Origin of the sequence: Amycolatopsis sp. NPDC004169 (assembly GCF_040610315.1) — a bacterium.
GTDB lineage: Bacteria > Actinomycetota > Actinomycetes > Mycobacteriales > Pseudonocardiaceae > Amycolatopsis.
Window position 1 is genome coordinate 275225 of record NZ_JBEXMD010000007.1, and the last position, 53770, is coordinate 328994.

Sequence of the window (53770 nt, forward strand, 5' to 3'; positions counted from 1 at the left end):
GCCAGATCGGTCAGCTGACCCTCGCGGTGGCGATGTACTCGCCGGCCACCAGGACCGCCGGAGTGGGCTGGGCCGCGGCCCTGGGCCGGGTCGGCTCGATCGTGGGCCCGGCCACGGCGGGTGTGCTGCTCGCGCTCTCGCTCCCCGGCGAAGACATCGTGTTGCTGACCGCGATTCCGGTGGTGGCGGCGGCCGTGAGCGCGGCGGTGCTGTGGCGACTGCCCCGCGCGGCCGTCGAGGCCGAGGTCGTGGCGGGGCGATGAGCGGCTGGTTCGATCTCGGTGACGTCGCGGTGGTGCCGATCGTGGAGACCCCGCGGCTGCTCATCGATCCGGCGGAGTTCTTCCCCGGGCACGCCCTCTCCGGCTGGGCGGCCGGGGAGCCGTGGTCCGAGCCGGGGCGGCTGGTCTTCACCATGCAGGCGTTCCTGGTCGTCACCCCGCACGAGCGGATCCTCGTCGACGCCTGCGTCGGCGACGGGAAACACCGGGCCAGGCCGGAGTTCGACCGCATGGACAGCGGCTGGTGGCACCGGTTCGCGGCGACCGGGCTGTCCGCCGGCGATGTGTCCACTGTGGTCTTCAGCCACCTGCACGTGGACCACGTCGGCTGGGCGACGCGGTGGTCGGACGGGCACTGGCGACCGGCCTTCCCGAAGGCCCGGCACGTCCTGACCGCACCGGAGTACGACTACTGGCGCTCCCCGGCGGGCGCCGCGGCGATGACCCGGACCGGCGACTACCTGGCCGACAGCATCGAACCGGTCGCCGAGGCGGGACTGCTGGACCTGACGCCTCCGGACGCCTCGCTCGGCACCCATGTACGGCTGTGGCCGGCACCAGGTCACACCCCGGGCAACACGGCGGTCCTGGTCACCGGCTCCCGGGCCCGGCTGCTGCTCACCGGCGACATCCTGCACCACCCGCTCCAGCTGATGGACCCGGACGCCAGCACCCGGTACTGCGTCGACCCGGAGCTTTCGGCGAGTACCCGCAGGCGGACCCTGGACTGGCTGGCGGATACCGGAACCGCGATGATCCCCGCGCACTTCGCCGCTCCTTCCGCCGGCCGCGTCGCCCGCGACGGCTCCGGGTTCACCTTCGCCCCGGCGGTTGATCTCCACCGCCGCGAAGCCTGGCCACCTCGATGACCTGGCGCCACGGAAGAACCAGCGATCAGGTTCCGAGCACCAGCGGCACGAGGAAGTAGATCTCGATCGCCTCGTACACCGCACCGATGACGAACAGCGCGGGCGCCGGAAGCCAAAGCCAGGCAAGCCGGCGCAAACCGTGCGCGTAGGCCTGCCGGCGCGTGGTGGCGTCGGCTGTCGCGGGCCGGAGCCAGGACCTGCCCAGCAGGTACGCGCCGAACATCACGAGCGTATAAGGCTGGAACTCGATGAGCAGCGTGACCGAGTGCGGGATGAGGGTCAGGCGCGAGATCGCGTCCACGGGGGCGAGGGTGATGCCCAGGTCGATGGTCTTGACCGCGAAGACCGCGAGTCCGGCGAAGGGCACCGCCAACGACGGCAGGGTGATGAGCAGCAACGCGGTCGGGAATACGTTGACGAGGAAGTACGCGCGGAGGTCGCCGCGGATGATCCGAAACGGCCTGCGGAGGCGGTCCATGGGTTCACGTCCAATGCCGGGCGAGGCTTCTAACACACTGTGTCAGTGAGGTCCGGCGCCACGACCGTTCGGCGCCCGCACGGGACCGGCTGATCGATTGCCTCCGGCAGGTGCTCGCTCTCGCCGGCGTGGGCGCGCAAGCGCGAGCGAGCTGGAGCGAGATCTTCAAGTCCTACATCGAGCCCGAGCCGACCGACGAGAGCCGGGCGGCCTATCTCGCGATCGAGCGGGAAGGGCAACGCCGGGTCGAGTACTGGCTGACCGTCCTGCGGGACGAAGGCGCCCTCGCCGACGGGGACAACGGCAGGCGCGCCAGGTTTCTCATGACCGTCCTCAACGGACTGTCGATCGCGAGAGCCCTGCCCTCCGACGAATCGATCCTGGCCACCGAAACCGAGACACTGCACGCCGCCGTCGACCACGTCTTCAATTCCCGGTTCTGACGCCGAGGCTCACCGCCGTCGCTCGAACACGCGCTTCGACGATCGGCGGATCGCCGAGCTCGAAGTGAAGTTCGTGGACCCACCCGAGGCGAAGCTCCCGGTCAGGCGCGAAAGTCGTAACCAAGCAAGTCGCCTAGCCTGCATCCGCGAGGTGGCGTCGGAACCACGTGGTCAAGCCGGCGTCCACCTCGCGAGCCTGCGGCAGCTGGGGTGCGGGCTCGATGCCGGGCTCGTCCGCGAGCGGGTGGGCCAGCTCGCGGATCGACAGCAGTTCGGCCCCCTCCCCTACAGCGTTGACGAGATCGAACGCATCGGCGCGCAGCGTCGGGTGATCCCGCTCGCCACTGATGACCAGCAGCGGCGCGCGACCGGCGACGGTACCAGCCCGGGCAACGAAGTCCAGGCTGTCGACGACCTTCTCGGACTCGGTGTCATAGGGATAGTCGCCCGGGAACAGGCCGACGGCGGACCGCATCCGGATGGCGGCGTTCACGACGGCGCCCGCGAAGACCGGGATGCCTGTGCCGGCGAGGATCCGCAGTGCGACGGCCCCACCCAGTGAGCCACCGAGCACGCCGATCGGGCCGTCATCGACCGGCAGCTGCGCACGGATCGACTCCAGCGCGGCCGGGAACTCCTCGGTCGCCTGCACGAGGATGGGGTACAGAGCGGCCATCAAGACGTCCTTGCGGAGCAGCTCCAAACCCGCGTCCATGCTGCCACCGACCATGCGCGCGCCGCACATCGGCAATCCGAGGTGCACCCGCCACGCGGGCAGGCCGTTCATCGGCACCGCGGCAGCGAACGCAGCGTCCGACCGCGGCGCGTCGAGCATGTGCCAAGTGACGATCAGCGGCGCAGGGCCGTCGGCGGCCGGCGGCAGAGCGGTGAACGGCACGCCGGCGGCCGTGCCCGTGATCGGTGAACGCATGTGGTCACCGTAACGTCTGCGACGGCGTACCGGGAATCGGTTGCGCTACCAGCGAAATCGGTCGCAACCGCACGGTCGTCGGCCACCCGGAGGTGACCGACGACCGTGCGGCACACCGGGGTAAGCCGCTATTCCCGCACTCCGGCGGGCGGCAGCTTCAGCTCCGGCGCAGGCACGGCGTCGCGTTGCACCGTCTCGCGCGCGAAATACACCGAGACAAGCGTGATACAGCCGAGAAGCACGAGGTACAGCGAGATGGGCCAGGAAGCACCGGTGGCCGCCAGCAGCGCGGTCGCGATGAGCGGTGACAGGCCGCCCGCGAACACCGAGGCGAACTCATGTCCCAGTGCGATGGCGCTGTAACGCGATGTCTTGCCGAACAGCTCGGTGAAGAAACTCGGCTGGGTGCCGATCATCGCTCCGTGGCCGATGCCGATGGCGATCGTGAAGGCGAGCCAGACGAGCGCGGGAGTTCCGGTGTCCAGCAGCCAGAAGAACGGGAACGCAAACACGATCAGGGTCGCCGCTCCGGCCATGTAGACCGGGCGGCGGCCGATGCGGTCGGACAGGGCACCGAAGCCCACCATCGAGGCGGCTTCCACGACGTTCGCGACGATGATCCCGGTCAGCAGCAGGCCGTTGCCGACCCCGATGTGCTTGCCGTAGGCGAGGGAGAAGACCAGGAAGACGTACGACGAGCCGTTCTCCGCCAGGCGGGCGCCCATCGTGATCAGGATGGTCCGCGGATGGGTGCGCAGGGCGTGCAGGATCGGCAGCCGTTGCTTGCCGCCCTTGTGCTGGACGCTCCGGAACTCCGGTGTCTCCTCGATCTTCAGGCGGATGACGAGACCGACCAGCGCGGGCACGGCGCCGAGGAGGAACGGCAACCGCCAGCCCCAGGACAGGAACGCCTCCTCGGGCAGGGTCTGGACCGCGGCGAAGACCGCGGCGGAGGTGACGAAGCCGAGGTTGATGCCGACCTGGCTCCAGGCCGAGTAGAAGCCGCGGCGTCCGGCGGGGGCGTGCTCGGTGATCATCAGGACGCTTCCGCCCCACTCGCCGCCGACCGCGATGCCCTGGAGCAATCGCAGCACGATGAGCAGGACCGGCGCCCACACCCCGATCTGCGCGTAGGTGGGCAGGGTGCCGATGAGGAAGGTGGTGAAGCCCATGACCATCAGGGTGATCACGAGCATGGGTTTGCGGCCCAGCCGGTCGCCGAAGTGACCGAAGATGATTCCGCCGAGCGGGCGGGCCGCGAAGCCGACGGCGAAGGTGCCGAAGGAGGCCAGCGTGCCGGCGAGGGGGCTGGCGTGTGGGAAGAAGAGGGTGCCGAGCACCAGGGCGGAAGCGGTGCCGTAGAGGAAGAAGTCGTACCACTCGAGTGCGGTTCCGGTCAGGCTGGCGATGGCGACCTTGCGGATGGACTGCGGTGCGGTGGGGCTCATCTCGTCACCTCTGGATGAGGACGGTGGTCGGGTTCGGTGGCGGGTATCAGGGGCCGGGAACGGGGCCCGCGGTGTGCTGGTCGCGCCGCAGGACGACGCCGGCCGCCTCGCGGTCCCAGTCGGCGCGGTCGGCTCCCCACTCCCTCAGCAAGGTCTTGCGCACCTTGCCGTTTTCGGTCAGCGGCAGTTCCGGGCACAGCGCCACGAAACGGGGAATCGCGTAGTAGGCCAGCCGGGGCTCGCAGAAGGACACCAGCTCGGCGAAGTCGATCTGCTGCCCCTCGACCGGGACCACGGCGGCCATCACCTCGTCCTCGCCGAGTTCGGAGTCCACCGCGTACACCGCGACGTCACGGACCCCGGGGTGCTGCGCGAGGACGCTTTCGACCTCGACGGAGGAGATGTTCTCGCCGCGACGGCGGATCACGTCCTTGATGCGGTCGACGAACCTGATCCACCCGTCCGCTTCGATCACCATCCGGTCGCCGGTGTGAAACCACAGGTCCTGCCACGCGGCGACGGTGGCGTCGGGCATGCGGTGGTAGCCGGAGGCGAAGGCGAAGGGCTGCTCGCTGCGCAGCAGCAGTTCGCCCGGGGTGCCGGGAGGAACGTCGAGGCCGTTCTCGTCGACGATCCGGGCGGAGAACCCCTCCTGGAGGCGTCCGACGTATCCCGGCCGCTGTTCGGTCCGGCTCGCGGAGATCACGGCGTTGGTCTCGGTCGAGCCGTAGCCGTCGATGAGGACGACGCCGAACCGCTCCTCGAACTCCCGCAGCAGCCCGGCGGGGGTGGCCGGCGCCAGTGCCGCGGTCACCCGGTGCGCCCGGTCGTGTTCCCCGGGCGGCCGGCCCGCCAGGATGCTGATCATGGCGCCCAGCAGGTAGGTGAAGGTCGCCCCGCTGGCCGCCACGTCCGACCAGAAGCCGGAGGCGGAGAAGCGCGGGCCGATGACGTACTGGGCCCCGCTGACCAGCGCCTGGCTGAACGCGTTGAGCGCGTTCGTGTGGAACAGCGGCAGGCAGGTGTGCAGCACGTCGGCCGAGGTGATGCCGAGCTGGGCCGTGACATTGCGGCCCCACCAGTAAAACTGGGCGTGCGGGCAGACGACGCCCTTGGAGACCCCGGTGGTGCCCGAGGTGTAGAGGATCACCGCGGGATCGCCCGGGCCGGCCGCCACCGGCTCCACGGCGCGGCCGCCGTCCGGGATCACGTCGACCGGAACCGGCAGCACCGAGCCGACGTCAGCCTCGTCCAGCAGCCAGATCTGGCGCAGCTCGGCGGTGCCCGGCAACGCCTCCACCTGGGTCAGGAACGGGTGTTCCAGCACCAGCAGTTCCGCTTGCGAGTTGCTCAGGATGTGGTGGAGCTGCTCGCCCCGCGCCGCGGTGTTGATCGGCACCGCGACGGCCCCGATCCACGCGCAGCCCAGGATGAGGTCCAGCAGCTCGACCCGGTTGGCCGCCATCAGCGCCACCCGGTCTCCCCGTTCCACCCCGTGCTCGCGCAGCAGGCCGCCCGTGACGGCGACCCGGTCCAGCATCTCGGCGGCGGTCCGCTGCGTGTCCCCGCAGCGCAGCAGCACACTGTCCGGAGTGGACTCCGCGCGCCATCGCAGCAGTCCGGGAACGCTCGCACGACTGAGGTTCATGACAACTCCTCTCGGGGCAGGCTGATCGGCGGGACGAAGGCGACGGGACGGCCGGACGCGCCGGGGTCGTCGGTGAGCTCCACGACGTCCCCCGGCTCGACCGGGCCGTGCAGCCTGGCCACGAGCAGCGGTTCGGGATCACAGGCCACCGACGCGATGACGACGTCGCCGAGGTGGGTCAGCTGCTCGACCACCCCGCGCTCGACGCCGACGGGCACCAGATCGTCGCCCCCGCAGCGGGGGCACAGCAGCCGGGCGGGGAACCATCGGCCACCGCACGTCCGGCAGTTCTGCACGAGCACACTCATCCGGCTGCCTCCAGGAGCCCGGCGGTGGCACACGCGCCGTAGCGGTAGAGCACCATCCCGTATCCGCTGAACAGGCCGAGCCGGGCATCGACCTGCCGTTCCCCCGCCTGGCCGCGCAGCTGGCGGACGACCTCCACGAGTCCGTGCATGCCTCCCGCGGAACCCGGCTGGCCCGCCGAGAGCTGTCCGCCCGAGGTGTTGACCGCGAGCTCGCGGGTGGCGAGCCGCTCGGCGACGAAGGCAGGCAGCTCGCCCCCGGCGGCCAGGCCGAGATCCTTGAGCTGGGCCAGCGCCATGGCCGGGTAGTCGTCGTACACGCTGACCACGTCGACGTCGGCGGGCCCGTGGCCGGCGGTCTCCCACAGCTCGGGCGCGCAGGCGGCCAGGCCGGTGACCAGTCCGTCGCCGGTCTGGTCATCGGTGTTGTAGCGGGCCGAGACGGCCAGCACCCGGGCCCGCCGCGTGCCCGCGGCCCGTTCGTCGGCCGCGACCACCACGGCATCGGCGCCCGTGACCGGCGGGACGCAGTCGTACCGGCCGAGGGGTTCGGCGACCATGGGCGCGTTCAGGTAGTCGTCGAGCGTCAGCGGCGTGCGGTAGACGGCCCCGGGGTTGAGCGATGCCCAGGCCCGTTGCGCCACCGCGAGCCGCCCGTAGTCGGTGCGCGTGAGCCCTTCGGCCGCCATCTGACGCTGGGTCAGCAGCGCGAAGAGGGCGTTCGGTCCGAGCATGTCGAGCGGCACCAGCTGCTCGGCGGTCGCCCGGTTGTATTCGGCCACCATCTTGAGGTGCACCTGCTGGTCCATGAGATCGCCGGCCACGAGCACCACGACCGAGGCGTCGCCGGACTCCACGGCCCGCACGGCGTGCTGCAGCATCGTGCCCGCGCTCGCCCCGCCGTTGGTGTCCTGCATCAGCCACCGCAGCCGCAGCCCGAGCCGCCAGGCCAGGTCGACGGCGTGGTCCGGGCCGAGGGTGAAACTGCACGCACCGAAACCGTCCACATCGGAGGTCGAGAGGTTCGCGTCGGCGAGAGCGCGGCGGACGGCGTCGGCGAGCACGCCGTCCGTGGTCGTGCCGGACGCCGGATGCCGGGTGTAGGGCGACTCCCCGGCGCCGATGACGGAGACGCCGCTGGGACGCCTCAGTGCCCGAACGCTTCCTGCAGCCACCAGGACCCCCCATCCGAGGTGATCTTGGCGTCCAGCACCAAGGGACGGACCGGGCCGGCCGACAGCCACTCCTTCACCGCGTGCACGTCCTCGGGCCGCCGGACGGTCAGCGCGTCGCACCCGTGTCCCCGGGCGAGCGCCGCGATGTCCACGTCGGGGAAGGTCACCGAGTCGACGCCGCTCGCGCCGGACCCGAAGTGGTGCACCTCGGCGCCGTACATGGCGTCGTTGTAGACGACGATCACCATGGGCAGGCCCAGTCGCACGACGGTTTCGAGCTCCGACAGGCCCATCAGGAAACCGCCGTCACCGCAGCCGGCCACGGGCAGCCGGTCGGGCCGCGCCAGCGCGGCCCCGATCGCGGTCGCCAGGCCCAGGCCGACGGACTGGAACGCCTGGGTGAAGCAGAACCCGTACTCGTCGGGCACGTCGAGGTACATGCTCGGGTAGCCGAGGAAGTTGCCCGAGTCCACCGAAACGATCCGCTCGGCGGGCAGGATGTCGTTGAGCGCGACGGTCAGGCTGCGCGGGTCGACCCGCCCGTCCCCCGACGCGTCCTCGAAGGCGACCTGGTTCCAGCGCAGGCCGGAGCGGATCCGCTCGGCCACGTCCGGAGTGCGGTAGCCCGTGCGCCCACCGGGCGAGTTCGCCCGCAGCCACGCGGCCGTGGCCCGGGCCGTTCCCGCGACACCGCCCCACAGCCCGAGGTCCACCTCGCGGTGCACGCCGATGGCGCCCGGTTCGATGTCGACCTGGACGACGGTCGCGTCCGGCGCGATGAGCCTGCCGTGCCGCATGGTCCACATGTTCAGCGCGCAGCCGAAGCCCACCAGCAGGTCGGCGCCGGAGATGAGCTCGGCCGTCAATGGCGAGGAGAAGCCACCGGAGACGTCGATGTTCCAGTCGTCGCCGTTGAACATCCCGCGCGAGACGGCGGAGGTGGCCAGGAGCGCGCCCGCCTCGGCGGCCAGTTCGCGGACGGCTTCCCCCGAGCCCGGGGAGCGGCCGCCGCGTCCGACGACGAAGACCGGCCGCTCGGCGCGTTCCAGCAGCTCGGCGAACGCAGCTATTTCGCTGTCGTCGGGCCGCGGTTCGACGACCCGGCGGTACTCCCGGGGCGGGGCCTCCGCGTCCAGGAGCGCGTCCTGCACGTCGAGCGGGACGTTGAGGACGACCGTGCGCCGCTGGTTGCGGCAGATCGCGAAGGCCTGCGCCACGTCGTCGAGGGCGGTCCGGGGAGACCGGACGCGGAGGGCGACCGCCCCGATTCCGACGGCGATCGCCGCCTGGTCGAGCGCGAAGTTCGACTTGGGATCGGTGGCTTCGGCGGTCAGCACCAGCAGTGGCGTCCGGCTCTTCGCGGCCTCGGTGATGCCGGTGAGGGCGTTCGTGTAGCCGCAGCCCTGGTGCAGGGAGAGCACGGCGACCTCGTCGGACATCCGGGCGTACGCGTCCGCCATGGTGGCCGCGCCGCCTTCGTGCCGGGCGGCGACGAAGCGGGCACCGCCGCGCACCATCGCGTCGGTGAAGTGGAAGTTGCCGCTGCCGACCACCCCGAAGACGGCGCGGACGCCGAGGTCGGTGAGCAGCCGGCCGATGGCCTCGTGGACGAGTGTGGTCACTGGGCTACTCCGTTTTCCACGAGGTTTTCCACCAGGGCCAGGATCCGTGCCGGACTGCCGGACCCACCGGCGATGCGCAGCGGAGCGACGATCAGGACGGCGCCGGTGACGGGCAGCCGGTCGAGGTTCTGCAGCTGGGTGACCCCGTACTTGCCCGCGCCCAGCAGGTGGTGGTGCACCGGGAACTGCGGGGTGAAGGTGAACGCCTGCCCGGCGTCGGTCCCGACCGTCTCCACCCCGAGCCCGGCGATCGGTGCCTCCTCGGCCAGCCAGCGGGCGCATTCGGGCGTGATGCCGGGCGTGTGCGGCCCGCTCTCGTCGGCGTTGAGGAACAGCTGCTGGTCGTGCGAGCGCGCGGCCCAGCCGGTCCGGTAGAGCAGCCAGCCGCCCGCCGGGAGCGGGCCGTGGTGGTGCTGCCACTCCTCGAGGTGCTCGACCGTCAGCAGGAAGTCCGGGTCGGCGGCGCACTCGGCGGACTTGTCGACCACGACCGCGGGCGCGGCCAGGCGCCGGACCGGTACGTCGGCGACGTCGCCCTTGTCGGCGCCGGTGACCCAGTGGCACGGCGCGTCGAAGTGGGTGCCCACGTGCTCACCGGTGTGGATGCCGTTCTGGTAGGACGTGCGCCCGCGCTCGTCGTACCGGGCCAGCTCCTCCAGCTCGAAGCGCGGAATCGGGGCCATCTCCGGGGGGAGGTCGAGCACGGGCGTCGACGGCGACAGGACGGCGGTCAGGTCGACCACCTCGACGCCGCCGGACGCCAGCGCGGACGTCAGGCCGCCCAGCGGGCTCTCTGCGGTGGGTGTCCAAGACATGGCCACATCATTTGGCAGAGATCCGGCCTTGACCAATGCTTCTCCGGTCGCCGCTATGCATGATTGGGTATACCGGGGCCCAACGCTATGTTACAGAGAGATGTCGAGACATGAACGTGGACCACATCCTGGACGGCCGGCTGAAACTGCGTCACCTGGTTCTCGTGACCGTCGTGGCCGACGAAGGCACCCTGGTCGGCGCGGCCAAGGCGATGCACGTCACCCAGCCGGCGGTGACCCGGAGCCTGCAGGAGGTCGAGGCGATCATCGGCGTCGAACTCTTCGCCAGGGGGCCGCGCGGCGTCCGGCCGACCCAGTACGGCGACGTCTTCATCGAGCACGCCCGCGCGGTGGTGGGCAATCTGCAGGCCGCGGCCGAACGCATCCAGGGGCTCCAGCGCCTCGGCATGGAGCCGGTCCGGGTCGGCACCATTCTCGCCGGCGCGTACTCCCTGCTGCCGCAGACCCTGATCCGGCTCAAGAAGGCCCACCCGCACCTCACCGTCTCGGTCGTCGAGGCGATGCCCGAGGAGCTCGGCCTGCAGCTCTCCCGAGGCGAAGTGGACGTACTGGTCGGCAGGCTCCAGCCATCGAGCCCGCGCACCACGCTGCGGCACGTGCGGCTTTACGAGGAACCGGTCCGCCTCGTCGTCCGGCACGAGCACCCCTGCCTCGACGCACCCACCAGCGACATCGAGGACCTGATGGACCTGCCGTGGATCCTGCCGGGCCGGAGCAGCCAGCTGCGTCACGAGATCGACGAACTCTTCGGCCGCCGGGGCCTGCCGCTCCCCGCGAACATCATCGAGTGCTCGACGATCCTCACGCTGAGGACGGTCCTGCTGGAGACGGACGCCGTCGCCCCGCTCCCGATGCTGATCGGCGCACGGGACCCGCTGCTGGCGGTGTTGCCCCTGCCGCTCGAGACGGTGCCGCGCGAGATCGGCATCACCACGCTCGCCGACCGGCGGCCGTCCGCGAGCACCCGGCTCCTGATCAAGGAGATCGTCGCGGTCGCCAGGGGAACCGACCCGGTGCTGCTGGAGGCACAGCGATGACCGGACCGGCAGCAACCCGGGGGAACCGGTGTATCAGTGGTCGGCTCGGGTACGCCCGGCAAGACCGCCGCGGCCGGTGAAAGGAACCGACGAAGGCGGCTTTCCCAGGGTGCGCCACAGGATCTTCTTGCCCTCGATCTCCATCGCGATCCTCTCCAGCCCCCGGTCAATCCCCGTCGACGGCGGAGAGCAGGCCGTGCTCGAGGACCGCGGACGTCGACAGCGTCTTGTAGCCGTGGTCGTCGAACACGACGGTCACCTTCTCGTCGTCCGCGGTCATCACCATGCCGCGGCCCCACTCCCCGTGCTCGACCACGCTGTTGACCGCGAAGGCCCCGGCCGGGAGTGCTTCGGCGGTGCCGGCGATGCAGGTGTCGCAGTTTCCGCAGGGCTGCTCGAGCTGCTCGCCGAAGTAGCCCAGGAGGAACTGGCGGCGGCACCCGGTGGTCTCGGCGTAGCCGCGCATCATCTCGATGCGCGACCGGATCAGCCGCTGGTGGGCTTCGGCGGCCTCGACACCCCGCTCGACGGCCTCGCCCGGGTCCACTTCGGAATCGCGGTACTCGAGGCGCCCGTCGGCGGTGACGCCGACCACCCCCGTCTCTTCCAGCAGGTTCACCGCCCGCGTGCGCTGGGCCGCCGAGACGTCCACCTCCCGGCCGAGTTCGGCCGGCTCCAGGGGCGTGTCGTGCCCGGCGAGGGTGGTCGCCACCTCCGCCAGTGCCTGTTCAGGCGCCTTCGCCGCGGTGAGGAACTTCTGCCTGCCCAAATCCCGCGGCCGGTGGTACAGCGTGATTTCCGCCGGTTCCCCGTCCCGGCCGGCGCGGCCGATCTGCTGGTAGTACGTGTCGAGCGACTCCGGCGCCGCCGCGTGCAGCACGAACCGCAGGTCGGCCTTGTCGATCCCCATGCCGAACGCCGAAGTCGCCACCACCGCGTCGAGATCGCCGCCGGAGAACTCTTCGTGCACGCGTTCGCGGTCGGCCGCCTTCATCCCGGCGTGGTAGGCCGCCACACGGACACCCTCCGCGGCGAGCTCCTCGGCGTAGGTTTCGGCGTCCTTGCGGCTGGTGACGTACACCAGTCCGGGGCGGGTCGCGGGGTCCGCGGTCAGCGCGCGCGTCCGGGTGATGACGGCCTGGTGCCGGTCGTCGTCGTTCGGCAGCGGGTCGACGCCGAGGCGCAGGTTGGGCCGGTCGAAACCGGCGAGCACCTCGCGGTGGTCCCGCAGCCCCAGCCGGGCCACGATGTCGGTGCGGACCGGCAGCGCCGCGGTCGCGGTCAGCGCGATCACCCGCGGGTGCCCCAGCCGCTCGATCACCGGCGCCAGGCGCAGGTAGTCCGGCCGGAAGTCGTGGCCCCACGCCGAGACGCAGTGCGCTTCGTCCACCACGAACAGGGAGACGCCCAGCTCGGCGACCGCATCGAGCACCTCGTCGGAGGCCAGCTGTTCCGGGGACAGGAACAGGTACTCGGCGTCGCCCGTCCGCAGCGACTCCCACGCGTGCTTGCGGTCGGCCGCGCGTTGCGCGGAATTCAACGCGACGGCGGCCGGGGCGCGACTGTCCTCGATGCCTTCGATCTGGTCGTTCTGCAGCGCGATCAACGGCGACACCACCAGGGTCGGGCCGTCCAGGAGCAGGGCGGGCACCTGGTAGATCGCGGACTTGCCGGCGCCGGTGGGCAACACGGCGAGCACGTCGTGCCCGGCCATCACCTGCTCCATCGCGGCCAGCTGCTCGTCGGTCAGCTGCGACCAGCCGAACTTCTCCGCCGCGATCCGCTGGAGTTCGTCGCGTCTTCCTGCCATCCGCCGCAAGTACCCGCACCCGGCGCGCGAAAACAACACCGACCGGCGACGAACGCACGGCCCGGGCTGCCTTCCTCTGCCGTCCCCGCGGCTACCCGGTGCTAACCCCCGCGGATGACGCTGTCCAGAAGAGCCCGGGCGACGTCGTAGAGCTTGGTGTTGGTCTCCTGCGACAGTCGCACGAGGATGGCGAACGCCTCGTCGGGGCCGCAGCCGCGTTGGCCGATCAGGACACCTTTCGCCTGCTCGATGACGCCGCGGGTGCGCAGCGCCTCGCGGAGGTGCCGGTTCTCGCGCCGGACCTCGCCGTTGGCGTGACGCAACCGGGACGCGAGCTGCACGGCCTCGTACAGCCGGCGGGGCTGGTCCGGTGGCCACCCGGTCCCGTCGCCGTCGGTGAGCGCCGCGTCGAGGTCGGTGACGTCTTCGACGTGGTGCAGGATGCCGGCGATTCGGCCCTCGGCGTCCCGCAGCGGGACGTTCAGCGGCGCCCACACCTTCGGCACGAACCGGGACCGGTCCTCGGGGTCCGGGACGTCGTAGCGTTGCAGTCCCATGTAGTCACGGCGCCCGCGGCGCAGCACCCGTTCCAGCGAACCGGACAGGTTGGTGACACCGTCGGCGTCCGCGTCGGCGGGGTTGTCCGGGAAGGCGTCGAACAGGTACGTGCCGGCCAGCTCGGCGGCCGCGGTCAACGTCGCGTCGGTGTAGGCGGGGTTGGCGGCGTGGATCCGCAGGTCCGGGTCGAGCACCAGGTACGGGGCGGCCGTCGCCACGAAGGCCGGATCGGCGGCGATCGCGTCCAGCACCGTGCGCGACATGGTCATCGTTCCCCTCCACCCGCGTGAGACCGATCGCCGGTGGTCGACAAACCGGCCTGCGTGACGCCCACTACTGCCCATTCGGGGCAGCGGTGAACCACGCTCCCGCGCACCCGGCAGCGTCGGTGCCGTCGTTTGTCCACCCCCGCACCGGGTACCGGAGGGTCATGTCCCTCAGCACGGCGTGCACGGTCTGGCAGGTGCGGCTCGTCGACGGCTCACGGTACCGGGTGCGGTACTGCTGCCGCGGCGGCCCCGCCGGCACGTTCGACCTCGTGCTGCCCCGCCGGTCACCCGCGTTCGCCGGCCTGCCCCCGGTCGACGACGCCACCCTGGTGCTGGCGGCGGCCGGGCTGGTCCTCGACGGCGGGCTGCGAACCGGTCTCCCGCTGCCGCCGGAAACCGACCTGGACACGCTCACCCGGACGGACCCGGACTTCGTCCCGGAACTCCGCGGGCGGCTCGGCGCCGTCCCCGAGCCCGCGTCGACGTGAAAGGACGACCGATGTCCGAGGTTCCCGGCGGCGACTCCCTGATGTTCGTCGGGACCGCCACCACCGTGCTCCGGCTGGGCCCGTTCACGTTCCTGACCGACCCCAACTTCCTCCACCGCGGCCAATGGTCCTACTTCGGACAGGGCCTGTTCTCCCGCCGCCGCACCGAACCCGCGCTGCAGCCGGCCGAGCTGCCGCCGCTGACCGCCGTGGTGCTCTCCCACCTGCACGGCGACCACTTCGACCGGATCGCCTCCCGCGAACTGCCCCGTGACGTCCCGATCCTCACCACGAAGCACGCCGCGACCCGGCTGCAGCGCCGCGGCTTCCACGCCCCGCTCCCGCTCGCGACCTGGATGAGCGAGACCTTCACCGACGGCGACGCCCGGGTCACGATCACGTCCGTGCCCGCCCGCCACGCCCCCGGGCCGATGCAGCGCCTCCTCCCACCGGTGATGGGCAGCGTCATCGAGTACCACGCCGGCCCGGACGCCACCCCGCTGCGGATCTACCTCAGCGGCGACACCGTGCTGCACGACGAGCTGCGCACCATCCGCGAACGCTTCCCCGACCTCGACCTCGCCGTGGTGCACCTGGGCGGCACCCGGGCGTTCGGCGTCCTGGTCACCCTCGACCACCGCGGCGGCGTCGACCTGCTGAACCTCCTCGAACCACACCGCGCGGTCCCGGTCCACTTCGACGACTACGGCCTCTTCCACTCGCCGATCTCGAACTTCCTCGAGGAAGTCCGGATCCGGAAACCGGCCACCCGGGTCCACCTCCTGCAGCGCGGCGAGTTCCTCCCCCTCTGACAGCGGGTTCCCGACGACGAATCAGGAGGACGACATGAAGGTGACCATCGAGGACCTGCGCCGCCTGCTCGGGTCCGGGCTGGCCGACCCGGTGCTGGTGTTGATCGGCGGCCGCATGGAGGTCGAGGCGGCCGACAGCGAAACCGCCGGCGCCAGCGACGTCATCACCCGCACCGACCTGCAAGCGCAGCTGGACGGCGAAGAGGCAACCGACCACGAGCTCGAACTGATCGCGGCGACGCTCACCACGGCCGTCGTCCAGCGCGGTGGCTGAGCCGCATTCACCCCGCGCGGTTAACCGTCCGCTAACCGGGAACGCCTCCCCCGACCACCGGACACCGTCCGCGACCACGGAGGAAAAGTTGTTCCGTCACACCAAGCTCCTGCAGTTCGAAGCCAAGCCCGAGAAGCCGGATCCCGTCTACGCCCACAAGCTCCAGGAACTGATCGGCGGCGCGTTCGGCGAAATGACGGTCACCATGCAGTACCTGTTCCAGGGCTGGAACTGCCGCATCGAAGGCAAGTACAAAGACCTGATCATGGACACCGCGACCGAAGAAATCGGGCACGTCGAAATGCTCGCCACCATGGTCGCCCGCCTCCTCGAAGGCGCCCCCGCGACCGCCACCGCCGAAGCCGTCAAGGACCCGGTGATGGCCGCCGTCCTCGGCGGCATGGACCCGCAACAGGCCATCGTCGCCAGCGGCGGCGCCCTCCCCGCCGACAGCAACGGCTACCCCTGGAACGGCAAATACATCGTCGCCTCCGGCAACCTGCTCGCCGACTTCCGCGCCAACGCCGCCGCCGAAGCCCAAGGCCGGCTGCAGACCGCCCGGTTGTACAACATGACCGACGACCCGGGCGTCAAGGCCATGCTGAAGTTCAACCTCGCCCGTGACACCGTCCACCAAAAGCAGTGGCTGGCCGCCATCGAAGAACTGAAGGCCGACGGCCTCGAGGACGACATCGCCCCCAGCGCGCTGTTCGACGAGGAAGACCAGACCCACAACCACACCATCTGGCACCTCTCGGACGGCCCCGACGGCGCCAAGGGCACCAGCTGGACGACCGACGCCGGCATCGAGTACCTGATGGACCCCGAGCCGCTCGGCGGTCCCGGCACCGCGCCGAAACCCGACCCGGCGCTCTACGGCACCTACGCACCGCTGCAGGACGCCAAGGGCACCGCGAAGGGCAAGGCCAAGTCGCTCAAGAACAAGCTGACCTGATCCGAAAGCATCGCGCCCGGCCTGTGGTCGAATCCGCAGGCCGGGACTTCGCGGTCAGCCCTGGATCCCTTCTCTGCCGGAAGATCATCCGCAGCGCTGAGAAGGACCCGGCACGCCGGCCCGGATCCGCGTCGCCCGTTGGCGGCGCGGCCCCGGGCGGCGTCGCCGCGTTCGTCGACGAGACGGTGTTCCACCAGCTTCTGTTCCGGCACAACCACCACCTCCGCGAGCGGGCTACCCGCTTTGCGGCCGGACACTCGTGCCGGTTTATGCAGGGAGCCCCCGGGTAGCCCGCGGCTCTACGAAGCCAAGGGCACCGGAAGTGCCTCTCCCGCAAGGAGGTCGAGATGACACAGGGATCCGGCGGCCAGTCGCCGCCGTCGACGACGGAGACCGCCAAGGACGAAGCCCGCGAGGTCGCCACCACGGCCGCCGATCGCGGCGGCGACGTCGCGCAAACCGCCGCGCACGAAGCGAAACACGTCGCAGAGCACGCCCAGCGGGAAGCGCGCGACCTGCTCCGCGAAGGTCGCGAACAGCTGCAGTCCCAGGCGCGTGACGGCCAGCGGAAGGCGGCCGAGAGCCTCCACCAGCTGGCGGGCGAGCTGGACCGGATGGCCGAGCAGACCGACTCCCCCGGCGTCGCCACCGACATCGCGCGGCAGGTGTCGCACCGGACGCGGTCGGTCGCCGACTGGCTGGAGCACCGCGAACCCGGCGACCTGCTCGGCGAGGTGCGCCGCTTCGCCCGGCGCCGTCCCGGGACGTTCCTGGTGGGCGCGGCGGTCGCCGGTGCCCTCGTCGGCCGGCTCACCCGGGGTGTCGTCGCCCAGCAGCAGGAGAACTCGGGCGGTTCCCCGAACGGGCAGGCGGCCGCGGCCACCCCGGCGCCGAACCCCGGACCGGCCGGGGCCCCGCCGGTGCCCTCGGCGCCCGGTCCGGGCGGGACGGGGTACCCGCCGCCGGTCGCCCCGGGCGGGTACAGCGCGCCCCAGCCGGGTGGCCCGGTCAGTCCCGACGGCCTCATCGAACCCCAGCCCGACGCGCCGCCGACCACGCCCGGCGGGTTCGCCGCGCCCCAGCCGGGCGGCTACCCGGCACGGGAACCTCTCCCGCAGCCCAGCCGGCACACCGCGCCCGGGCAGGTGCCGTGATGACCCAGTCCCCCGGCCCCGCACCGCAGGCGAGCCCGCCCGTCGACGTCGCCGACAGCTCGGTCGGCGAGCTGATGTCCAACGTCATGAAGGACCTCTCCGCCCTGGTGCGCCAGGAGGTCGAGCTCGCCAAGGCCGAGACGAAGGCCGAAGCGAGCAAGGCGGCCAAGGGCGCCGGCATGTTCGGCGGTGCCGGCTTCGCCGGCTACATGGTCCTGCTCTTCCTGTCCGTCGCCCTGTGGCAGGGCCTCGAGAACGTGATGGACGGGGGCTGGGCCGCGCTCATCGTGGCCGCGGTGTGGGCGATCGCCGGCGCGGTCCTGTACGCCACCGGGCGCAGCGAATTCCGCCGGATCAACCCGAAACCCGAACGCACCGTCGAGACCCTGCAGCAGGTCCCCGACGCACTGAAAGGCGAACGAGCATGACCGAACCGGACCGGATCCGCCGGGAAATCGAGACTACGCAACGAAATCTGAGCACCGACGTCAACGCGCTGACCGAGAAGGTCAGCCCCGGCCGCATCGTCGAACGCCGGGTCGGCCGGGTGCGGGCGGCGTTCGGGACCGCGAAGGAGCGCGTCATGGGCACCGCGGACCACCACGCATCGGTCGCCGCCGACAAAGCGGGCTCGGTCGCCTCGACGGCGCAGGACAAGGTCAGCTCGGCGGCCGACGCGGTGTCCGAAGCCCCGCAGCAGATCCGCCGCAGCACGCAGGGCAATCCGCTGGCGGCCGGCCTGATCGCCTTCGGCGCCGGCTGGCTGGTGTCGTCCCTGCTGCCGGCCAGCGAGCCGGAACGCAAACTGGCCGGTCAGGCGACGGACCTGGCGCGCGAGCAGCTGGCCCCGGTCGCCCAGCACGCGGCGGAGGAACTCAAGGACAACCTGCGCGAGCCGGCGCAGAAGGCGGTCGAGTCGGTGAAATCCGAAGCCGCCGACAGCGCATCGACGGTGCAGGAGGAAGCCCGCGCGGCGACCGGCGACGTCACCGACCGCGCCCAAGAGGCACAGCACAACGTGCGGTCGTCATGAGCCCCGGCACGGCGCGTTCACCGGGAAGGACGCGCCGTGCCGGCCTCCGGTCAATCCCGGTCGACGGCCGGTCTTTAGGGGTTCACCGTACCGTCCATAGTGGACCTTTGGGCGGCGTCTGGGGTCCGTCGGGCTCCTAGACTGCCGCCGTGCCGGCGCGTGAGGGTGTCGCACTCGGGGCGCAGGCTTTCGCGGTCACCGTCCGGCCAGCTCGGCAACGACCGGCGCAAGAACACCGGCGGCCTCGGCACCGACCACGAAGTAGGAGAACCCGATCTCCTCCCGCCGCCGGTGGATCTCCTCGGCAGCGGCAGAAGGATCACCGGGCAGGAACGCCAGCGAGTCCGCGGCCCGGACGGCGGCGGCGTCGGTGTCGGGTCCGGCCATGAACGCGGCGACCGAGTCGCCGACCACCGGCACGTGCAACGCCAGTTCCGCACCGCGGCGGTTGTCGAATTGTTCTACCCGTTGCGTCGTCTCGGCCCGTGTCTCGATCTGGGGCATCACGAAGGTGACGGTGTCGGCGAGATCCGCGGCGAGCGCTTGCGCCTTCGGGCCGCCCACCGCCATGACCACCGGCGTGTGCCGGTCCGGCCCATCGAGGTCACGCAGCGCCGCGACCACCTCACGCACCTGGCTCAGCCGATGGCCCGCCGGGGTGGCCGGCAGCCCGAGCTCACGGAGCTGGTCGGCGATCCCGGGCCGGCCGGTGCCGATGCCCATCTCGAACCGACCCTCGGTCAGCACCGACAACGAGTGGGCCTCCCACGCGGTGATCCACGCGGGCCGGACCGGAGACGCGTACACCCAGGTGCCCACCCGCAGGCCCGTGATCGTCGCCGCCACCGCGAGCGCCGGCCCCGGTGCCGGCTGCCACTGCGGTACATCGGGCAGCAAGATCGTCGAGTAACCGCTGTCGGCCAGACCACGCAGCTGATCGCGCCAGGCCGGCAGGTCAGCGGTGATCGGCGCCACGACCCCGAACCGCAACGGCCTGTTTTCGCGTGCGGAGACATCCGACATGGTGAAGCCCTTCCCCTGCGGCCCGGCCCGGTGCCGAGCTCATCCCTACCACGAACGAGCGACCGCGCATCCGACACAACGCGCCAAGCCGGCGTGGACACTAGGCAGTCCGCCCGGCGCATGGCCTCCGGAGCACGAGCCGCCACCTGGGTCCGGTCGAAGCCCCGTCCGACTCGAGTCGGATGTCCCCGCTGATCAAGCCGCCTACAGTGGGAGCGTGGAGCTGGAACTGCGCCACCTGCGCGCGCTCGTGGCCGTGGCCGATGCGCGGAGTCTCACCCGGGCCGCCCGGCTTCTCCACGTCTCGCAGCCCGCCCTCTCGGGGCTGCTGCGGCGGGTCGAACAGGCCGTCGGTGGGACGCTGTTCGTCCGGTCCCCCAGCGGGTGCGTTCCCACCCGGCTCGGTGCCGACGTCGTGGCGGACGCGCGGGGCGTGCTGGCCGGGGTGTCCGCGCTGACCGAGCGGATCGGAGAACGGCGGGCGCCCGCCGGGCCGGTGCGCGTCGGCGGGTACTGCGGTTTCCTGCACCTCGCGGTGTCCCGCTGGCTGCGGGAACGGCCGTGGAGCCACGGGGTCGGCGTGCACGAGGACCCGGACGAGTCCGCCACCCTCGCCCAGCTCGCCGCCGGCGGGCTGGACCTCGCGCTGGTCTACCTGCCGCCGCTGCCCGGCTTCGTGATCCCCGACGGCGTCGAAACGCTGGTGGTGCACCCCCGGGAGCCGGTTTTCGTCATCCTCGCGCCCGACCACCCGCTGGCCGGGACGCGCGCGGTCCCGTTCGCCGGCCTCGGCGAACACCCGTGGGCCGACGACCCGCCGGGCACGACGCGGTGGTCGGCGTACCTGCAGCGGGAGTGCCGCCGCCACGGCGTTGCCCTCGACCAGCCGCACCGGCCGCAGTGCCTCGCGACGCTGCTGGACCTCGTCGGCGCAGGCATGGCCGTCGCACCCGCGCTGGCGACGCGCCGGGACCGGCCCGGCACCATCACCGTGCGGGCCATCGAAGGCGCACCCCTGTGGCAGGAGCTGCGGCTGTGCTACCGGCCGGGCACCCCGGTGGCGGCGCACATCGAGGAGATCCACGCGGCCGTCGTCGCGAGCTACGCCGGCCGGCAGGGCTGCAGCGCCGCGTTCGACACCTGGTGGCACGCGGGCGGCCGCGAGCTGCTGCCGGCCGGCTGCGCTCAGACGGTGACGCGCCAGGTGCTGTTCGGCGACGGCACGTCGAACCGCAGGGTCGAGCAGTCGTAGTCGGCCGGGCGCGGGTTCGCCGTCGGCTGCAGCGGCGAGTTCGACGGCGACGCGGCGACCCAGCGGCCGCCGATCCGCAGCTGCAGCGAGCTCGACTCGAAGACCGCGCCGCGTGCGTCCGAGCAGTAGTAGGCGTTGCCGGTGGCGGGATTGCGGGTCGAATAGAGCTCGAAGATGTCCCAGCCTTCGTTCAGCGAGCTCTGGTCGCTGCCGCTCTGGCTGAACAGCGTGTCCCACGCGCCGGTCTTCACGTTGCGCAGCGAGGCCGTCCAGCTGTTGCCCGCCGAACTGGTCCGGACCTCCTGGACGGTGTAGGCCGGGTGGCCGTTCACCGTGCTGGTGTAGGTGGCCAGGAAGGCGCTGTCGATCGGGACGACCTTCGCCGGCGACACCGAACGGCACCAGTCCCAGGCCCAGACCTGCGCGGCTTCGCCGAGCCCGTACGCGGTCACGACTTCGATGCACGAGTGCCCGGTGGGCTTCATCGTCGGGGCGTAGACGACGTCGGAGCTGTTCGAAATCCGCAGGCCCGGCGTGATGCTCTGGGTGACGACCACACCGTCGGCGCCGGAGGACAATTGCGGTTCCGGACCCCAGAACGTGTGCCGCTGCGCCAGGGACTGCGGTTGGCGCAGCTGGCGGAACTTCTCGGCCATCGGCCCGGCCGCCGCCCGGGCGGCGGCGCCGGTCAGGCCGGGCACGGTGCCGCCCGGCGCCGCGGACACCGGGGCGGCCACCGCGATGGTGGTCACGAAGGCACAGCAGAGAACGGCAAGCAGCTTCCGCATCGGCGCGTCTCCCTCATCACGGGGCGGCCGGGAGTCCACCCACGGGGATCCGGATGCTAGGACGCGCTTTCCGTTGTGCGGCACCGACTTTCGGCGGGTCGGCGGCATCGCGGCCGGTCGGCGCGGGCATGACTTCCGCCGCCGCCAAGTGTTATGCCGCCGTTCGGAGCACGCGGCCGGGACCGCCGTGATCTCCGCACCCCTCTCCTCCTTGTTCCCGGGGCAGCTGTCCGCGCAAAGACGTCCTGGGAGCTGCCCGAAGGGCCGTTTCGCCGGCTCGCTCGATCCTTTGGACTGGGCGGGTGGCCGGAAGAGGAGTACTGCAAGGGGCGTTCGCCGTGCTCGAAGCGCTCAACGCGCTGGGCGGCGACGCCGGGCTCGCGGAGCTGGCGCGGGCCGTCGGCTTGCCGAAGACGACCGCGCACCGGCTGCTCGGCCAGCTCGTCGACTTCGGCGTCGTCGAGCGCGCACCCGCGGGCTACCGGACCGGCTCGCTGCTGTTCCGGCTCGGCCAGTCCTGGGAACCGGAACTGCGTGAGCTGGCCCGGGATTGGCTGCCGGTGCTCGCCGCGCGGATCCGGGCGGGCGTCCTCCTGGTGGCGCCGGGCCTGGTGGTGATCGACGGCACCGACGTCCCGGCGGGCACGGTGCTGCCGCCGGACAGCGCGGCCGGACGGCTGTGGACCGGAATCCGCGGTTTCGCCGTGGACGCCGGAAGTGTGGCCGTGCCGGTGCGCGCACCGGACGGCAGCACGGCGGCCGGGCTGGTCGCCGTGCTGCCGCCGGGACGTGGCCCGCAGCCGGTGGTGGCCGGGCTGATGAGCACCGCGCGCGCGTTCGGCGCGGCGCTCACCGCCTGATCAGAGCACGCCCCAGCGCTGGTTGGCCTGGCCGCCGCCGAGGTTGTCCCACAGCTGCGTCGGCGTGCCGTTGTGGCCGAGTTCCTGCCACACCGCGTCGAGCACGCGCGAGTTGTAGACGTTCTGGATCGTGTAGTTGCGGTAGCCGTCCTGGAAGACCCACCAGACCTGGTTGGTCTGGCCGCCGCCCAGGCAGTCCCACAGCTGGATCGGGGTGCCGTTCTGCATCGGGCCCCACCGCGCGTCCAGGCAGCGCCCGCTGACCGAGTCGACGACCTGGTAGCGGCTGTCGTAGGCGACATAACGCAGGTACCACTTGTTCGTGACCTGCCAGCAGTCCCACAGCACGACCGGGGCACCGTTGCCGGTGCCCTGCGGCATCAGGCAGCGGCCGCTGTAGTTGTTGGTGATCGGGTACGGCCCGTAGTCCGCGGCGTTCGCGGACGGGGCGACCAGCCCCGCGAACGCCACCACGGTGGCCACCATCGCGGCCCGCTTCTTCCAGCTCATCGACGCTCCCCACATCGGAACCTTTCCCCGACCATGCCGGATCCCCGCGTCGGCGTGGGGTGTCGTTCCGGTCAGCGGGCCCGATCCCGCCCCTTCGGGCGGCCGCGGCGGCCTGGGTGATCGGCGCCCGGGGACGCCTCAGGGCCGGAGGGGCGGGCGACGGCCGCGGACCGGGCTGACCGATTCGAGTCGTTCGGCCAGTGCGAGGAGGTCGTGGTCGGCCCACCAGCCACCGACGAGCTGGACGCCGATGGGCAGGCCACCCGCGGTCGTCCCGAAGGGCAGCGAGACGGCGGGCAGGCCGGTGAGGTTGAACGGCACCGTCGCCCGCATGACGTTGCGGGCCGTCACTTTCTCCCCGCCGACGACGTAACCGGACTGCGCGTGTGGCGGCGCCGGGATCGTCACGACCGGGCAGACGAGCACGTCGTAGTCCCCCAGCCAGCCCGCGAACGCCGACCTCAGCTGTTCCACCTCTCGCTCGGCGGCGAGGTAGTCGGCGAGCGTGACCTCGGGTGCCTGGAGCGTGCGCGCGATCACCGGGTGCAGCTCCGCTTCCCGGCCGGCTGTGATGCCGCGCAGGTAGGGCAGCATCTCGGCGGTGAACAGCGTCGCCGAAATCCGCGTGCAGTCGTGCTGGGCGAGCCACGGGATGCCGACCTGCTCGACCGGGAACCCGAGGCTCGACAAGGCCGTGGCCGCCGCGGTCACCGTGCCGGCCACCTCGGGGTCGATCGGGCCGAACGCGTCGGTGGTCCAGCCGATCCGGACGGGCCCGCCGGGCCGGGCGGCGGCGGGCAGGGCGACGGCGTAGGGGTCCAGCCCGTCGGGGCCCTCCAGCAAGGACAGTGCCAGGCGCAGGTCGCGCACGCTGCGCGCCATCGGGCCGGTGTGCCACCACCGCCGCAGTGCGTGCGGGAAATGACCGGTGCACGGCACCCGGCCGTGGGTGGGTTTGATCGAGGCGATGCCCGTGTCGTGGGCCGGTCCGCGCACCGAGATCGCGACGTCACTGCCCAGGCCGAGCGGCGACAGACCCGCCGCGATGGCCGCGGACTCGCCACCGCTGGAGCCGCCGGGGGTGCGCTCCGGATCGTAGGGGTTGAGCGACCGGCCCGCGATCAGGTTGTCGGTCTCGGTCCAGTACGACATCTCCGGCAGGTTGGTCTTCGCCAACGGGATGCCGCCCGCGGCCCGCAGCCGGGCCACGGCCGTGGCGTCGGCCTGCGGCACGTGATCGGCGAACAGCGACGACCCCCGGGTGGTCCGCACACCCCCGGTGTCGAACGAGTCCTTGATCGTGAACGGCACGCCGCCCAGCGGCCCGGGACGCGGGCAAGCGGCAGCGGCGAGGGCCTGCTCGCCCAGCACGGTGACGAACGCGTTGACCCGCTCCCCCACCGCCTCGACGCGATCCAGATGCGCCCGCACGACCTCGACCGCGCTGACCTCGCCGACGGCTATCAGGCGCGCCAGCTCTGTCGCGTCGAGCCAGACCAAATCCGTGGTGACCATCATCGATGATCGTAATGACGGGAGTCGGCGCCCGAGTCGCCCCGCGCCCGAACTTCGAGCACCGCGGCCACGAGCACGGCCGCCCCGTGGCAGGCCGGCGGCGCAACGGAATTACCTACTAACGGACGTAGCCGCCTGAACCTCCGTCGTGTTGATTGTTGAGTGAGTCTGCGCAAAGTTGCGCGTTCCTGGAGGTAATCGTGCGTCGTCTTGTTGGAATGGCCGTCGCGATAGCCGCCTGCTCCTCGGTGGTCACGGTCGCCCAAGCCGTCCCCGCCGCAGCCGCGGAGCCGGCCTACTTCGCTGCCCAGCGCGTCGGCGAACGGCCGCCGATGGGCTGGAACAGCTGGAACCGGTTCGGCTGCGACATCAACGAGGACCTCGTCCGCGGTGCCGCCGACGCACTGGTGTCGTCCGGCATGAAGGACGCGGGCTACCAATACGTCAACATCGACGACTGCTGGGCGGAACAGAATCGCACGGCCGAGGGCAAGCTCGAACCCAGCCACGAACGCTTCCCCCACGGCATCAAGGCCCTCGCCGACTACGTCCACGGGCTCGGCCTGAAGCTCGGCATCTACACCAGCGCCGGCACACTGACCTGCCAGAACACCATGCCCGGCGCGCTCGACCACGAGGAGGCGGACGCCCAGTCCTTCGCCGATTGGGGCGTCGACTACCTCAAGTACGACAACTGCAACAACCAGGGCCGGCCCGCGGTCGAGCGCTACACGAAGATGGGCGACGCGATCAAGAAGACCGGCCGCCCGATGATCTACGCCCTCTGCGAATGGGGCGAGAACAAGCCGTGGACCTGGGGGCTCGACGCCGGTGCGCAGCTGTGGCGCACCACCGGCGACATCAGCGACAGCTGGGGCAGCATGACCGGCATCCTCGACCAGCAGGTCGGCCTGGAGAAGTTCGCGGGCCCCGGCGGCTGGAACGACCCGGACATGCTCGAAGTCGGCAACGGCGGCATGACCGACGCCGAGTACCGGTCGCACTTCGCGCTGTGGGCACTCCTGAACGCGCCCCTGCTGGCCGGGAACGACCTGCCCGCGATGTCACCCGACACCCGGGCGATCCTCGAGAACAAGGACGTCATCGCGCTGGACCAGGACTGGGCCGGCACCCAGGGCCACAAGCTCCGCGACGACGGCGACACCGAGGTCTGGGCGAAGCCGATGTCCGACGGATCGGCCGCGGTCGTGCTCTTCAACCGCGGGCCGGCCAGCACCACCATCAGCACCACGGCGGCGGAACTCGGTCTCGCGGGCCGCACCTTCCGCGTCCGCGACCTCTGGACCGGCACGGAAACCGAAACCGCGGGCACCCTCCGCGACGCCGTCGCGTCCCACGACTCGTCCGTCTTCCGGGTCTGGCCGTCGACGCACCCGTCGGCCGCGCCGATGACGACGCTGGCCCTGCCGGCGCCGGACTACGTGCCCGCCGACCGCCCGCTGACCACAACCCTTCAGGTCACCAACGACGGCAGCACACCGATCACCCAGCTCCGGGCCACCGTGGCGACGCCCGTCGGCTGGCAGCTCGACGGCCCCGGCACGTTCACGGTCCCGGCCGTGGCCCCGGGGAAGTCGTGGCAGCAGCAGATCACGTTCAAGCCGGTGGCGCCGGGTGGCGAGCGCGTCAGGCTGGCGGCCAAAGCCGACTACTCCACCGCGTGGGGCAAGCGCGCCTTGGGCTCGGAAGGCACTTCACCGCTCGTCTCCCGCCCGTCGTCAGGCACGACGGCGTTGTCCAAGGCCCCGTGGATGTCGTCCGAAAACGGCTGGGGCCCGGCCGAACGCGGCACGAGCAACGGCGAAAGCCGGCCCGGTGACGGGCGCCGGATCACCATCGCCGGGGTCGGCTACGACGACGGCATCGGCGCCCACGCCCCCTCGAGCGTGCGGGTCTACGTCGGCGCGTCCTGCACGTCCGTCGGCGCCCTGGTCGGGATGGACGACGAGAACTCCGGCGGCAGCGTGGCGTTCCGCATCCTCGGTGACGGCAAGGAACTCGCCGCGACGGGCGTCATGCACCCCGGCGACAAGGCACAGGCGCTGTCCGCGCAGCTGACCGGCGTCCAGGTGCTGGAACTGTCGGTGACCGACGCCGGCGACGGCAACACCAACGACCACGCCGACTGGGCGAACGCGATGATCACCTGCTGAGGCCGCCAGCCGTTTCCGTATCAGCACCAGGACCCCGCCGCTCTGCTTTCGTGACGGCCGTCCCCGGTCGTCACCTTCGGAAGGCGGGAGCGGGTCCATGGCACAGTCAACGGTGTCCCGGCGGCGGCCGTGCCGCAGCTGTGGCGGGCGGTACTTCGTCACGACGGTGTCGGTCTTCGCCGCGGTCCTCGCGTTCGCGGCCGCGCTGGGCGGCATCGCAAAAGCCGTGGCCGGCAGCGGGATAGTCGCGGCCATCGCCCGCGGCTCGATCCCGGAGCCTGCCGCCCTGCTCCAGGGCGGCGCCTGGGCCGTCGGCGGCATCGTCCTCGCGGGTGTCATCGTCCTCTTCGGACGTAGCCATCGGTGTATCAAGTGCGACGCCCAGCAGTGAACCGGCGGCCGGAGCAACTCTCGCGGAGTGCTTCGGCCGCGCTGCTCTGCCGCAGCGGCCGGCACCTCGTTCTTCCGGTCAGGCGCCGTCGTCCGTCTTGTACCGGCGCACCGCCTCGGTCGTCACCGCGAGCGCTTCCCGGTACTGCTCGAACATCCGCTGGGCGACGGCGATGTAGAGCAGGTCCAGGACGGCCAGCTGCGCGTGCCGCCCCAGCAGTCCTTCGGTGGTGAAACCCACTTCGCGCACGCCGGTCGCCAGGACGAGCCCGGCCCGGCGAGCCAGCGTTGAGGTGCGGACATTCGTGATCGCGACGGCCGCCGCCCCGTGGGATCGGGCTTCGGCCACGACGTCGCACACCTCCCGGGTCTGCCCGCTGTGCGAGAGGGCGACCACGACGTCACCCCGGCCCAGCAGGGCCGCACCGGCCAGTGCCACGTGGGCGTCGGTGTGGGCCCACGCGGGCACGCCGATCGCGTACAGCCGCTGCTGGAACTCCGACGCCGTCGCCGCGCTGCCGCCGACTCCGTAGACCTCGATCCGGCGGGCCGTGGCCAGCAGCGCCGCGGCACGGCTCACGTCGGCCAGGTCGAGGTGGGCGATGGCCTCGGCGACGATGTGCCCGATGTTGGCCGAGACCACCTCGGCGACGTGCCGGAGGTCGTCGTGTTCGGTCACGGCGATGCCGATGTGGGTGGCCCAGGTGCCGCGGCCGTCGGTCCCGCTTTCCGAAGCCAGCGCGATCCGCAGCGCGGCGTAGCCGGTGAGCCCGAGTGCCCGGCAGAACCGGGTGATCGTGCCGGTCGACACCCGGCACCGGTCCGCCAGTTCGACGATGGTCAGCCGGGCGGCGGCCGCCGGATCGCCGAGGACGAGTTCGGCCAGCGCCCGTTGCGCGTCGGGCATCGACGGCAGCAGCTCGCGGATGCGCCCGAGCGTGCCGCTCGACGCCTGGAGGGGCTCGTTCGCCATACCAGCTCCTTGCTAGAGACGTAAATTATTCGCTACGAGGAGCACCGGTCAAGCGCCCGTCTTCCTTGTGGCATCTCAAGATCGACTGTATCAGCGGCAGAATCAGCACCTTGACAAGCGCGCCCACCGAGTCCGAAAGTGGAGTGGCAGAGAAAAATTATCTTCTGCAAGGGGGCACGGGGGTGGCCGATCGAAGCAGCCCGAGCGCGGCCGGGTACGTCGCGGCGGCTCGTGTCGTCCTCGACGAGGTGGCGACCGGGCAGGAGCCCGCGGTGCGCGAGGCGGCCCGGCTCGTCGCGGAGTCCCTCCGCGCCGGCGGGATCGTCCAGGCTTTCGGCGCCGGGCATTCCGAAGCGCTCGCGATGGAGATCGCCGGGCGGGCAGGCGGGCTGGTGCCGAGCAACAAGATCGCGCTGGACGATCTGGTGGTCCTCGGCGGCGCACCACCCGATGTGCTCTTCGGCCCGTTCCTGGAACGTGACCCGGCGGTCGCCCACCGGCTCTACGAGCTTTCCGCGCCACACCCGGAGGACATCTTCGTCATCGCGTCGAACTCCGGGGTGAACGGGTGCGTCGTCGAGCTGGCCCGGTTGGTGAAGCAGCGCGGGCACCGCCTGCTCGCGGTCACTTCGGCCGCGCACACCGGGCACGCGGCGTCCCGTCATCGGTCCGGCCGGCGGCTGATCGATTTCGCCGACGTCGTGCTGGACAACGGCGCCCCGCCCGGCGACGCACTCCTGCCGCTGCCGTCCGGTGCCCGGGTGTGCGCGATCTCGTCCCTCAGCGCCGCCCTGCTCGCCCAGATGGTCGTCGCCGAAGTGGTGCGGCTGCTGGCCGAAGCCGGCGAAGAGCCCCCGATCTACCTGTCCGCCAACATCGACGGCGGCGACGACCACAACCGGAAGCTGGAAAACCGCTACGCCGGCCGGCTCCGCCGTCACGCCTGACCTCCAGGAGCACGCCGTGTCCTCGAACAGCACCGAAGTCTCCCGGCGGACCGCGCTGGGTATCGCGGCCGGTCTCGCCGCCTCGCCCTTCGCCGGCTCGTGCGCGTCGCCAGGGGGCGGCCCGCCGGACCCGGCGGCGCAAGGGGAGATCAGCGACGTCAACCCGCTGGGCGCGGCGCTGGACAAGCCGGTCGAGATCGTCGTCTTCGACGGCGGCTTCGGCGACGAGTTCGCCACCGCGATCCACGAACCGATGCTGACCGCCCGGCACCCGGGGCTGTCCGTCAGGCACGTCGCCACCAAGGAGATCGCCAAGACGCTGCAGCCGCGCTACGCCGGTGGCACCCCGCCGGAAGTGGTCGACAACGACGGCGCGGACCGGCTGGACCTCGGTGCCCTGTCGGCCGACGGGCAGCTGGCCGACCTCGCGCCGCTGCTCGACGCCCCGGCGTGGGACCGGCCGGGCAAGAAGGTCCGCGACGTGCTGCCGGCGGCGGCGATCGACGTGGGCACCTTCGACGGGAAGTTCTGCGCCGTCCACTACAACAGGATCACCTGGGGCATCTGGTATTCGCGGTCGCTGTTCGCGCGGCACGGCTGGGAGGTGCCCGGGACGTGGGACGAGTTGCTGGCGCTGTGCGACCGGATCCGGCAGGCGGGCATCGCGCCCTTCACCTACGCGGGCAAGTACCCGGAGTATGCGCTGGAGCCGTTGCTGACGACGGCCGCCAAGGCCGGCGGGCCGGATGTGCTCCGGAACATCGACAACCTGGCCGACGGCGCCTGGCTCGCCGAGCCGGTGCGCCGGGCGGCCGCCGCGTGGCAGGAGATCGGCCTGGAGTACCTGCTGCCGGGCACCGCGGGCCTCGACCACACCGAGTCCCAGGCCAGGCAGAACGCCGGCGAGGTGGCGATGCTCCCGTGCGGGTCCTGGCTGGAGAACGAGCAGAGGAACGTCACGCCCGCCGGCTTCGAGTACGCGATGTTCCCGGTGCCGCCGTTGAGCGCGTCGGACGCGCTGCCCGCGAAGACCGTGCACGCCGGTTTCGTCGGCGCCTTCTTCGTTTCCGCGCACTCGGCGAATCCCCGCGGCGGCATGGAGTACCTGCGGGCCATGCTGTCGGCCGAAGGCGCCACCCGCTACACCGAACTGGTCCGGACCCTCACGGTGCTGGACGAAACCGCGAGCGGCCGGCTCACCCCGGGCCTGCGCAGCGCCGTCGACGCGCTGGCCGCGTCCGGGTCCACTGTGGTCGGTTGGCGGTTCGACAGCTGGTACCGCGAACTGCTCGACGAAGGCCGGGCGGTGACCGGCGAGCTGATGAGCGGCCGGCTGAGTCCTGTGGACTTCGGCCGCCGGATGCAGCGCAAGGCCGACGCGCTCGTGCGTGACACGTCGGTCAAGAAGTTCCGGCGCTGAGCGGCGGCGGCCACGATGTTCCGTCAAGGCAGGCGGGGGTTCGTCTTCGCTTTCCTCGCCGCGCCGGTGCTGCTGTACACGGTCTACGTCGTTTCGCCCTACCTGCAGGCGTTCCGGATCGCCGTCACCGACTGGCACGGCGTGTCCACCGAGCCGCGGTTCGTCGGCCTGGCCAACTTCGCTCGCCTGCTCGGGGACGAAACGTTCTGGACGGCCCTGGCTCACAACGGGGTGCTGCTGGTGGTCGTTCCGGTGGTCACGATCGCGATCGGACTGCTGTTCGCGCACCTGCTGACCTCCGGCGGGCGGGGAAGCGGTGTGGCGGGCTCCCGGTTCTACCGGGTGGTGCTGTTCCTTCCGCAGGTGCTGGCCGTCGCGGTGGTGGCCGTGCTGTTCCAGTCCGTGCTGAAACCCGGCCGGGGTGGCCTGGTCAACGGCCCGCTCACCGCTCTCGGGCTGACGCCGGTGGGCTTTCTCACCGACCCGCGGCTCGCGCTCTGGACAGTCGCCGGCGTGCTGGTGTGGCAGTCGACGGGGTTCTACGTGGTGCTCTTCTCCGCCGCGATGGCCTCGATCCCGCCCGAGCTCTACGAGGCGGCCCGGCTCGACGGAGCAAGCGGCCCGAGGCTGTTCTTCCGCGTGACCCTGCCGCTGATCTGGGACAGCATCCAGGTCGCCTGGGTCTACCTCGGCATCGCCGCGTTCGACGCCTTCACCCTCGTCTGGGTGCTCACCGCCGACCACGGCGGCCCGGACCGCGCCACGATCGTGCTCGCCACCGAGGTCTACCGGAACGCGTTCGTCTACTCGAAATTCGGCTACGCCTCGGCGCTCGGCGTCGCCCTGTTCTTCCTGACCACCACCTTCGCCGTGCTCGTGCTGCGGTTCACCCGCCGCGAAGACACCGAATACCGAGGAGGGGCATGAGAAGGCTCACCGGGCTCTCCCACGTCGTCCTCGTCACCTGGTCGCTGCTCGTGCTCGCACCGGTGGCCTGGGCCGTGCTGGCCTCGTTCAAGACGACCGGCGAGATCTTCGCCGACGCCTGGGCACCGCCGGCGACGCCGCGGCTGGACACCTGGGCCCGCGCGTTCGGTGCCGCGCACATCGGACAGTACTTCCTCAACAGCGTCATCGTGGTGGGGGCCGGCACCGCGGGCACCATGGTGCTGGGCTCCATGGCGGCGTACGTCTTCGCGCGCTACCCCTTCCCCGGCAGCCGCGTGCTCTACCTCGCGTTCGTGGCGGGCATGGCGTTCCCGGTGTTCCTCGCGCTGACGCCGCTGTTCTTCGTGGTGCGCGACCTCGGCACCCTGCCGGTGCTCGGGCCGTTCATCGGCCCGGACACCCGTGGCGGGCTGATCCTGGTCTACATCGCCTACTCGCTGCCGTTCGCCGTCTTCTTCCTGACCGCGTTCTTCCGGACGCTGCCGGCGGCCGTCGCCGAGGCGGCGGTCATCGACGGGTGCTCGCACACCCGGCTGTTCTTCCGGATCATGCTGCCGATGGCGCGGCCGGGACTGGTCAGCGTCACCGTCTTCAACGTCGTGGGCCAGTGGAACCAGTACCTGCTGCCGCTGGTGCTGCTCAGCGGCAGCGCGCGGGACAAGTGGGTGCTGACGCAGGGCATCGCCGACCTCGCCACCGAAGCGAACTACACGGCGGACTGGCCGGCCCTCTTCGCGGCGCTGAGCATGTCGATCCTGCCGGTGATCGCGGTGTACGCGGTGTTCCAGCGGCAGATCCACACCGGGCTCACGGCGGGAGTGGCGAAATGACCTCCCGGCTGGTGCTGGGGATGGACATCGGCGGCACCTCGAGCCGCGCCCTGGTGGCCGACGTGGACGGCACCGTGCTCGGCACCGGCGTGGCCGGCGGCGGGAACCCCGTAGCGCACGGCGCCCGCGCGCTGGCGGCGATCCGGGACGCGCTGCGGGCCGCCCTCGCCGGCGTCGATCCGGCCGACGTCGAAGCGGCCGTGTTCGGCTGGGCGGGCGGCGACGTCGCGATGCGGGACCCCGAGATCGGTCCGGCGGTCCGGGCCGGCTGGCAGCAAGCGGGTCTGCGGTGCGTCCCGGCCATGGTCAGCGACGTCACCCTCGCCTACGTCTCCGGAACGGACGCCACCGACGGCACCGTGCTGGTCGCGGGGACCGGCGCGGTCGCCGCGGCGATGGGCGACCGCGTCATCGCCCGCTGCACCGACGGGCACGGCTGGCTGCTCGGCGACCGGGGGTCGGGCTTCTGGCTCGGCCGGAAGGCCGTCCAGGCGACGCTGGCAGCTCTCGACCGCGGCGGCCCACTGTCCGGTTTGGACCTGGAGGTGCTGCGGGCGCTCGGTGTCCCCCGTGGACGGGGCCGGCTACGGGTCGATGCCACCATCGAAGCCGTGCACCGGCGGCCGCCGGTCGCCCTGGCGGAGCTCGCGCCGATCGTACTGGCCGCCGCCGATGCGGGCCACCAGGACGCCGTGCTGCTCACCACCCGGGCCGCCCGCCACCTCACGGCGAGCGTCCGCCGCGTCCGCGACCTCGGCGCGACCACCCCCGTCGTGCTCGGCGGTGGCCTCCTGGCCACGCCGAGCCCGCTGTCCCGCACGGTCCGCGCGGCCGTGGCGCGGCAGTGGCCGGACGCGGAGATCACCACGGCGGGAAACGGCGCCGCGGCGGCCGCGTGGCTGGCCTCGGCGGCTCTGCCCGGCGCGCGCCCGGCTCGGCACGAAAAGCTCGTCCGGGGACTCCGATGAACGGTGGGGTGCGGACGGAAGAGCAATTCGTCTTCTGCCGTGACGGGGATTCCGAGACGTGGGTGCCCCGCGATGTCCGGTGTGACAGCGCGTCCCGCGAGCAGATCTGCGTGCGGATCTCGGGCCCGGCCGAAGTCACGCGGTTGTCACCCCTGCTTTTCGACGCGCTGACCGAGGCGCTGGCGCGTGACCCGGTCTCCGGTGAGCTCACGCTCGTGGCGCGGATCCAGGCGTTCATCGCCGGGAACCTGGGCGACCCGGGCCTGACCCCGGAGACGATCGCCGCTGCGCACCACATTTCCGTGCGGTACCTGCAGAAGCTCTTCCAGCAGGAGGGCCGGACCGTCGCGGGCTGGATCCGCCGACGCCGGCTCGAGCAGTGCCGTCGCGACCTCGCCGACCCCCGGCTGGCCGGCCGTTCGATCACCGCGATCGCCGCCCGCTGGGGGTTCGCCTCACCCGCGCATTTCAGTCACGCGTTCCGTGGCGCCTACGGTGTTTCGCCGCGGCAGTTCCGTCGCAGGAAAGCCGTGCGCACTGACTAAAGAACGGTGCGCGCAGGCGCAAGACACGCGTGCGACGGCAAGCGAGAATCATGGTACGGCAAGGGGATCCAAAGGGGAGAACAATGAGGAAAAGACGAATATCGGCCGTGGTGGCGGGGATGGCGCTCGCGGCCGCCGTCGCGCCGGCCGCGACCGCCGCCGCGGCGACGGGTGCCGCGCCGGGCATCCGCGCAGCGGGCTGCAGCAACAGGATCTGGCCCATCAGCGGCAACTGGGACGGCATCGGCGGGGACGGCATCGGCGTCGTGGTCGACGACGGGGTCAATCTGACCTGGCAGCTGCGGAACGGACCGAACGCCGGTCCGCCCGACATCGTGATCAACTACGGCAATTCCTGCGACATCCCGGTGGTGGGCAACTGGGACGGTGCCGGGGGCGACACCCCGGGCGTCGTGCGTCCGGTCGCGGCCGGCGGCAGTTACCACGACTGGCAGTGGAACCTGCACAACTCCAACACCTCGGGAATCGGGGAAATCAAATTCACCTACGGACGCGCCTATGTGAACGACGCCTTGGCCTACTGGCCCGTTGCCGGCAACTGGGACGGCATCGGCGGCGACGGGCCGGGCGTCGCGGGAGGCAACGCGAGCGGTTCCAAGGCGTGGCACCTGCGCAACGCCCCCTCGGGTGGCGACCCCGACTACAACCTCGTCTACGGGCTGACCGGGTTCGGTGACGCGCCCCTCGCCGGCAACTGGGACGGCGTCGGCGGCGACACGCCGGGCGTGGTTCGCGCGGCGCCCGACAGTTTCACCTGGCTCGAGCGCAACAGCCTGAGTTCCGGGACCGCCGACATCACTTTCTACTACGGCAACGGGACCAGGACCGACTCGGTGGTGGGCGGTGACTGGGATGGCGTCGGCGGTGACGGCCCGGGGGTCTTCCGGTTCAACTCCGGTACCGGCCATTGGCAGTGGCATCTGCGCAACGGCGCGGCCGGTCAGCCGTGGATCTTCGACTACCCCTGAGCGACCGTGCGGCCTGCGGCGGGGTGACCGGATGCCGGCCACCCCGCCACCGGGCCGGACCACGCCGCAGACGACAGAATCGGGAGGTGCCATGCACAAGAGGATCGGCCTGCTCGCCGCGGCCGTCATCACCCTGTTGATCCAGACCGTGCCGGGTACGGCGTACGCCGATTACCCGACCGCCTACAACCTTCGAACCCAGTGGCTCACCAACGACCCCACCCCGGGAGACGATTTGTCACTGGCGCGCCGTACGGTGGTGCTCAAGGACGGTGTCTACGGCTGGTGGCCGTACGTCGACCCGCCCGCGGTGGCCGGCTCGACCTGCGAAACCTACACCGGCCACATCTTCGAGGGCACCTACACCTGGGAGGAACAGCTCTGGCCCGGTAGCCCCACGCGCGGCTCGTACCGGCTCGACAGCTACCTCTCCGACAGCAGCGCCGGAACCCTCTACAAGATCACGTGCTACTTCAGGCTGAACGCGTCCGGCAACTACACCTGGGGCAGCGGCCTGGACCCGCACTTCTGACGCCACCGTCCCGGCACTCGCACCGAAGCGCTTCCGGGCAGCCGCGCAACGCGGCTGCTGAAGCTCGACCGGGTGCTGCCTCTCGGACCCGGACTGACCGGACCCGCCCGGTCAGTCCGGGTCCGAGAGGATGACCGCCCGCGAGGCCAGGTGCAGGGCGAGCCGCTCGTCCGGGCGGGACAGGTCCACCCCGAGCAGCTGCTCGATCCGCGCGACGCGGGCCGCGACCGTGTTGCGGTGGATGCCCAGCACCGTGGCCGTCTCGGCGATCGAGGACTCCGCGTCCAGGTAGGCCGCCAGGGTGCGGACCAGGTCCCCGGAGGCGGAGCGCAGCGGGGCGACCAGCGCCCTGGCCGCCGGTTCGAACGTGTCCGTGCGGGTCCACTCCAGCAGCAGCTGGGCCATGCCCAGCTGGTCGACGTGCAGGAAGTGGCCGGTTTCCGGGCGGGTCGCGGCCAGCCGGGCCGCGTCGAGGGCCTCCGCGACCGTCGCCGCCAACCCCTCCGGACGCGGGTGCGGCCGCCCCACGCCCATGTGCGCGCCCAGCCGCAGCGCCCGGTGCGCCGCCTGCAGCCGGGCCGCCAGGGACCGGACCCGCTCCGCCGTCGGCTCGTGGTCGGAACTCACCCAGCCGGTCCAGCCGTCGCCGTGCTCGACGACCACCGCTTCGACGTTCTCGGCCCGCAGGGCGCGGACCACCTCCGGGGTGCGCGCGACCGTGTCGACCGCGGCGGGGACGCCGAGGTGCAGCCCGACGTGCCAGCCGCCGAGCCGCCAGCCCGCGTCGGCGACCCGGCGGCGCAGGTCGGCGTCCGGTTCGGTGTCCAGGCGCAGCAGGTCGCCGAGCAACGCCGTGCGCGAGCGCGCGTCCCGTTCCAGCTCGAGGCGGTTGGCCAGCAGCCAGCGCTGCAGGGCCCCGGCCGCCACCGCGAGCGCCGGCGGGACGATGTCCGCGCTCGCCGCGCCGGGCCCGGTCAGCTCGGCGGCCAGCCACAGCGCCGGGCGCTGCAGCAGCACGGGGTGTGCCAGGAGGACGCCGTCGGCCAGCTCGGTGCGCTGCGGCACCGGCTCGTCGAGCCGGACGCGGCCGGCGACCTCCCCGGCGAGCGGGGCGCCTTGGTCGTCGAGCACGGCGACCGGGCCGCGCAGCAGCCGCCGCAGCACCGCGACGACCTCCTCGGGCGGGCGCAGCCGGTCGCCGAGTGCGCGGTGGGTGGCCAGCAGCAGGTTCGCCCGGTCGAGGTCCGGCGCCGCGAGCGACAGCCGGGCCTCGACGAGCAGGTCCAGCGGCGGCGCCCCCGTGTTCAGCAGCGGCACGGCCAGCCGGTCGGCGAGCAGGCGGGACGCGGTGAGCGGCTCGGTCCCCGGCAGCAGCACCCCGGTGGCGCCGCTGTCGGCGCAGCGCCGGAGCAACGCGTCGATCTGCCAGTCCGTGCCTGCGATCGGCCGCACGACGACGGTGAGCTCCCCCGCCGCCGGGGTGTGCGAAGCGTCCAGCGTGGCCTGCACCGTCTCGAGTGGACGGTCCAGGCCTGCCGCGCCGGCGAGGACGCGGACGTGGCCGGCCCAGCCCGGCAGCGCGAGCACCCGCCGCAGGCTCATGCCGGCCGCACCGGGTCGCAGTCGATGCCGTACGCCCGCGGCTGCAGCACCGGCAGCCGCCGGGGGTCGGTCCAGAACGGCGCCGCGGCCAGCCGGACCACGTCCACCTCGACGCCGACCCGGATCGCGTCGCACGAGACCGGGACCCCGGTCCGGTGGTCGAGCACCGAGAGCACGTCCGGCGTGGACGCCACGGGAGCGCCGTCGCGCAGGGCCAGCAGGTATTCGTTCTCCATCTCCAGGCGCAGCAGGCTGCCGTCGCGGTGGTCGGCGAGGGTGACGCTGCCGCGGCCGAAGCCCGGGCTGCCGTGCCGTCCGGGCCCGCGGTGCCGCGCGACCTCGAGGACACGGCCGCGAGCCAGCACCGAACCCCCCAGCGCCGCCTCGAGCGCCGGCCGCGGCGGGCTCTCCCCCACGGCGAGCACCCGGCGGCCGAGGGCCAGCGCGCCGCTGGTGGTGCCGGGCACGGTGCACGCGGCCAGCTCCCCGGCCGGGATCGGGGCGAGCGCGAACGCCGCCCAGCCGCCGGAGCTGGTGAGGAACGCCCGGGTACCGCGCTCCACCATGAGGTCCGAACCGGCCGCCAGCACCACGACCTGGCCGCCGGGCTCGGCCAGCGCGGCCGGCGCGATCCCGCGGCCGGTCGCGGCGACCGAGAACTGGTCGAGCCGGGGCAGGCCGCGGCCGGAGAGGTCGGCGTCGACGTAGGCGAGCCCGAGCTGGTCGGCCACGACCAGCGGCAGCAGCCCGTTGAGCCCGCCGATCTCGATGGACATCAGCGCGTCGGCGCGCTCGCCGGTCCAGCGTTCGACGGCGGCCACCGCGGCGGCGAACTCGTCGCCGCCCGGCAGCTTCTCGGTGAAGGCGGCCGTCGCACCGACGACGCCGATCGGCACCACCTTGGTCTCCGGCGGCAGCGCGCCGACCGGCTGCACGACGAGCGCGCGGCCGTCCGCCAGCAGCCGGCGCAGCAGCACGGCGGCGGTGACGGTGTCCCCGCCGCCGCCGGACCCGAGCAGGGCCACCCCGCGTTCGAGAGCGGCCACGTCACCGGCGGTGAGGCGCATGACTGACCACAGTAGACGAGCTCAGCGCGGAACGCGGGCTTCGACCGGGACGAACGCGTGCGGCAGCCCGAACGCCGGCGGCCCGAAGGTCGCCAGGGCCTCCGGTGTCCGCATCAGGGCCGGGGTGGAGATGCCCACGACGGTGACCCGCTGGCCGTAGCGCAGCGTCTCGGTGGTGATCGGCTCGGCGGTGGCGGCCTCCAGCACGCAGATCAGGTCCGGCACGAGGCACCGCACCTCGCCGTCCACGCAGGCGATCAGGTTCTCGTTCTGGAACTGGATTTCCAGCTTGTGCACGCCGTCGAAGGACACCGCGGCCGCGCGGCCGCGCGCGAACCCGGCCTCGGTGCGGCGTTCCACATCGGACACCTTGCCGCGGAAGAGCACTCGCAGGTGCCGGTACGGCGTCTCGGTCAGGGCCGCGGCCAGCCGCGCCACCGGGTCTTCGTTCGCTTCCCGCGCTTCCCGGATCGTGCGGCCCACCGTCAGCGCCAGCGAGAGCGTCCGAGGCACCGCCGTGCGCTTGACGTCGGCGCCGCTCATCGCGTACTCGGCGATGTGCGCGACCCCGCCGAGCCGGACGGTGACGCCGCGGGCGAGCCACTCCATCCGCCGGTTGTCGGCGCCGGTGTCGATCACCGTCGTCTCGCCGCGTTCGCCGCCGATCGCCATCGGCGACCCGGGGACCCCGTAGACGCCGAACGTCTCCATCTGCAGCTCCGGGAACGCCCGGCCCATGCCGTCGCCGTCGACCACCGGCAGCCCGAGCCGGGCCCCGACCAGCAGCGGGATCATCGAGTTGATGCCGCCGCACTCGATCGGCATGGTCGCGTCGGCGCGCCGGCCGATGTGCTTCTCCAGCGTCCGCAGCGCCAGCACCGGTTCGGCGCCGCTGGGCAGCTTCTCGTGCACCACGGTCGGGGCACCCATCTGCGCGGTCGGGACGACCAGCGCGGCGTCGTCGACCTCGGCGGGATCGAGCACCGTGACCGGCCCGTGCTCGCGGATCGCCTCGCGCACGAGCAGCCGCCCGACGTACGGGTCACCACCGCCGCCGGTGCCGAGCACGGCGGCGCCGCGGGCGAGGTCGGGCAGGTCGTCCTCGGTCAGGGTCCAGCTCATCGGGCCACCCCGATCGGGTCGATGTCGTAGCCGAAGTACCGCGGCCCGGCCAGCGCGATCCCCTCCGGGGTGTGCCAGCGCGGGTCGGCGGGCGCGGCGAGCACCGTGACGCGCTGGCCGTAGCGCAGGCCTTCGGTGGTCACGGCCTCCCCGGACTCGCGGTCCAGCGTGCAGATGAGGTCGGGCACGGACGCCTCGACGACGCCGTCGCGCTCGGCGACCAGGTGCTCGTTCTGGAACCGGAGCACCAGCTCGGCACCCTCGTCGGCGTCCATCCCGGCCAGGCGGGCCTCGCCGCGGGCGAAGCCGGTGACCGTCCGGCGGGCGACGTCGACGACCTTGCCGCCGAACAGCCGCCGTCCGCCGAGCCGTTCGACGACCCGGGCGACCGGGTCGGCGTGGGCCTCCCGGGCGGCGCGGACCAGCGCACCGAGCTCGGCGCACAGGCTGAGCGTGCCCGGCACCAGCGCTTCGCGCGCCTGCGCCCCGGACATCGCGTAGTTGCTGATCATCGCCGAGCAGCCCATGTCGATGGTCGCCGACCGGGCCAGCCGCTCGGCCCAGTGGTTGTCGACGGTGTCCAGTACGCCGCGATTGCCCTTTTCGTCGGCGATCGACATCGGCGTCGCGCGGATCCCGTACAGCGTGGGCAGCACCATCTGCAGCTCGGGGAAGGCCCGGCCCATGCCGTCGGCGTCGACCAGCGGCAGGCCCAGCTGCGCGGCCGCGACGACCGGGATCAGCGAGTTGACCCCGCCCGCCTCCGCGCACGCGATGTGCGTGAGCTCCTTGCCGAGGTAGGTGGCCAGCGTGCGCGCGGCCAGCCCCACCTGCCCCGCCGAGGGCAGCTTCTCCACCATCACCGTCGGCGCCCCCATCATGGCCACCGGCAGCACGACGGCGTCGTCGGCCAGCTCGGCGACCGGGACGAGGGGCACCGGGCCGTGCTCCCGGACCGCCGAGGCGGCCAGCAACCGCCCGATGTAGGGGTCTCCCCCGCCCCCGGTGCCGAGGATGGCGGCACCGCGGGCGATGTCGTCGAGGTCGTCCAGCGTGATCTCGGGCATCACGCCCCCAGCTGCAGGTCGCCGACGGCCTTGACGCGGATGCGCGTGGCGTTGCCGGGCAGGTACGGGATGGGGACTTCGTCGAAGTCGACGATGCCGACCGACGCCGGCGAGGCCCCGGCCGCGACCGCGCGGTCGACGGCCTCCTGCTTCGCCTCCGCGACGACGGCCTCGCGGCGCCCGGGCTCGATCACGTAGACCCGGTCGACCTCACCGCCGATCTGCGCGATGGCCGCGCCGATCGCGTTGGCCACGGCGTAGTTCTCCGGCCGGTGCACCGCACCGCACCCGGCCAGCTCGTCCGGCAGCAGCACCGAACCGCCGCCGACGGCGACCACCGGCAGCGGCTCCGCGGACGTCCGCATCCGTTCGACCACATCGGACACGTCGGCGGCGATCTTCGCCAGCGCCGCCGCCACCAGTGCACTGTCCAAACGGGATACCAGCGACGGGTCGCCGATCTCCGCGCGGCCCGCGGCGACCGCGATGTCGGTCGCGGTCAGCGTGTCGCCCCCGAAGACCAGTGCCTTCGACGTCAGCTCGTACCCGACGGAATCCGGCCCCACCGTGACGTTCCCGCGGACCCGGCTGCCGCCGCCGATGCCGATCGAGAGGACGTCCGGCATCCGGAAGTTGGTCCGGATGCCCGCGACGCTCACGTCGGTGGTCGCCTCACGCGGGAAGCCCTGCCGCAGGACGCCGACGTCGGACGTCGTGCCGCCGACGTCGACCACCGCGCAGGTGTCCAGCCCGGACAGCACCGCGGCACCGCGCATCGAGTTCGTCGGCCCCGACGCGAAGGTCGCCACCGGGTAGCGACGGGCGAAGTCGACGTCCATCAGCGTGCCGTCGTTCTGGCTCAGGTACAGCGGCGCGGTGATGCCCGCGCCGGTGACCGACGCGGCCAGCCCGTCGACGATCTGCGCGGCCAGCTCCCGCAGCGCTGCGTTGATCACCGTCGCGTTTTCCCGCTCCAGCAGGCCGATCCGGCCGATCTCGTGGGACAGCGAGATCGCCACGTCCGGCAGCTGCGCCGAGATGATCTCGGCCGCACGGGCCTCGAACTCGGCGTTGACCGGGGAGAAGACCGAGGTGATGGCGACGCTGCGCACCCCGGCCGCCCCCATGTCGTCGGCGGCCTTGCGCAGCTCGCTTTCGTCGAGCTCGGCGATGTGCCGTCCGTCGAACTCGTGCCCGCCGTGGACGAGGTAACTGCGGCCGCGCACGGCGTCGACCAGCCGCTGCGGCCAGTCGACCATCGGCGGCAGCGACGCCCCCGCCGGCAGGCTCAGCCGCACGGCCGCGGTCGGCGCGAGGCGGTGCGCCTCGACGAGGGCGTTGATGAAGTGCGTGGTGCCGATCATCACCGCCCGGACCGCCGCCGGGTCGAACGGCCGTTGCCGCTGCAGGCCGCCGATCGCGGCGACGATGCCCGAGGTGACGTCCGCGGTCGTGCTGGTCTTGACCGAGGCGAGCACCCGGCGGCCGTCGAGCAGGACAGCGTCGGTGTTGGTGCCGCCGACGTCGATGCCGATGCGCACGAAGGTTCTCCTTGGGTTCAGACGGCGGGAGCGGGCTCGGCGTCGGCGGTCCGGCTGCTGCCGACCCCGCGCACCCAGCCCAGCTTCCCGGCGACGACGTACAGGACGAAGGCCACGACGAGCGAGTTGATGCTCGGCAGGCCCCACTCGACGAATTCGCCGAACAGCGCGGCGGCGAGCCAGACGACGAGCGTGGCGGGCACCCACGCCGGGGCGTCCTCGGGCACGCCGCCGCGGGCACGCGCGGCTTCCAGCTCGCCGCGCCACTTCTTCACCACGAAGTACTCGGCCACCATGATCCCCGCGATCGGCGGGAACGCGACGCCCAGCACGGTGAGGAAGTCGGTGAACTTCGCCAGGATCCCGGCGGCGGCGAGCAGGCTGCCCGCGACGCCGAGGACCGCGGTCACGAGGCCGCGGTGGGCCTTGCGCCCGGACACCGTGCCGATGAAGTTCACGACGCCGAGCCCGGAGGAGTACAGGTTCCAGTCGTTGATCTTGACCGTGCCGGCGATGACGATCAGCAGCCCGACCCAGCCGACCGACGACGTCACGATGGTGGTGATGCCGGCGCTGCCGACGGCGTGCGCGAGCAGGACGCCGGACAGGCCGATGACGTACTCGCCGAGGGTGATCCCGACCAGCGTCTGCTTGACGACGTCGCCGGTGGTGCGGTTGAAGCGGGTCATGTCCGGGGTGATCACGGCCCCGACGATGAAGCCGCCGGCCACCAGCGTGGTGCCCTGCAGCAGGCTCAGCGACGGCCCGGGCGGGGCCGAGGAGACGAGCGCGCCGAGGTCGTGGCGGGTCAGCTCGGAGACGACCGACCAGCCGACCAGGACGAGGAAGGCCGGCACGGTCAGGTACGCCGTCCACGCCATGGAGTGGAAGCCGCGGACCACGATCGCGGTGACGACCAGGCCGAACACCAGCGCCCAGCCCCACTCCGGCAGGCCGCCGATCAGCGAGACCAGGCCCTGGGCGGAGACGGCGGACTGGATGCCGAACCAGCCGATGAGGCTGATCCCGATGGCGAGCCCGATGAGCGCCGAGCCGCCGCGGCCGAAGCCGGTCCAGCGGGCGATCATGGACGTCGAGAGGCCCTCGCGGACGCCGATGACGCCGACGAGGATGGTGATGAACTCCAGGATGACCGAGCCGAGGGTGAAGGCCAGGACCGCGGTCCAGAAGCTCATCCCGAAGCCGACGGTGGCGCCGAGCAGGAACTGGGAAAGAGCGGAAACCTGACCGAACCGCTGCACGGCGACCGACCACCACGAGTACCGCGCGTGCTCCGGCACCCTGGTGAGGGCATAGTCATCGACACCGACTGTTGAGGCCACGCCGACCTCCTCTTCCGGGAAGGGAAACGGTTCCCCGCACCGTAGGCGGCGGTCCCCGCGGGCGTCACCGTGCGATGTACACAGCCGTCCGGCAGAGGCTGTGCACATCGCACGGTCCCCGGCAGCCGGTTCGCGTCAGGGCATCATCGAAGGCGTCGTCGGAGCCCGAGCTGTGAAGGCACCGGTCGCACCGGCGGCGCTGGCGTCCGGAACGCCAAGCCGAGCGATTGGCCGGGCCATCGCGACCTCAGGGTGCGGTTCGCTCCGCCAGTGTCCGGCCTCCCGAGCTCCAGTGCTCCGGTGGGACTTCGGTCAGCAGTACCCGGATGGCCGCGCCGGGTGCGCCGAGGCTGTCGCGGACTGCGTCGTGCACCGCGGCCAGGCATGCGAGGAGGCCGAGGCCCACCGCGACCGCCTCCTGAACAAGGAGGCGGACCTGCTGCGGGAGCGGCTGACCCGGCGCGACCCGGCCGACCACGACCGCATCGCGCGGCTCAAGGCGCACGTCTTCGAAGGCGTGGCCGCCGTGGCCCGCACCCGCGCGGAGTGGGCCCGCGAAGGCCAGCGTCTCCTCGACGGCGACTAGGGCGTGTCTGACAATGCCTTGGTCCAGGCGATGACGGCGTGCAGGACGACTGCTGACCGGTAGACGATGGCGAGCTTGTCGTAACGAGCAGCCAGGCCGCGCCACTGTTTGAGCAGGTTGAACCGTCGCTCGACGACGTTGCGGCCGCGGTAGTCCACCGCGTCGAACGCGGGTGGTCGCCCGCCGCGGGAACCGCGGCGTTTGCGGTGCCCGGTCTGATCAGCTGGCTCCGGGATTACGGCGGTGATGCCGCGGTCGCGCAGGTGTCCACGGATCGCGCGCGAGGAATACGCCTTGTCACCGCGGACCCGGTCAGGCCGGGTCCGGGCCCGGCCACGTCCAGCTCGACGGATCCGCAGATGCCGCATCAGGTGCGGAAACATGGGCGCGTCGCCAGCTTGACCAGGACCGACCAGTGCAACCAACGGTCGGCCGTTGCCGTCGACGAGGTGGTGCACCTTGGTGCTCCACCCGCCGCGGGAACGGCCGATCGCGTGATCAGGCGACTCGGCCAGCAGTTCCGTGTAGTTCGACCCAGCCCCCTGTGGGGCGGGTGATGTTGGTGGCGTGCTGATGCGCCCGGGCGATGGTGGAATCCACCGACACCGACCAGTCCACCAGGCCGGCCGCGTCGGCTTCGGCGAGCAGGCGCTGCAGCACGGTGTCCCAGGTGCCGTCACCGGCCATCCGGCGATGCCAAGTCCAGATCGTCTGCCACGGACCGAACACCGCCGGAACATCCCGCCACGCCAGCCCGCACCGATACCGGTAAATGATCCCCTCCACCATCGCCCGCGCATCCGAGAACGGCCGACCACGCCTACCGGTCCGGACCGGCAGCAGATCCTCGATCAACGCCCACTGATCATCCGAGAGCAACTGAAACCGCGACACGACCAGCAGCATCCCAGCAACCAGCCGAGACCTTTGTCAGACACGCCCTAGCGGCTACGTGCGGCCCCCGGCCACGTGCGGTTCCTTGACCTGGCCCTCCTGCACGAGGGAGTCGGTCGTGCTCACCAGGTGAGCGAGCATCGCGTCGGCCGCGGCGGCCGGCTCTCCCGCCCTGATCGCCTCCGCAATCCCGCGGTGATCCGCCAGGGACGCGCCCGGCTGGCCCGACCGCGTCAGCGAGGTCGCCGACGTCCGGTCGAGGGCCTGGCGCATGCTCTCCAGCAACCCGATCAGGATCGGGTTGTGCGACGCCGTCGCGACCCCGCGGTGGAACCGGCGGTCGCCCGCCAGGCCGGGCTCGCCCGCCGCGATCTCGCGCTCCATCTCCTCGAGCGCGGACTCCAGTTCCGCCAGATCGTCCGGGGTGGCGCGCAGGGCGGCGAGGCGCGCGCACTGCGTTTCCAGCGCTTGGCGGGTCTCCCAGATCGCCGGGTGGTCGAGGTGCGTCGCGACCAGCTCGGCCGCGAGCGACGGGATCACGTCCTCGGGGCGGCGGACCAGGTAGATGCCGTCGCCGTGGCGGACCTCGACTTCGCCGCGGGCCCGCAGCGCGGTGATCGCCTCGCGGATCGAGGACCGGCCGACCGACAGGGCCTTCGCCAGGTCCCGTTCGGTCATCAGCCGGTCGCCGGGCTGCAGCTGGTTGACGTCGATGAACTCGCGGAGCCGATCGCTGACTTGCTCGTACAGCGGCCTGCGGTCCACCGGGCGGATGGGCGCCACACCGCGCCGTTCCTCGGTCATGCGACTCCCACGACAGCAGGTGATCAGGTGGTCTGATCATACCCGGAAGAAGCGGGCGTACAGCCGGCCCGCGGCTTCCGTGGCGTCGGGCAGGTGCTTCGCCGTGTCCGCGAGCAGTGTCGCGCGTTCGCCGCCGGCCTCCGCGAGCAGCTTCAGCCGCCGGTCGCTGTCCATCCACCGCTCGAGCTGCTCCTGCGTGACCTCGGGGTGGAATTGCACCCCGAGGTGCGGCCCCGAACGGAACGCCTGGACGCAGGAGCCGGCCGCCAGGACGGTGGCCGTCGGCGGGGCGGTGATTTCGTCGCCGTGCCATTCGAACCAGGTCCCGTCGAGGTCCGCCTCGGGCGAACCGACCGCGGTCCACCCGCGTTCGATCGCCGCCGCCCGGCGTACCTCGCCGCCGAGCACCTGGGCCAGCAGCTGCGCGCCGAAGCAGATCCCGAACACCGGGGTGCCCAGGGCCATCGACGCGCGGACGAACTCCCGCTCCCCCGCGAGCCACCCGATCGTCTCGTCGTAGGCGGCTTCCCGGCTGCCCAAGACCACCAGGGCGCGACGCCGCCGCGGCGTCGGCAGAAGACCGGCCGACACGTCGACGAGCTCCCATCCGACACCGTGGTCGTTCAGCCACGTCCCGAGGTTCCCGGGTCCCGCATCCTCCTGGTGCTGCAGGACGAGGACGTCAGTCACGAGGACTCCCCTCGACGAACGCGACCGCCTCCCGGCGGGTGCGGTTCACGGTCACGGAGAAGACATCCGGCCTGCTGTAGTGGCCGGTCGGGTCGAACGTCAGCCGTTCGCGGCCGACGGCGCGCAGGTCGAGGTCCGCGATCACCAGGCCCTCTTCACCGCGGACCGGCTCGACGAGCCAGGTCCCGTCGGGGGCCGCGACGGCCGAGCCGCCGTCGAACGGCATCCGCGCCGAGTTGTCCCGCAGCTGGGCCGCCAGCGGGAAGTCGTCCGGGACGTCGTCGACGGTCAGGATCCCCGCCGCCGCGACGGCGAACACCCGGCCCTCCATCGCGGTGAAGCGGGTGACGTCGCGGCTGACTTTGCTCGCTCCCGGCCAGGTGCCGAAGTGGACCTGTTCCCCGGCCGCGTAGAGGGCGTGCCGGGCCTGGGGCATCCAGTTCTCCCAGCAGTTCAGGCCGCCGACCCTGGCCGGGCCGACGGCGTGGGTGCGCAGCCCGGCCCCGTCGCCGTGGGCCCACACCAGGCGTTCGTCGTAGGTGGGGACGAGCTTGCGGTGGTGCCCGGCGAGGCCGTCTTCGGGGGTGATCGTGAGCAGCGTGCAGTACACCGAGCCGCTCGCCGGTCCCCGGCCGCGCTCGGTGACGCCCACCAGCAGCGTCAGCCCGAAGTCCGCCGCGACCGCTTCCAGCTCCCGCTGCTCGGGCCCGCCGACCTCGATGGCGGAGTCGAGGTAGTAGGCGTAGCAAGCCTTTTGGGCCGCGTCGTCGAAGTTGGCGCCGTGGGTGCGGGTGAGCCAGAAGGGGTAGCCCGACAGGTAGGTCTCCGGAAACGCCAGCACCTTCACGCCCTCGGCGGCGGCGAGCCGCGCCGCCTCGGTGAGCCGCTTGAGGCGGGCACCGACGTCCAGCCAGGGGCCGCCGAGCTGGGCGGCGGCCACGGTGATCGTCGAGCGGGGGTCGGGGTCGGGCAGGCGGGCGCCGGCCAGCACGCGCACGTCAGTAGACCTCGAAGTATTCACGCTGTTCCCAGTCGGTGACGGCGGCGTTGAAGCGGGCGACTTCGTGCCGCTTGATGGTCGCGAGGTACTCGACAAACGGGTCGCCGAGCTCGGCGCGGAGCACGCTGCTGGCGGCGAACAGCTCGACGGCCTCCTGCAGGCTGCCCGGCAGGGGCTCGGCGTCGGCCCGGTACGGCTCGTCGGCCGACGGGCCGGGGTCGAGCTTGTTGCGCAGGCCGTCGCGGCCGCTGATGATCTGCGAAGCCAGGTAGAGGTACGGGTTCGCGGCGGGCTCGCCGGCCCGGTTTTCCAGATGGGTGTTGGCGTCGCCGCGGCCGCCGGCGACGCGCACGAGTGCGCCCCGGTTCTCCTCCGCCCAGGCGATGCGGTCGGGTGCGAACGAGTCGGGCCGGTAGCGCTTGTACCCGTTGACCGTCGGGGTGCTGAGCACCGAGCAGGCCTTGGCGTGTTCGAGCAGGCCGGCCATCCAGTGCCGGCCCGTGTCGGAGAGCGCTTCCTCGGCCGAACCCGCGAAGGCGTTCGCCACGTCGGGTCCGCTCAGCGACTGGTGCAGGTGCCAGCCGTTGGAGAAGGCGTTGGGGAAGGCCGGGCGGGACATGAACGTGGCGTGGTAGCCGTTGCGGCGGCACAGCTGCTTGACGGCGCTGCGCAACAGGATGGCCGCGTCGGCCGCCTGCAGGCCGGACATCGGTTCGAAGGTGAACTCGGTCTGCCCCGGCCCCCACTCGTCCTCGACGGTGGCCAGCGGCAGTCCCAGCGCGACGACGTTGTCGCGCAGGATGTCGAGGATCCCGGCGATCTCGTCGCCGCGGTTTTCGGTGAGGTACTGGAACCCGTGGGAGACGGCGCTGACCGTGGGCGGGTCCGGCGGGTAGCCGCACGACTCGAACGACAGCCGCGGGTCGTCGAGCTTGGTGAGGTAGAACTCCAGCTCGATGCCCGCGACGAAGTCCCACCCGTCACCGGCGAGCCGGTCGAGCTGGGTCTGCAGCACGCCGCGGGTGTCGAACGGGACGACCTCGCCGCTGCGGTAGTGCAGGTCGCTGAGGATCCAGCCGGTCTTGTCCAGCCACGGCAGGACGCGGAACGTCCCGGGGTCGGGCACGAGGACGCCGTCCGGCAGCCCGGTCAGGCGCGGATCGCCGAAGCCGTCCGCGGCGAACGGCGGAACCGCGGGGTTGTTGGTCGTGTCGAAGATCAGGGTCGCGGTCTGGAAGTCCTTGCCGGTGCGCAGCACGGACAGGAAGTGCCCGGCCTCCAGGGTCTTGCCGCGGAGGATGCCGTGCTGGTCGCCCCAGCTGATCCGGACCTGCCGCAGGCCGAGCTCCTCGACCCGGGCCGCAACGCGGTCGGCCTGCTCCTGCTGCTCGGCGGTCCACAGCCGGTGGCGCTGGATGAAGGGGGTGCTCATCTTCGTCTCCTCGTAGGTCAGGTGGTCAGACCACTTCGGGTACAGCGGAACCGGGCCGGGACCGGCGTACGAGCTGCGCGGCCGCCCACTCCGAGGCGATGCCGAGCCCGAGGCCGATCACGAACGCGACCGCCGTGGTGAGCACGTCCACGCCGTTGCCGAACAACGACGCGGCGCCCAGGAAGGCCGCCGGGATGAACGAGAGCGGCGCCCACCCGGCCTGGACGCACATCGCGAAGGCGATCACCGCGACCGCCACGGGCAGCGCGCCCGCCCAGCCGCCGAGCAGGCCGGCACCGAGGACGCCCAGCCAGCCCCAGGCGATGCCGGACAACCCGGCGGCGGCCGTCTTGACCAGGCCGGTTCCCTTGCCGCCCGCCGCGAAGAACGCGGCCCACGACACCACGGCCACCCACGTCGGCAGGCCGGTCAGCTCACTGACCCAGGTCCACAGCCCGGCCAGTAGTCCCACGGTGATCCCCGTGGCCGTCAGTGCGCGCACGTCGTCTCCTCGCATCGAAGTGGATGGAGCAGGTCATCTGGTGGTCTGACCACTGGACCACGTCAGCATGACCAGGCGCGTTCCCCGTGTCAAGCGAGCGCCGAGCCGAGTTCGGCCACGACGTCGGCGGGCTCCTCGATGCCGACCGACAGCCGGACCAGCCCGTCGGTGATCCCGAGAACCTCGAGGTCCTCGGGCGGCAGCGACCGGTGCGTGGTCGTGGCCGGGTGGACGAGGGTCGTGGCGACGTCGGCGAGACTCGGCGACAGCGGGATCGCCGGCCCCAGCCGCCGGATCAGCTCGTCGACGGCCGGGCGGCCGCCGGCGAGTTCGAAGGAGAGCATGCCCCCGGTCCCGCCGGGGAAGAGCCGGGTGACCACCTCGGCGTGCGGGTGGTCCGGGCGGCCCGGGTGGTGCACCCGGGTGACGGCCGGGTGCCCGGCGAGGAACCCGGCGACGGCCGTCGCGCCGCGGGTGTGCGCGCGCATCCGCAGCGGCAGGGTTTTCAGTCCCAGCAACGCCATCCAGGCGTCGAACGGGCCGAGCGTCGCGCCGACGTGGACGACCGACTGCCGGATCCGCCCGACGAGGTCGGCACGGCCGGCGACGATCCCGCCCATCGCGGCGGAGTGGCCGCCGAGGTACTTCGGGATGCTGTGCCACACCAGATCCGCGCCGTGCTCGAGCGGGCGGAGCAACGCCGGGGTCGCGAACGTCGAGTCGACGGCGAACGTGACACCCGCCGCGGCCGCGATCCGGGCCAGCGCCGGCAGGTCCGGCACCCGCATCGTCGGATTGGTGAGGGCCTCGACGAGCAGGAGCCGGGTGCGGGAGGTCAGCGCACGCGCCACGTCGGCGAGGTCCGTGCCGTCGACCAGGGTGACGTCGATGCCGAGCCGGGGCAGGTCGGTCTCGAGAAGGCTGCGGGTGCCGCCGTAGGCGTTGCGGTCGGCCACGACGTGCCCGCCCGTCTCGACCAGGGCCGTCACGATCCCCGTCAGCGCGGCCATGCCGGAGGCGGTCGAGACGGCGTCGGCGGCACCTTCGAGGTCCGCCACGGCCTCCTCGAGCACGTGGCCGTTGTGGTGACCGAAGCGGTAGTAGACGTTGCCGTGGTCCTCACCGTCGAGCACGCGGTGCAGCGACGCGAGGTCCGGATAAGCGTGCACGGTCGTCTGGTGCAGGGCGGGCACCAGCGGCGGTGCCCCGCCCGGCCGGGTGTGGGTGCCCGCGCGTGCGGCCCGGGTCGCCGGGTGGGTACTGGTCATCGTCACCGTCCATGGTGGTCTCAGTTGAAGCGGGAGTACTTCGGTGCCGACCACCCGCCGGGGAACGAGTGCTCGGTCCGGATCGCTTCGGTGATCCGGAAAACCGTCTCCTGGCCGGTGGCCGGTCCCCCGGCGGGGTGCGCCGCGCGGCGCACCTCCGCCGTGCCGGTCAGCTGCAGGGTCGCGCCCGTCTCCCAGTCCGGGAAGAGCAAGCCGGCGCGGGGGTTCACGCCGAGGTTGCCCGCGGTCATCATCATCGCGTTGCCCACGTAATCCGGCCAGCGCAGCTCGGCCGGTGAGACGACGTCGACGAAGCCGGGGTTGCCGCCCTTGTGCGAGACGTCGACCCCGCCGTCCACCGCGGTGGCGACGAAGAACGTGTCGGCGGCCGAGACGAGCGCCGCGTCACGCTCGTTCAGCGTCCCGGCGCGGGTTGCCGCCGGCCGGAAGTCCGCCGGCGCGTCGTCCGGCATGACGCGGGCCTGGATGTACTTGGGGCAGTTGCCGAACGCTTGGTGGACGTCGACTTCGCCGCCGCCGTCGACGGGCCGCCAGCGACCGTTGATCCGCAACCGCTTGCGCGCCACCAGGTCGATGGCCAGGGTGCCGACGTCGGTCTCGTCCCGCAGGACATCGGCGAGGGGGTCGCCGGCGACCACGCCGGCGGCGGCCCGCAGGGTGTGCGGGCCGGCCGCCGACAGGAAGCCTTCCGGCCCCAGCAGGGTGCTCGCCCAGGGCCGCCCGTCACGGTCCTGGGCCCCCAGCACCAGCATCCGCTGGCGGGCCAGGAAGTCGGACGCCCCGTGCGGGATGGCGTCGGCGATGATCGGCCGGACCCGCTCGGCCAGCTCGGCCGTTCCGGCCACCCGTTGCGCTTCGAGCTCGCCGGGGTGGAAGGCGAGCCGGTCGATGAGGTCGGCCACGGCGTCAGAAGGTCAGGACCGCGTAGCCGGACTGCACGAGTTCGCGGATGCTCGCGACGCCCGGCGTACCCGGTGCCTGGTTCTGGCTGATCTGCTTGATGTCCTCCCCCTCGACGCCCTCGGTCGCACCGAAGACGGTCGCGCAGCCGCCCGAGGCGACCGTGGCGACCTGCTTCTTCACCGCGGTGTACAGCTCGTGCGCCGGGTGGTTCGCGTCGGCCAGCACGGCCGGCCAGCGGGTGCCCGCGCCCTGGAACAACACCAGCGCCTCCCCGCCCTGGGCGAACTCCCACGCGGTGGCCAGGGCGTTGAACACCCGTCCCAGTGCCTCTTCGGTGCCGGTCGACGGGTCGGACAGCACCACGACGGCGGTCTTGCTGCTCATGAACGTGCTCCTCGTTGCTCGGAAGGTCTGCGCCGTCATTTTTACCGTACGTTCGGTAATATACCAAAGTGGCCGTCCTCACACCGCGGTCGAACGTTATTTACCGTACGTTCGGTAATATGGATCTCGTCATCGACGCGCTGACGCCCGCCGCCGCGGGCGTGCTCGCCCTGACCCTCGTCCCCGCCGACGGCCGTGAGCTGCCGCCTTGGCGCCCGGGCGCCCACATCGACGTGACACTTCCCCAGGGGCCGACCCGCCAGTATTCGCTGTGCGGCGACCCCGCGGACCGGTCGAGCTGGCGCATCGCGGTGCGGCGCGAAGAGGACTCGCGAGGGGGCTCGGCGTGGTTCCACGACCAGGCCACCGAGGGCATGACGCTGACGGCCGGAACGCCGAGGAACCTCTTCGAGCTGCAGCCGGCGAAGGCCTACGTGTTCGTGGCGGGCGGCATCGGGATCACTCCCCTGCTCCCGATGATCGCCGAGGCCGAGCAGGCGGGTACTCCGTGGACCCTCTGGTACGCCGGGCGGACCCGGTCATCGATGGCCTTCATCGACGAACTCGCCCGGTACGGCGACCGGGTGCACCTCGCGGCGAGCGACGCCGGTGACCGCATCCGGGTCGCCGACGTCTTGGGGTCACTCGACCGCGACGTGGCCGTTTACTGCTGCGGTCCCGCTTCTCTGACCGCGGCGGTGGAGGACGCCTGCGAACCCGGCAGCGTGCACGTCGAGCGCTTCACCGCCGGAACCGTCCCGGCGGACGGCGGCTTCGACGTCCACTGCGCACTGTCCGGAGTGGACGTCCGCGTCGAGGACGGCACCACGGTCCTCGACGCGCTGCTGGAAGCGGGGGTCGAGGCCGACTACTCGTGCACGCAGGGGTTCTGCGGCACCTGCGAGACCCGCGTGCTCGAGGGCGTCCCGGACCACCGCGACGACTACCTCGACCACTCCGCGGCGCCGGACACGATGATGATCTGCGTGTCCCGCTCCCGGTGCCCGAAGCTGGTGCTCGACATCTAACGCTTCGGCGGCATCAGCAGCTTCGGCAGGTCGGCTACCGCCTCGGCGAAGGCGTCGGTTTCGCCCAGCACCCGCGCCAGCACGAGCGCCCCCTCGATGCGCAAGAACGCGTCCTTGGCGGCCCGCGCGGCCTGCTTGGGCGTCCGCCCTGCCCGGCGCGACGCGTCGGTCATGGCGTCGACCCACGTCTTCCCGAGGTCGCGGGCGTGGTCACGAAGCTTCGGCGGCGTCCCGGCCAGCGTCATGGTGTCGAGCACGCACGACAGCGCTCCCGCGCCGTAGAAGTCACCGAGCCGGCGAGCGGTCTCCTTGATGCCCTTGGCGACGTCGGGGTCCTCGCGCAGCGGGGCCAGGATCCACCGGAACCGCTCCCCCACCGCGGTCAGGACCGCGTCGGCGATCTCCTCCTTCCCCGCCGGGAACCGGTGGTAGAGGCTCGCCCGCTGCAGCCCGGTCGCGGCGGAAAGGTCACCGATGGCGGTGCCGTCGAAGCCCTTTTCGCGGAACACGGAGACCAGGAGGTCGAGCAGCTGGGCGTCGTCGATGGAGGGAGGGCGTGCCATGCCGTCCACTTTACCGAACTTTCGGTAAAGAAGTACTACCGCTCCCCGACGACGGCGTCCAGGTAGTCGTCGATCGCCTGCAGGTTCTTCTGCAGGCCGTCGAGGCGTTCGGCCATCCGGGCCCGCTCCTGCCGCACCCGGTCCACGAAGTCCGGTGCCGGGTAACAGGAATTGGCCGCCTCGGCCAGGCACGGCAGCACGGCACGGATGATCTCGGTCGTCAGGCCCGCGTCCAGCAGGCTGCGGATCTGCTGCACCCGCTCGACCTGCGGCTCCTCATAGGACCGGTAGCCGTTCTCCTCGCGCCTCGGCTCGATCAGGCCCTGCTGCTCGTAGTACCGCAGCAACCGGGCGGAAACCCCGGTCCGCTCCGCCAGCTCTTTGATCCGCATCACACCTCCCGGCAGGCCGCTTGCTCTCACACTGGTGTCAAGGTTCGAGTCTAAACACGTGACCACCGAACAAATCAACGTTCCCCGCACTTCACCGGCGGAACGGCTTCCCCTTCCCCCGCTGATCGCGCTCTTCACCGCCGGCTTGATCACCACCCTGACCGAAGCACTCCCGGCCGGTGTGCTGCCGCAGATGAGCCGCGCACTGGACGTGTCCGAATCCGTGGCAGGCCAGACGGTGACGATCTACGCGGTCGCGACCCTGCTGACGGCGATCCCCGTGACACTGGCCACCGCCTCGTGGCCGCGGCGCCACTTGTTCCTGATCGCACTCGCGGGATTCGTGCTCGCCAACCTCGTGACCGCCGTCTCCCTCGACTTCACCACCACCCTGGCGGCCCGGTTCGTCGCGGGCGCGTCGTCCGGGGTGGTCTGGAGCCTGCTCGGCGGCTACGCGGCACGGCTGGTCGG

58 protein-coding genes and 1 pseudogene (2 of these 59 cut by a window edge) are annotated in these 53770 nt (G+C 72.0%); 26 read left to right on the top strand and 33 right to left on the bottom strand.

Annotation, left to right across the window (positions count from 1 at the left end; translation table 11 throughout):
• Nucleotides 1-263 carry the end of an MFS transporter gene (locus tag ABZX11_RS12480; RefSeq protein ID WP_354912600.1) on the top strand. The gene continues 940 nt to the left of window position 1, outside the view, so 263 of the gene's 1203 nt are visible here — the last part of the coding sequence; its start codon lies beyond the left edge, outside the window; its stop codon occupies nucleotides 261-263.
• Nucleotides 260-1150, top strand: coding sequence for an MBL fold metallo-hydrolase (locus ABZX11_RS12485; protein ID WP_354912602.1), 891 nt, complete (start codon nucleotides 260-262; stop codon nucleotides 1148-1150). The genes ABZX11_RS12480 and ABZX11_RS12485 overlap by 4 nt, the downstream gene beginning before the upstream one ends.
• Nucleotides 1151-1175: 25 nt before the next feature.
• Here the strand turns inward: ABZX11_RS12485 and ABZX11_RS12490 are convergent, their stop codons facing one another.
• Nucleotides 1176-1628: a hypothetical protein gene (locus ABZX11_RS12490; RefSeq protein ID WP_354912604.1), complete on the bottom strand. Its 453-nt coding sequence runs from the start codon at nucleotides 1626-1628 to the stop codon at nucleotides 1176-1178.
• Nucleotides 1629-1738: 110 nt separating this feature from the next.
• Here ABZX11_RS12490 and ABZX11_RS12495 point away from each other — a divergent pair, with 110 nt between their 5' ends.
• On the top strand, nucleotides 1739-2071 hold the full coding sequence (locus ABZX11_RS12495) for a hypothetical protein (RefSeq protein WP_354912606.1): 333 nt from the start codon (nucleotides 1739-1741) through the stop codon (nucleotides 2069-2071).
• Between the two features lie 133 nt (nucleotides 2072-2204).
• Here the strand turns inward: ABZX11_RS12495 and ABZX11_RS12500 are convergent, their stop codons facing one another.
• The 7 genes from ABZX11_RS12500 to ABZX11_RS12530 form a co-directional block, all read right to left on the bottom strand.
• Entirely contained in the window at nucleotides 2205-3002 is a 798-nt protein-coding gene (locus ABZX11_RS12500) for an alpha/beta hydrolase (protein WP_354912608.1), read from the bottom strand.
• Between the two features lie 128 nt (nucleotides 3003-3130).
• Complete coding sequence (locus ABZX11_RS12505; RefSeq protein ID WP_354912610.1) at nucleotides 3131-4450, bottom strand: MFS transporter; 1320 nt, start codon at nucleotides 4448-4450, stop codon at nucleotides 3131-3133.
• Between the two features lie 46 nt (nucleotides 4451-4496).
• Nucleotides 4497-6098, bottom strand: a complete 1602-nt coding sequence (locus ABZX11_RS12510; protein ID WP_354912612.1) for an ATP-dependent acyl-CoA ligase — start codon at nucleotides 6096-6098, stop codon at nucleotides 4497-4499.
• The gene (locus tag ABZX11_RS12515; protein ID WP_354912614.1) at nucleotides 6095-6406 is read right to left on the bottom strand and encodes a zinc ribbon domain-containing protein; all 312 of its coding nucleotides are present in this window, start codon (nucleotides 6404-6406) and stop codon (nucleotides 6095-6097) included. Before ABZX11_RS12515 ends, ABZX11_RS12510 begins: the two co-directional genes overlap by 4 nt.
• Nucleotides 6403-7578 carry a thiolase family protein gene (locus tag ABZX11_RS12520; RefSeq protein WP_354912616.1) on the bottom strand — a complete coding sequence of 392 codons (1176 nt, stop codon included), beginning with the start codon at nucleotides 7576-7578 and terminating at the stop codon, nucleotides 6403-6405. Before ABZX11_RS12520 ends, ABZX11_RS12515 begins: the two co-directional genes overlap by 4 nt.
• On the bottom strand, nucleotides 7551-9200 hold the full coding sequence (locus tag ABZX11_RS12525; protein WP_354912618.1) for a thiamine pyrophosphate-binding protein: 1650 nt from the start codon (nucleotides 9198-9200) through the stop codon (nucleotides 7551-7553). The genes ABZX11_RS12520 and ABZX11_RS12525 overlap by 28 nt, the downstream gene beginning before the upstream one ends.
• Nucleotides 9197-10015, bottom strand: a complete 819-nt coding sequence (locus ABZX11_RS12530) for a cyclase family protein (protein WP_354912620.1) — start codon at nucleotides 10013-10015, stop codon at nucleotides 9197-9199. The genes ABZX11_RS12525 and ABZX11_RS12530 overlap by 4 nt, the downstream gene beginning before the upstream one ends.
• Nucleotides 10016-10125: 110 nt before the next feature.
• Between ABZX11_RS12530 and ABZX11_RS12535 the strand changes: the two genes are divergently transcribed.
• Nucleotides 10126-11073, top strand: coding sequence for a LysR substrate-binding domain-containing protein (locus tag ABZX11_RS12535; RefSeq protein WP_354912622.1), 948 nt, complete (start codon nucleotides 10126-10128; stop codon nucleotides 11071-11073).
• A gap of 166 nt (nucleotides 11074-11239) precedes the next feature.
• Here the strand turns inward: ABZX11_RS12535 and ABZX11_RS12540 are convergent, their stop codons facing one another.
• On the bottom strand, nucleotides 11240-12883 hold the full coding sequence (locus tag ABZX11_RS12540) for a RecQ family ATP-dependent DNA helicase (RefSeq protein WP_354912624.1): 1644 nt from the start codon (nucleotides 12881-12883) through the stop codon (nucleotides 11240-11242).
• Nucleotides 12884-12984: 101 nt separating this feature from the next.
• Nucleotides 12985-13710 carry an ANTAR domain-containing protein gene (locus ABZX11_RS12545; protein ID WP_354912626.1) on the bottom strand — a complete coding sequence of 242 codons (726 nt, stop codon included), beginning with the start codon at nucleotides 13708-13710 and terminating at the stop codon, nucleotides 12985-12987.
• A 161-nt stretch (nucleotides 13711-13871) separates the two neighbouring features.
• Here ABZX11_RS12545 and ABZX11_RS12550 point away from each other — a divergent pair, with 161 nt between their 5' ends.
• The 7 genes from ABZX11_RS12550 (at nucleotide 13872) to ABZX11_RS12580 (ending at nucleotide 18426) form a co-directional block, all read left to right on the top strand.
• Complete coding sequence (locus tag ABZX11_RS12550; protein ID WP_354912628.1) at nucleotides 13872-14198, top strand: hypothetical protein; 327 nt, start codon at nucleotides 13872-13874, stop codon at nucleotides 14196-14198.
• 11 nt (nucleotides 14199-14209) lie between these two features.
• On the top strand, nucleotides 14210-15010 hold the full coding sequence (locus ABZX11_RS12555) for an MBL fold metallo-hydrolase (protein WP_354912630.1): 801 nt from the start codon (nucleotides 14210-14212) through the stop codon (nucleotides 15008-15010).
• Nucleotides 15011-15044: 34 nt separating this feature from the next.
• The gene (locus ABZX11_RS12560; protein ID WP_354912632.1) at nucleotides 15045-15284 is read left to right on the top strand and encodes a hypothetical protein; all 240 of its coding nucleotides are present in this window, start codon (nucleotides 15045-15047) and stop codon (nucleotides 15282-15284) included.
• Nucleotides 15285-15372: 88 nt separating this feature from the next.
• The gene (locus tag ABZX11_RS12565; protein ID WP_354912634.1) at nucleotides 15373-16239 is read left to right on the top strand and encodes a manganese catalase family protein; all 867 of its coding nucleotides are present in this window, start codon (nucleotides 15373-15375) and stop codon (nucleotides 16237-16239) included.
• 347 nt (nucleotides 16240-16586) lie between these two features.
• Nucleotides 16587-17393: a hypothetical protein gene (locus tag ABZX11_RS12570; RefSeq protein ID WP_354912636.1), complete on the top strand. Its 807-nt coding sequence runs from the start codon at nucleotides 16587-16589 to the stop codon at nucleotides 17391-17393.
• Entirely contained in the window at nucleotides 17393-17821 is a 429-nt protein-coding gene (locus tag ABZX11_RS12575) for a phage holin family protein (protein ID WP_354912638.1), read from the top strand. Before ABZX11_RS12570 ends, ABZX11_RS12575 begins: the two co-directional genes overlap by 1 nt.
• A complete protein-coding gene (locus ABZX11_RS12580; protein ID WP_354912640.1) occupies nucleotides 17818-18426 on the top strand; it encodes a DUF3618 domain-containing protein in 609 nt (202 codons plus the stop codon). The genes ABZX11_RS12575 and ABZX11_RS12580 overlap by 4 nt, the downstream gene beginning before the upstream one ends.
• 195 nt (nucleotides 18427-18621) lie before the next feature.
• Here ABZX11_RS12580 and ABZX11_RS12585 read toward each other — a convergent pair whose 3' ends face one another.
• Nucleotides 18622-19449 (bottom strand): LLM class flavin-dependent oxidoreductase, encoded by an 828-nt coding sequence (locus ABZX11_RS12585; RefSeq protein WP_354912642.1) that lies wholly within the window; start codon nucleotides 19447-19449, stop codon nucleotides 18622-18624.
• A 217-nt stretch (nucleotides 19450-19666) separates the two neighbouring features.
• Between ABZX11_RS12585 and ABZX11_RS12590 the strand changes: the two genes are divergently transcribed.
• On the top strand, nucleotides 19667-20701 hold the full coding sequence (locus tag ABZX11_RS12590; protein WP_354912644.1) for a LysR family transcriptional regulator: 1035 nt from the start codon (nucleotides 19667-19669) through the stop codon (nucleotides 20699-20701).
• On the opposite strand, the gene ABZX11_RS12595 is transcribed toward ABZX11_RS12590, so the two are convergent.
• On the bottom strand, nucleotides 20635-21489 hold the full coding sequence (locus tag ABZX11_RS12595) for a carbohydrate-binding protein (protein ID WP_354912646.1): 855 nt from the start codon (nucleotides 21487-21489) through the stop codon (nucleotides 20635-20637). The two genes, ABZX11_RS12590 and ABZX11_RS12595, sit on opposite strands and share 67 nt — an antisense overlap.
• A gap of 302 nt (nucleotides 21490-21791) precedes the next feature.
• Here ABZX11_RS12595 and ABZX11_RS12600 point away from each other — a divergent pair, with 302 nt between their 5' ends.
• Nucleotides 21792-22349 carry a helix-turn-helix domain-containing protein gene (locus ABZX11_RS12600; RefSeq protein ID WP_354912648.1) on the top strand — a complete coding sequence of 186 codons (558 nt, stop codon included), beginning with the start codon at nucleotides 21792-21794 and terminating at the stop codon, nucleotides 22347-22349.
• On the opposite strand, the gene ABZX11_RS12605 is transcribed toward ABZX11_RS12600, so the two are convergent.
• The gene (locus ABZX11_RS12605; protein WP_354912650.1) at nucleotides 22350-22859 is read right to left on the bottom strand and encodes an RICIN domain-containing protein; all 510 of its coding nucleotides are present in this window, start codon (nucleotides 22857-22859) and stop codon (nucleotides 22350-22352) included.
• 138 nt (nucleotides 22860-22997) lie between these two features.
• Nucleotides 22998-24374, bottom strand: a complete 1377-nt coding sequence (locus ABZX11_RS12610) for an amidase (protein WP_354912652.1) — start codon at nucleotides 24372-24374, stop codon at nucleotides 22998-23000.
• Nucleotides 24375-24592: 218 nt separating this feature from the next.
• Here ABZX11_RS12610 and ABZX11_RS12615 point away from each other — a divergent pair, with 218 nt between their 5' ends.
• Complete coding sequence (locus tag ABZX11_RS12615) at nucleotides 24593-26548, top strand: NPCBM/NEW2 domain-containing protein (protein WP_354912654.1); 1956 nt, start codon at nucleotides 24593-24595, stop codon at nucleotides 26546-26548.
• A 97-nt stretch (nucleotides 26549-26645) separates the two neighbouring features.
• Nucleotides 26646-26939, top strand: a complete 294-nt coding sequence (locus ABZX11_RS12620; RefSeq protein ID WP_354912656.1) for a hypothetical protein — start codon at nucleotides 26646-26648, stop codon at nucleotides 26937-26939.
• A 78-nt stretch (nucleotides 26940-27017) separates the two neighbouring features.
• Here ABZX11_RS12620 and ABZX11_RS12625 read toward each other — a convergent pair whose 3' ends face one another.
• Nucleotides 27018-27911, bottom strand: a complete 894-nt coding sequence (locus ABZX11_RS12625) for a MurR/RpiR family transcriptional regulator (protein ID WP_354912658.1) — start codon at nucleotides 27909-27911, stop codon at nucleotides 27018-27020.
• A gap of 182 nt (nucleotides 27912-28093) precedes the next feature.
• On the opposite strand from ABZX11_RS12625, the gene ABZX11_RS12630 reads away from it, so the two are divergent.
• The 8 genes from ABZX11_RS12630 to ABZX11_RS12665 all read left to right on the top strand — a co-directional run bounded on the left by ABZX11_RS12630 (nucleotide 28094) and on the right by ABZX11_RS12665 (nucleotide 35090).
• Complete coding sequence (locus tag ABZX11_RS12630) at nucleotides 28094-28858, top strand: SIS domain-containing protein (protein ID WP_354912660.1); 765 nt, start codon at nucleotides 28094-28096, stop codon at nucleotides 28856-28858.
• 16 nt (nucleotides 28859-28874) lie between these two features.
• Nucleotides 28875-30278, top strand: a complete 1404-nt coding sequence (gene ngcE, locus ABZX11_RS12635; protein WP_354912662.1) for an N-acetylglucosamine/diacetylchitobiose ABC transporter substrate-binding protein — start codon at nucleotides 28875-28877, stop codon at nucleotides 30276-30278.
• Nucleotides 30279-30293: 15 nt separating this feature from the next.
• Nucleotides 30294-31205, top strand: a complete 912-nt coding sequence (locus ABZX11_RS12640) for a sugar ABC transporter permease (RefSeq protein WP_354912664.1) — start codon at nucleotides 30294-30296, stop codon at nucleotides 31203-31205.
• Nucleotides 31202-32056: a carbohydrate ABC transporter permease gene (locus ABZX11_RS12645; protein ID WP_354912666.1), complete on the top strand. Its 855-nt coding sequence runs from the start codon at nucleotides 31202-31204 to the stop codon at nucleotides 32054-32056. The genes ABZX11_RS12640 and ABZX11_RS12645 overlap by 4 nt, the downstream gene beginning before the upstream one ends.
• Complete coding sequence (locus tag ABZX11_RS12650) at nucleotides 32053-33024, top strand: BadF/BadG/BcrA/BcrD ATPase family protein (RefSeq protein WP_354912668.1); 972 nt, start codon at nucleotides 32053-32055, stop codon at nucleotides 33022-33024. The genes ABZX11_RS12645 and ABZX11_RS12650 overlap by 4 nt, the downstream gene beginning before the upstream one ends.
• 110 nt (nucleotides 33025-33134) lie before the next feature.
• Entirely contained in the window at nucleotides 33135-33569 is a 435-nt protein-coding gene (locus ABZX11_RS12655) for a helix-turn-helix domain-containing protein (protein WP_354912670.1), read from the top strand.
• Nucleotides 33570-33688: 119 nt separating this feature from the next.
• The gene (locus tag ABZX11_RS12660; RefSeq protein WP_354912672.1) at nucleotides 33689-34558 is read left to right on the top strand and encodes a hypothetical protein; all 870 of its coding nucleotides are present in this window, start codon (nucleotides 33689-33691) and stop codon (nucleotides 34556-34558) included.
• 91 nt (nucleotides 34559-34649) lie between these two features.
• Nucleotides 34650-35090 (top strand): hypothetical protein, encoded by a 441-nt coding sequence (locus tag ABZX11_RS12665; RefSeq protein WP_354912674.1) that lies wholly within the window; start codon nucleotides 34650-34652, stop codon nucleotides 35088-35090.
• Between the two features lie 111 nt (nucleotides 35091-35201).
• Here the strand turns inward: ABZX11_RS12665 and ABZX11_RS12670 are convergent, their stop codons facing one another.
• The 7 genes from ABZX11_RS12670 to ABZX11_RS12700 all read right to left on the bottom strand — a co-directional run bounded on the left by ABZX11_RS12670 (nucleotide 35202) and on the right by ABZX11_RS12700 (nucleotide 43160).
• Nucleotides 35202-36692 (bottom strand): helix-turn-helix domain-containing protein, encoded by a 1491-nt coding sequence (locus tag ABZX11_RS12670; protein ID WP_354912676.1) that lies wholly within the window; start codon nucleotides 36690-36692, stop codon nucleotides 35202-35204.
• Nucleotides 36689-37759, bottom strand: a complete 1071-nt coding sequence (locus tag ABZX11_RS12675) for a DUF917 domain-containing protein (RefSeq protein ID WP_354912678.1) — start codon at nucleotides 37757-37759, stop codon at nucleotides 36689-36691. The genes ABZX11_RS12670 and ABZX11_RS12675 overlap by 4 nt, the downstream gene beginning before the upstream one ends.
• 21 nt (nucleotides 37760-37780) lie before the next feature.
• The gene (locus tag ABZX11_RS12680) at nucleotides 37781-38881 is read right to left on the bottom strand and encodes a DUF917 domain-containing protein (RefSeq protein ID WP_354912680.1); all 1101 of its coding nucleotides are present in this window, start codon (nucleotides 38879-38881) and stop codon (nucleotides 37781-37783) included.
• Entirely contained in the window at nucleotides 38878-39948 is a 1071-nt protein-coding gene (locus ABZX11_RS12685; protein ID WP_354912682.1) for a DUF917 domain-containing protein, read from the bottom strand. The genes ABZX11_RS12680 and ABZX11_RS12685 overlap by 4 nt, the downstream gene beginning before the upstream one ends.
• Nucleotides 39948-41489, bottom strand: coding sequence for a hydantoinase/oxoprolinase family protein (locus ABZX11_RS12690; protein WP_354912684.1), 1542 nt, complete (start codon nucleotides 41487-41489; stop codon nucleotides 39948-39950). The genes ABZX11_RS12685 and ABZX11_RS12690 overlap by 1 nt, the downstream gene beginning before the upstream one ends.
• A gap of 17 nt (nucleotides 41490-41506) precedes the next feature.
• Nucleotides 41507-42832, bottom strand: coding sequence for a cytosine permease (locus ABZX11_RS12695; protein WP_354912686.1), 1326 nt, complete (start codon nucleotides 42830-42832; stop codon nucleotides 41507-41509).
• 247 nt (nucleotides 42833-43079) lie between these two features.
• Nucleotides 43080-43160, bottom strand: a complete 81-nt coding sequence (locus ABZX11_RS12700) for a hypothetical protein (RefSeq protein WP_354912738.1) — start codon at nucleotides 43158-43160, stop codon at nucleotides 43080-43082.
• Here ABZX11_RS12700 and ABZX11_RS12705 point away from each other — a divergent pair.
• On the top strand, nucleotides 43125-43418 hold the full coding sequence (locus tag ABZX11_RS12705; RefSeq protein WP_354912740.1) for a hypothetical protein: 294 nt from the start codon (nucleotides 43125-43127) through the stop codon (nucleotides 43416-43418). The genes ABZX11_RS12700 and ABZX11_RS12705 overlap by 36 nt on opposite strands.
• On the opposite strand, the pseudogene ABZX11_RS12710 reads toward ABZX11_RS12705, so the two are convergent.
• The 9 genes and pseudogenes from ABZX11_RS12710 to ABZX11_RS12750 form a co-directional block, all read right to left on the bottom strand.
• Nucleotides 43415-44336 (bottom strand): annotated as a pseudogene (locus ABZX11_RS12710) (IS5 family transposase). The gene ABZX11_RS12705 and the pseudogene ABZX11_RS12710 overlap by 4 nt on opposite strands.
• A gap of 30 nt (nucleotides 44337-44366) precedes the next feature.
• The gene (locus tag ABZX11_RS12715) at nucleotides 44367-45116 is read right to left on the bottom strand and encodes a FadR/GntR family transcriptional regulator (protein WP_354912688.1); all 750 of its coding nucleotides are present in this window, start codon (nucleotides 45114-45116) and stop codon (nucleotides 44367-44369) included.
• Between the two features lie 36 nt (nucleotides 45117-45152).
• Complete coding sequence (locus ABZX11_RS12720; RefSeq protein ID WP_354912690.1) at nucleotides 45153-45806, bottom strand: type 1 glutamine amidotransferase; 654 nt, start codon at nucleotides 45804-45806, stop codon at nucleotides 45153-45155.
• Nucleotides 45799-46803, bottom strand: coding sequence for a carbon-nitrogen hydrolase family protein (locus ABZX11_RS12725; protein WP_354912692.1), 1005 nt, complete (start codon nucleotides 46801-46803; stop codon nucleotides 45799-45801). Before ABZX11_RS12725 ends, ABZX11_RS12720 begins: the two co-directional genes overlap by 8 nt.
• Nucleotide 46804: 1 nt before the next feature.
• On the bottom strand, nucleotides 46805-48238 hold the full coding sequence (locus tag ABZX11_RS12730) for a glutamine synthetase family protein (RefSeq protein ID WP_354912694.1): 1434 nt from the start codon (nucleotides 48236-48238) through the stop codon (nucleotides 46805-46807).
• Nucleotides 48239-48263: 25 nt separating this feature from the next.
• Nucleotides 48264-48740: a DUF1097 domain-containing protein gene (locus ABZX11_RS12735; RefSeq protein ID WP_354912696.1), complete on the bottom strand. Its 477-nt coding sequence runs from the start codon at nucleotides 48738-48740 to the stop codon at nucleotides 48264-48266.
• Nucleotides 48741-48829: 89 nt separating this feature from the next.
• A complete protein-coding gene (locus tag ABZX11_RS12740) occupies nucleotides 48830-50008 on the bottom strand; it encodes an aminotransferase class I/II-fold pyridoxal phosphate-dependent enzyme (protein WP_354912698.1) in 1179 nt (392 codons plus the stop codon).
• Nucleotides 50009-50028: 20 nt separating this feature from the next.
• The gene (locus ABZX11_RS12745) at nucleotides 50029-50931 is read right to left on the bottom strand and encodes a pyridoxamine 5'-phosphate oxidase family protein (RefSeq protein WP_354912700.1); all 903 of its coding nucleotides are present in this window, start codon (nucleotides 50929-50931) and stop codon (nucleotides 50029-50031) included.
• Between the two features lie 4 nt (nucleotides 50932-50935).
• Nucleotides 50936-51316: a DsrE family protein gene (locus tag ABZX11_RS12750; RefSeq protein ID WP_354912702.1), complete on the bottom strand. Its 381-nt coding sequence runs from the start codon at nucleotides 51314-51316 to the stop codon at nucleotides 50936-50938.
• 119 nt (nucleotides 51317-51435) lie between these two features.
• On the opposite strand from ABZX11_RS12750, the gene ABZX11_RS12755 reads away from it, so the two are divergent.
• Nucleotides 51436-52344: a PDR/VanB family oxidoreductase gene (locus ABZX11_RS12755; RefSeq protein ID WP_354912704.1), complete on the top strand. Its 909-nt coding sequence runs from the start codon at nucleotides 51436-51438 to the stop codon at nucleotides 52342-52344.
• On the opposite strand, the gene ABZX11_RS12760 is transcribed toward ABZX11_RS12755, so the two are convergent.
• Complete coding sequence (locus tag ABZX11_RS12760; RefSeq protein ID WP_354912706.1) at nucleotides 52341-52907, bottom strand: TetR/AcrR family transcriptional regulator; 567 nt, start codon at nucleotides 52905-52907, stop codon at nucleotides 52341-52343. The genes ABZX11_RS12755 and ABZX11_RS12760 overlap by 4 nt on opposite strands.
• Before the next feature lie 35 nt (nucleotides 52908-52942).
• A complete protein-coding gene (locus ABZX11_RS12765) occupies nucleotides 52943-53299 on the bottom strand; it encodes a MerR family transcriptional regulator (RefSeq protein ID WP_354912708.1) in 357 nt (118 codons plus the stop codon).
• Nucleotides 53300-53357: 58 nt separating this feature from the next.
• On the opposite strand from ABZX11_RS12765, the gene ABZX11_RS12770 reads away from it, so the two are divergent.
• Nucleotides 53358-53770: the 5' portion of an MFS transporter gene (locus ABZX11_RS12770; protein ID WP_354912710.1), read on the top strand. The gene runs 778 nt beyond the window's last position; 413 of the gene's 1191 nt are visible here — the first part of the coding sequence; its start codon is at nucleotides 53358-53360; its stop codon lies off the right edge, out of view.

Coding starts and splice junctions, on each gene's coding strand:
- ABZX11_RS12485 (WP_354912602.1), top strand. CDS start 260: ATGAGCGGCTGGTTCGATCTCGGTGACGTCGCGGTGGTGCCGATCGTG.
- ABZX11_RS12490 (WP_354912604.1), bottom strand. CDS start 1,628: ATGGACCGCCTCCGCAGGCCGTTTCGGATCATCCGCGGCGACCTCCGC.
- ABZX11_RS12500 (WP_354912608.1), bottom strand. CDS start 3,002: ATGCGTTCACCGATCACGGGCACGGCCGCCGGCGTGCCGTTCACCGCT.
- ABZX11_RS12505 (WP_354912610.1), bottom strand. CDS start 4,450: ATGAGCCCCACCGCACCGCAGTCCATCCGCAAGGTCGCCATCGCCAGC.
- ABZX11_RS12510 (WP_354912612.1), bottom strand. CDS start 6,098: ATGAACCTCAGTCGTGCGAGCGTTCCCGGACTGCTGCGATGGCGCGCG.
- ABZX11_RS12515 (WP_354912614.1), bottom strand. CDS start 6,406: ATGAGTGTGCTCGTGCAGAACTGCCGGACGTGCGGTGGCCGATGGTTC.
- ABZX11_RS12530 (WP_354912620.1), bottom strand. CDS start 10,015: ATGTCTTGGACACCCACCGCAGAGAGCCCGCTGGGCGGCCTGACGTCC.
- ABZX11_RS12535 (WP_354912622.1), top strand. CDS start 10,126: ATGAACGTGGACCACATCCTGGACGGCCGGCTGAAACTGCGTCACCTG.
- ABZX11_RS12540 (WP_354912624.1), bottom strand. CDS start 12,883: ATGGCAGGAAGACGCGACGAACTCCAGCGGATCGCGGCGGAGAAGTTC.
- ABZX11_RS12545 (WP_354912626.1), bottom strand. CDS start 13,710: ATGACCATGTCGCGCACGGTGCTGGACGCGATCGCCGCCGATCCGGCC.
- ABZX11_RS12550 (WP_354912628.1), top strand. CDS start 13,872: ATGTCCCTCAGCACGGCGTGCACGGTCTGGCAGGTGCGGCTCGTCGAC.
- ABZX11_RS12555 (WP_354912630.1), top strand. CDS start 14,210: ATGTCCGAGGTTCCCGGCGGCGACTCCCTGATGTTCGTCGGGACCGCC.
- ABZX11_RS12560 (WP_354912632.1), top strand. CDS start 15,045: ATGAAGGTGACCATCGAGGACCTGCGCCGCCTGCTCGGGTCCGGGCTG.
- ABZX11_RS12570 (WP_354912636.1), top strand. CDS start 16,587: ATGACACAGGGATCCGGCGGCCAGTCGCCGCCGTCGACGACGGAGACC.
- ABZX11_RS12575 (WP_354912638.1), top strand. CDS start 17,393: ATGACCCAGTCCCCCGGCCCCGCACCGCAGGCGAGCCCGCCCGTCGAC.
- ABZX11_RS12580 (WP_354912640.1), top strand. CDS start 17,818: ATGACCGAACCGGACCGGATCCGCCGGGAAATCGAGACTACGCAACGA.
- ABZX11_RS12585 (WP_354912642.1), bottom strand. CDS start 19,449: ATGTCGGATGTCTCCGCACGCGAAAACAGGCCGTTGCGGTTCGGGGTC.
- ABZX11_RS12595 (WP_354912646.1), bottom strand. CDS start 21,489: ATGCGGAAGCTGCTTGCCGTTCTCTGCTGTGCCTTCGTGACCACCATC.
- ABZX11_RS12605 (WP_354912650.1), bottom strand. CDS start 22,859: ATGAGCTGGAAGAAGCGGGCCGCGATGGTGGCCACCGTGGTGGCGTTC.
- ABZX11_RS12610 (WP_354912652.1), bottom strand. CDS start 24,374: ATGGTCACCACGGATTTGGTCTGGCTCGACGCGACAGAGCTGGCGCGC.
- ABZX11_RS12615 (WP_354912654.1), top strand. CDS start 24,593: ATGGCCGTCGCGATAGCCGCCTGCTCCTCGGTGGTCACGGTCGCCCAA.
- ABZX11_RS12620 (WP_354912656.1), top strand. CDS start 26,646: ATGGCACAGTCAACGGTGTCCCGGCGGCGGCCGTGCCGCAGCTGTGGC.
- ABZX11_RS12625 (WP_354912658.1), bottom strand. CDS start 27,911: ATGGCGAACGAGCCCCTCCAGGCGTCGAGCGGCACGCTCGGGCGCATC.
- ABZX11_RS12640 (WP_354912664.1), top strand. CDS start 30,294: ATGTTCCGTCAAGGCAGGCGGGGGTTCGTCTTCGCTTTCCTCGCCGCG.
- ABZX11_RS12645 (WP_354912666.1), top strand. CDS start 31,202: ATGAGAAGGCTCACCGGGCTCTCCCACGTCGTCCTCGTCACCTGGTCG.
- ABZX11_RS12650 (WP_354912668.1), top strand. CDS start 32,053: ATGACCTCCCGGCTGGTGCTGGGGATGGACATCGGCGGCACCTCGAGC.
- ABZX11_RS12660 (WP_354912672.1), top strand. CDS start 33,689: ATGGCGCTCGCGGCCGCCGTCGCGCCGGCCGCGACCGCCGCCGCGGCG.
- ABZX11_RS12665 (WP_354912674.1), top strand. CDS start 34,650: ATGCACAAGAGGATCGGCCTGCTCGCCGCGGCCGTCATCACCCTGTTG.
- ABZX11_RS12670 (WP_354912676.1), bottom strand. CDS start 36,692: ATGAGCCTGCGGCGGGTGCTCGCGCTGCCGGGCTGGGCCGGCCACGTC.
- ABZX11_RS12675 (WP_354912678.1), bottom strand. CDS start 37,759: ATGCGCCTCACCGCCGGTGACGTGGCCGCTCTCGAACGCGGGGTGGCC.
- ABZX11_RS12680 (WP_354912680.1), bottom strand. CDS start 38,881: ATGAGCTGGACCCTGACCGAGGACGACCTGCCCGACCTCGCCCGCGGC.
- ABZX11_RS12685 (WP_354912682.1), bottom strand. CDS start 39,948: ATGCCCGAGATCACGCTGGACGACCTCGACGACATCGCCCGCGGTGCC.
- ABZX11_RS12715 (WP_354912688.1), bottom strand. CDS start 45,116: ATGACCGAGGAACGGCGCGGTGTGGCGCCCATCCGCCCGGTGGACCGC.
- ABZX11_RS12730 (WP_354912694.1), bottom strand. CDS start 48,238: ATGAGCACCCCCTTCATCCAGCGCCACCGGCTGTGGACCGCCGAGCAG.
- ABZX11_RS12740 (WP_354912698.1), bottom strand. CDS start 50,008: ATGACCAGTACCCACCCGGCGACCCGGGCCGCACGCGCGGGCACCCAC.
- ABZX11_RS12750 (WP_354912702.1), bottom strand. CDS start 51,316: ATGAGCAGCAAGACCGCCGTCGTGGTGCTGTCCGACCCGTCGACCGGC.
- ABZX11_RS12755 (WP_354912704.1), top strand. CDS start 51,436: ATGGATCTCGTCATCGACGCGCTGACGCCCGCCGCCGCGGGCGTGCTC.
- ABZX11_RS12760 (WP_354912706.1), bottom strand. CDS start 52,907: ATGGCACGCCCTCCCTCCATCGACGACGCCCAGCTGCTCGACCTCCTG.
- ABZX11_RS12765 (WP_354912708.1), bottom strand. CDS start 53,299: ATGCGGATCAAAGAGCTGGCGGAGCGGACCGGGGTTTCCGCCCGGTTG.